Here is a 56,853-nt window from a genome sequence, read left to right on the forward strand (position 1 = left end):
GGGGCTTCGTCCGTATCAAACAGCATCGGGGCTTCGGCAAAGGCGTCCTGTGTCATGAGCGCACCCTGACCCAGAATCGGTTTCTGATTGGTTAACGCACCTCACCCGCCATGCGTGCCGTGGCCCGGCGGACAATCATGTGCAGAAGAATCGAGAATACGCCCAGGGTCAGCATCGCGGCAAACATGAGATCGGTCTTGGCACGTCCATTGGCCAGCAGCATCAGATAACCCAACCCCTGCGACGAGCCGACCCATTCGCCGATCACCGCTCCGATCGGGGCATAGACCGCCGCCAGCCGCATCCCCGACGCCAGCGACGGCAGAGCGGCCGGAATACGGATATGCCACAATACGGCGCGCTTGCTGGCCTGCATCGTTCGGGCCAGATCCAGATACCCCGAAGGGGTGCGCATAAGCCCGTCAAAAAAGGATGAGGTGATCGGGAAATAGATGATCAACACCGCCATGGCGACCTTGGACCACAGCCCATAGCCCAACCACAGCGTCAGCAACGGCGCCAATGCGAATACCGGCAGAGCTTGCGTAAACACGAGCATCGGCTGCACCAGCACCCGCGCCGCCCGCGAATTCGCCAGTTGCAACGCAGTAACGACACCCAGCAGCGTTCCGCATGCCAGACCGATCACCACTTCGATCGCGGTGATCCAGGTATGCTCTGCGATCACCCAGCGGTTCTGCCACCAGGTTTCGGCCACGACGGCGGGTCCGGGCAGGATGAACTTCGGCAACCCGGTCAGGGTCACGATGCCCTGCCAGATCAGCAAGGCAAACAAAGTTGCGGCCAATGCAGAAAAATACTTCATGCCGCGCCCTCGCGGAGAAGACGCAGCAAGGCACCCTGGGTTTCCAATGTCTCCAGATCATCCACGCGGCGCGGGGCCGGGGCCCGGGGCGGTTCGCACCGCGTCAATCCGTGTTCCGTCATCACCACGATGGATTGCCCCAGACGCGCGGCCTCTGCGGGATCATGGGTCACAAGAAGGACGGTTCGACCGTGCAATGCTTCGGCGGCCAAATCCTGCATGTCAGCGCGTGTGCGGGCATCAAGGGCCGAAAAGGGCTCGTCCAGCAAAACAACGGGGCGATCTTCCATCAGTGTCCGGGCCAGGGCGACACGCTGACGTTGCCCGCCGGACAACTCGTTGGGCTTCTTGTTCATGTGATCCTGCAACCGCATACGTTTGATCAGGCGGTCACGTCGATCAAGATCAACGTTTTCCCCGCGCAGACGCGCACCCAGCGAGACATTCTGCGCGACAGTTGCCCAAGGCAAAAGAAGATCATCCTGCGCCATGTATGCGACACGCTCAGCCACAGGCAAGCCATCACTGGCCGTGATCCGCCCAGCGAAGACAGCCCCGGTCTCGAGCCCCGCAATCAACCTCAGAACCGTGGTTTTTCCCACGCCCGAACCGCCCAGCAGGCATGTCCACGCCCCGGCCCTTAGGGTCAGGGACAACGGCGCAAACAGGGTCGCGCCGTCGATCGTGGCAGTGCCGTTGATGGTCAGTTCGGGCGCAGGTGTCATGGCGTCAAACCCATCTGCCAGAAGTCGACTTCAAGCTCTGTCGCCTTGCGGAAGGTCTTGCACAGTCTATCCCAGCGTGGCGACCCTTGAAAATCAGCCCCAATACGTCTTGTTAGAGCCTGATCCAGCAACTCGCCAACCGCCACACATGCGCCTTGGTAATCCTCGCCGGCATAAGTGTCGATCCAGCCGCGATATGCCTCGGACGTTGCCTCGGCGGATAGGCGCGTACCGATCTCACCATACCCCATGACGCAAGGAACAAGGGCCGCCAGCAGGTCCAGAAGATCTCCGCTGTAGCCTGCTTCCAGGACAAACCGGGTATAGGCCAGATTCTCGTGCCTCTCTGGCGTGGCAAACAACTCTGCCTGCGAGATACCTTCTGCCTCGCAGATACCGATATGCAGTTTCATCTCTTCGCTGATCAAACCGTTCACAGTTCGCGATGCGGCAAGCATTTCTTCATGCGTTTCTGATTTCACCACGGCCAGCGCCCAGGCGCGCGAGAAGTGGATCAGAAACACGTAATCCTGCCGCAGATAGTGCAGAAACGCCTCGCGTGGCAGCGTTCCGTCTTTCATGCCCTCTACGAAGGCGTGGCGGGTATAATCCCGCCACGGCTCCGCCGCAGCATCGCGCATCAGCGCAAAGGCTTTGCCATAATTGCTCATTGCGCGGTCACGTCGATGGTGATGTCACTGACCGGAAGGACGCTGTCGATCATCCCGCTTTCGTTCAGGAAGGTTTCGAACCGGGCATAACGACCGGCATCAAAACCTGCCGGGCGCAGCGCAAAGCGCGGCAGTGTATCGACCCAGGCGCGGGCATTCAGCTCGTCCTGAAGTTCCGGCGAGGTCGCCGCGAAGATTTCCCAGCTTTTTTCCGGGTTGTTGACGATATATTGGGTTGCTTTTTCAGTCGCGGCGAGGAACCGGGCGATCTTGTCCTTGTCCATCGTTTCCGGATTGGCGACATAGATCAGTTCATCATAAGACGGAACGCCCTCTTCTTCGATATAGAAGCAGGTGCCAGGTCGGCCTTCGATATCCATCTGGTTCAGTTCGAAGTTGCGATATGCGCCAATCACCGCATCCACCTGACCGGTCATCAGCGACGGCGAGAGGGAAAAGTTGACATTGATCAGCTCAACATCGCCCAGCGCAACATCATATTTGCCCAGAACGGTGCCAAGGATGGCTTCTTCGACCCCTGCGACCGAAAAGCCGATTTTTTTACCCTTGAGGTCCGCAGGCGACTTGATCGGCCCGTCTTCCAGCACCAGAAGACAGTTCAGTGGCGTCGCAACCAATGTGCCGACGCGCTTCAGCGGCAGGCCCTCGTGAATCTGCAAGTGCAATTGCGGCTGGTAAGACACCGCCAGGTCGGCTTGGCCGGCAGCCACCAAACGGGGCGGGGCGGACGGGTCGGCGGGCGGAACGATCTCGACCTCAAGCCCTTGTTCTGCAAAATAGCCGTTTTCCTGCGCCACGATGATGGGACCATGGTCAGGGTTGATGAACCAGTCCAGCAGGACGGTCATTTTGTCTTCGGCCCATGCCGGCGCGGCGGCCAGAAGGGCGATGGCTGTCATCAGCTTTTTCATGTCTCGCGTTTCCCTTTCCTTCACGAGGTTGAGGCCGCGACGAGGACAATCTCGCCCGGCCAATCTGGTTGAATCTGTTCGGCGGCACGCCATGCCCGCAAACCGGTGGCACAGCACAGAGCCAGCCTTTTTCCCTTGTTAGGGTCTATTTTGCGCAAATTATCCGGTGAAATGCGCGTCGCGTTCGAATGGATGGGAACAGGGGATTCCTGCGAACTGCGCAGCTCGATGATCTGATCCGTGTCCTTCAGCTGGCTTGCGGACAGAAAGCGAAAGCAGCTTTCGGGCTCGGGTGCGTCATCAAAGCGAAACCCGGTGCTGCGAAGGGTTCTTGCGTCATATTGAACCAACTGCCCAAGGGGCGAGGGGTCAAGTCCAAGGATCAAGCTGAGCGCCATCTGCGCCTGCATCGCCCCGATCACGCCAACCACGGGGCCCAGAACCCCCGCAGTGGCGCAGCTGGCACCACTGTCGGGCGCATCTGGAAACACAGCGCGCAGCGATGGGCCCCCGCCGCAGAACCCGCCCACATAACCCGAAAGCCCCAGAACCGAGGCGCTGATCAAAGGTTTGCCCTGCGCCAGACACGTGTCCGACAGGATGTAGCTGGCTGCGTAGCTGTCGGCACAATCCAGAATGATATCGGCTTGCGACACCGAGCCAGGCGCATTTTCACTGGTCAGAGCCTGATTCAGACCGATGACGTCGGTTTCATCATTCAGCGCGCGGCAACGGGCGGCGGCGGTTTCCGCCTTGGAGTGCCCGCAATCGGCCTCGGAGAAAAACGTTTGACGGTGCAGGTTCGACAGATCGACGGTATCCCCGTCCATGACCGTGATCCGCCCCACCCCGGCCCCTGTCAAAAGCGGCAGAACCGGTGCAGCCAGACCGCCCGCACCGACGACCAGAACATGGGCCGCTGACAGGCGTGCCTGCCCCTGTGCCCCGACTTCGGGCAAAAGCGTCTGGCGGGCATATCGGCTCATCGTGTGACCTCGATCCACGCGCGCACCCGTGCTTCGGGGTCGGGGTTCAGTGTGATATCCGTGACCGCCGAGACGATGTCCGCCCCGGCCTTCAGCACACCGGTCGCGCGCTCGACACTCATCCCGCCAATACCGACCAAGGGAATATCACCAACCCGCGCCTTCCATTCCGTTACGCGGGGCAGGCCCTGCTGATGCCATTTCATCTTTTTCAGAATGGTGGGGTAGACCGGGCCCAATGCCACGTAATCGGGATCCATGGCCAGCACACGCTCAAGCTCATCATCGTCATGGGTGGAAACGCCCAGTTTCAGACCCGCTTTTCGGATGGCTTTCAGGTCGGCGTCGTCCAGATCTTCCTGCCCCAGATGGATCCATTCGCAGCCCAGATCGATCGCGTGTTGCCAATAGTCATTGACCACCAGAACCGCCCCATGGTCGCGGCACAATTCGCGTGAGACGGCAATCTGGTCGCGCACCGCATCGTCTGGCTGATCCTTGATGCGCAGCTGCACCAGTTTGACACCCAGCGGCAACATCCGCCGCAGCCAGTCCGAGTGATCAAAGATCGGATAGAAACGGTCCAGCGTCATGACAGGAAGGCCTTTCCAACAACAGGGGTAGAGGGTTCCGCCATATCGCGCGGCTCGATCGGGTCGGCCTGATGGGCCAATTGCCCGGCAAGGGTTGCCTGCGCCATTGCCTTGGCCATCAGAACCGGATCTCCGGCACGGGCCACAGCGGTGTTGAGCAGAACCGCGTCAAAGCCCAGCTCCATCGCGCGGGCCGCGTGGCTGGGCAAGCCGATACCGGCATCCACCACCAGGGGAATGTCAGGAAATTCGGCCCGCATCGCACGCAGAGCGTATTCGTTGTTCAGCCCGCGTCCTGACCCGATCGGTGCGCCCCAGGGCATCAACACCTCGCATCCCGCTTCCAACAGGCGTTCGCCCACGATCAGGTCATCGGTGGTGTAGGGAAACACCTCGAACCCGTCCTCGGTCAGAATGCGGGCGGCTTCGACCAGTTGGAAGACATCCGGTTGCAGACTGTCCGTATGTCCGATGAGTTCCAGCTTGATCCATCGGGTCTCGAACACTTCGCGTGCCATATGGGCGGTCGTCACGGCCTCTTTCACCGTATGGCAACCGGCCGTATTGGGCAGGATCAGAACTCCCAGGTCGCGGATCATGTTCCAAAAGGTCTGGCCCGCACCCGCTTCGCGCCGCAAGGATACAGTGGCAACGCCTGCACCGCTTTCGCGAAACGCCTGTTCCAGAATGGCCGGGCTTGGATATTGCGCCGTGCCCAGCATCAGCGGGTTGGGCAGTTCAGTGCCGTAAAACGTCTTCATCTTCAGCCCCCCTGCATCGGTGCGACGACCTCAACCCGGTCGCCTTCGGCCAGCTTATGAGCGACGCGCAGGCTTGAGGGCACGAAATCTTCGTTCACGGCGGTGGCCACACGGCCCGAGAAACCGCATTCATCCAACAATTCCGACAGGGTTTCGGCGCGCACCTCGCGCGTCTCGCCGTTAAGCACGATCTTCATCGACCATCTCCGAATGTGTGTTGTTCAGCGCCAAATCTGCAACACCCCGCGCCAGCGCCGGTGCCAGCAGATATCCGTGGCGATAAAGCCCGTTGGCATAGATCGTCCGGCCCAAACGCCGGATGCGCGGTAAGTTGTCGGGAAAGGCGGGGCGCAGATCGACGCCTATCTCCAACACTTCGGCTTCGCCAAAAGCCGGGTTCACGGCATAGGCCGCGCTGAGCAATTCCAGCATCGAACGGGCGGTAATGCGGCTGCTGTCCTCGGATTCGATCATGGTCGCACCCAACATGTAGACGCCGCCTCCGCGCGGAACGATATAAAGCGGCATCCGCGGGTGCAGCAAACGAACCGGGCGCGTCAGTTCCACGTCAGGGCATCGTATGACAAGCATCTCACCCTTCACGCCGCGCAGATCATGTAGGTATTCGCGGGCGAGAAGGCCACGGCAGTCAATTGCATTCTCCAACTGGGCGGGCGCCAGCTTCCGGTGGAACGCGACGCCCTGGCTTTGCAATTGACGATACAGATCTTGCAGCGCCTGGCGTGGATCGACATGGGCTTCGCGTTCGAAGAACAGGCCTTGACCAAACCCCGCCAGATCAGGCTCTAAGTCGGATATTTCTGCCCGTTCGACCTTGGTGAACTCTTTTGTTCGGCGCGCAAATCGGCGCAGGTCCGGCACATCACGGGCACTTGCGACAACAAGCGTTCCCCGACGGGTCACGTTGGTGCGTTGGGCCCACCATTCAATCGCTGACTGCCCAAGGCGCAGCACCGGTTCTTCCGCGTTTTCATATTCGCACCAAGGTGCCAGCATTCCCCCGGCCCACCATGAACACCCATGCGGACCCGGTGGCCCGCCGGGGTCGAATATCTGCACTTTTGCACCGCGCGACACCAGTTCGCTGGCAACGGCAAGACCGGCAACCCCTGCCCCTATGACAGACCAAAGCGTCACGAGGGCCAAATCCGGTGGAAATGATGCACCGGGCCGTGCCCAGCGCCGACATTCAACTCATCCGCGCGCGCGATGGCCCCTTGCAGATAGTCATGCGCCTGCGCAACCGCGTCCCTCAGGGTCAGCCCCGTGGCCAAACCGGCGGTGATGGATGACGACAGGGTGCATCCTGTTCCATGGGTGTTTTTCGTATCCTGACGCGGGGCCTGAAACTCGGCCATGACACCCGACCGATCGATCAGCAAATCGTGGCAGATTTCACCTGACCCGTGTCCGCCTTTCATCACGACTGCACCCGCACCCAAGGCGCACAATGCCCGGCCCTGTTCAGCCATCTGCTCACGCGTTTCTGCCGCTGGCATGTTCAGCAGGCACGCCGCCTCAGGCAGATTCGGCGTAAGAACCGTCGCCGTGGGCAACAACACATCGCGCAGCGTCCGGACCGCCTCTTGCGCCAACAAAGCGTCGCCGGATTTGGCGATCATGACCGGATCAAGAACCACGGGACCCTCGAAAGCCGCCAGCCCCCTGGCGACCGTATGAATGATCTCAGGTGTGCCAAGCATGCCGATTTTGACGGCCCTGACGTCAAGATCGTTCAGAACCGCGTCGATTTGAGCGGAAATCACATCCAGCGGAATCCCATGCACCGCGGTGACGGCTTGCGTGTTCTGCGCGGTAACGGCGGTGATGACACTTGCGCCAAAAACACCCAGCGCCGACATTGCCTTCAGGTCAGCCTGAATGCCCGCGCCGCCGCCACTGTCGGATCCTGCTATGGTCAGGGCAATTGCCGCCATGTCGTTGCTCCATCTTCTATGGGCAACGGAGTAGAGAAAACGTCTGTGTTCAAGAGACCGTTCCCTACGCCGGAATTGCCCGGATCAGGTTCGATGGGTTAACGCGGTTGCGTCTCTCAGCCCTGTCAAAGGGCACCCCAACGGTTGAAGCGGACAATCTCAGGGTCGAGGGACGGAATCAAGACTCAATTTTCCAGATATATTGCCACTTTCAGCTTTCTGCTAAGGCCAAAACAGCATGAAAATGACAGAGGCATGCGAGGCTCTGCCTCGCGCTCCGGGATAATTTGGGCCAGATGAAGAACGGGTCCCATGCTTCATCTGGCTGCAAATATCCCGGGGGAGTCGCCCGAAGGGCGGCGGGGGCAGAGCCCCCGTTCCTGGTCATTCAGCCTTTCATACCGTCCCAGAAAGACTTGACGGACGAGAAAAAGCTTTTTGATTCCGGGTGGTTGTCTTCACCCAGATCATCAAACTCGCGCAGCAGTTCTTTCTGGCGGCTGGTCAGGTTGACCGGGGTTTCCACGGCCAGTTCAATGAACATGTCACCCACACCACCGCCGCGCAACGCAGGCATGCCTTTTCCGCGCAGGCGCATTTGCCGACCCGACTGACTTCCGGCCGGAATCTGAACGCGGCCGCGACCGCCATCGATGGTCGGAACCTCGATCGATCCGCCCAGCGCCGCCTTGGCCATGCTGACCGGCACGCGGCAGTAGAGGTTCACGCTGTCGCGTTCGAACAGTTTGTGCTCGGCCACTTCGACGAAAATATACAGATCGCCCGGAGGGCCGCCGCGCATTCCCGCCTCACCTTCGCCTGCCAGACGAATTCGCGTACCGGTTTCGACACCGGCAGGAATGTTCACCGACAAAGCGCGGTCCTTTTCGACCCTGCCGGCCCCCTGACAGGATTTACAGGGGTTCTTGATGATCTGACCCAATCCCGAACAGGTGGGGCAAGTCCGTTCCACCGTAAAGAAGCCCTGTTGTGCCCGCACTTTCCCCATGCCCGAACAGGTGGGGCAGGATGTGGGTTCAACGCCACCTTCAGCCCCGGTACCTTCGCAGGACGAACACGCCACGGCCGTTGGCACATTGATGGTTTTTTGTAGACCCGAGTAGGCTTCTTCCAGCGTCACACGCAGGTTGTAGCGCAGGTCCGAGCCGCGCGCGGCGCGACGCCCGCCGCCGCCCCTTTGACCACCCATGAAATCACCGAACAGGTCGTCGAATACATCCGAAAATGCGCTGGAAAAGTCGCCTTGACCGCCAAAACCGCCGCCGGGGCGGCCACCGCCCCCCATACCGTTTTCAAATGCGGCATGGCCAAAGCGATCATAAGCTGCCTTCTTTTCGGCATCACGCAGAACGTCGTAAGCCTCGTTGGCTTCCTTGAACTGCGCCTCGGCATCCGGGTTGTCCTTGTTGCGGTCAGGGTGCAGCTCTTTGGCTTTCCTGCGAAAACCCTTCTTGATCTCATCCGCCGAAGCGCCCTTGGACACGCCGAGCACTTCGTAATAGTCGCGCTTTGACATTTGTTATTCCTTCGTGCCGCCGGACGCGGTGCTTTCATTGAGCCTGTACACGCCGTTGGTGTTGTTTGCAAAACTGGCCACGTAACCTGCCTTATTCAAGACCTCGTCAAGCCCGTCATCCGAATGCTTGATTTCTATCAGCAGCACTTCGGGCCAAATCTCCCGCGGTGCGTCTTCGAAAAAAGCGCGCAATACGCGGGTTTCCTGACCTTCGATATCCATTTTCATTGCATCAACCTTGGTCAGCCCGGCATCGCGTATAGCGTCCAACAACGGAATCGCCTGAACGCACAGATCGCCCGACTCGGCAACTTTGGCATGACCCCGATCGCCAAGGTTCGCGGATTCGAACCACACCTCACCCGGTTTGTCAGACAAGGCCTTGTCGCAATGGATGACTTCACTGGCTTGATTGGCAGCCAGATTGGTACCAAGGCGAGCCTTGTTGACCGGATCCGGTTCAACAGCCAGGGCTTTCAGGTTGCGCCCCAACTTCTGCGCAACTGATCTGACCCACAGGGTGTACAGCCCGACATTTGCACCGGCGTCGACAAAGACATAATCGCCAGAGCCCTGCGAAATATGGTTGGCCAGCGATTGACGCTCATCCAGATCAAAGAACTGCGAGCCGGTTATGACGCGACGTTCGGCCCAGTTGTCAGATGGGTGCAATCGGCATTTCTGTCCGCCAAACACCTCAACATCGTAAGGCTCTCGCTGAGAGGCCATTACTATCCTGCGAATTCCGGACGACATCCATTGACGCGGCATGCCCTCAGACCACCGGCGCAATATTTCCATCCGATGTGAGAGAGCGTAGGTGCCAAAAGAAGGTTTCGGAGACGCGTGCTGCATGGTGAAGACCGTTCCGGCAGGCCCGAACCAGGCCTGCCGGAACCGAGTAACGCGTTAGGCGCGCTTGTCGTCGTCGAGGTCTTCGAACTCGGCGTCGACGATGTCATCGTCGCCTGGTGCAGCGTCTGCGGCAGCAGGTTCCTCTTCGCCTTCTTCGGCTTGCGCCTTATAGATGGCTTCGCCCAACTTCATCGCGGCTTCGGTGACGTTCTGGATGCCCGACTTGATTTTGTCGGCATTTTCGGTTTCCAGCTCGTCCTTCAGCGCGGCGATCGCCAGCTCGATGGCTTCGATCGTGGTCGGGTCGACTTTGTCGGAATGCTCTTCCATCGACTTTTCGGTCGAATGGATGAGGCTTTCCGCCTGGTTCTTCGCCTCGATCAGCTCGCGGCGTTCCTTGTCGGCTTCCGCGTTCTCTTCGGCGTCCTTGACCATCTTTTCGATATCCTCGTCCGATAGTCCGCCCGAGGCCTGGATGGTGATCTTCTGTTCTTTGCCAGTGCCTTTGTCTTTGGCCGAAACCGAGACGATGCCGTTGGCGTCGATGTCAAAAGTCACCTCGATCTGAGGCATACCGCGCGGTGCCGGCGGGATGTCTTCAAGGTTGAACTGACCCAGGATCTTGTTGTCCGCAGCCATTTCACGTTCACCCTGGAACACGCGGATGGTCACGGCGTTCTGGTTGTCCTCGGCGGTCGAGAAGACCTGAGACTTCTTGGTCGGGATCGTGGTGTTGCGGTCGATCAGGCGGGTGAACACGCCACCCAGCGTTTCGATGCCCAGCGACAGCGGAGTCACGTCCAGCAGAACCACGTCTTTGACGTCGCCCTGAAGAACACCGGCCTGAATGGCGGCGCCCATGGCAACCACTTCGTCCGGGTTCACGCCCTTGTGCGGCTCTTTGCCGAAGAATTTGGTGACCTCTTCGATCACTTTCGGCATCCGGGTCATACCACCGACCAGAACAACTTCGTCCACGTCAGCAGCCGACAGACCCGCGTCTTTCAGAGCGGCCTGGCAGGGCTTCAGCGACTTCTTGATCAGGTCCGACACCAGCGATTCCAGCTTGGCACGGGTCAGCTTCATGACCATGTGCAGCGGCTGACCGTTGGCGCCCATCGAGATGAACGGTTGGTTGATCTCGGTTTGCGAGGTCGAGGACAGTTCGATCTTGGCTTTTTCCGCGGCTTCTTTCAGACGCTGCAAGGCCATCTTGTCTTGCGACAGGTCGACACCGTGTTCCTTTTTGAACTCATCCGCCAGGTAGTTGACGATGCGCATGTCAAAGTCTTCACCACCCAGGAAGGTGTCACCATTGGTCGATTTGACCTCGAACAGGCCATCGTCGATTTCCAGGATTGTCACGTCGAAAGTACCACCACCAAGGTCATAGACCGCGATGGTTTGGGTTTCTTCCTTGTCCAGACCATAGGCCAGCGCAGCAGCTGTCGGTTCGTTGATGATCCGCAGAACTTCCAGACCGGCGATTTTACCGGCATCTTTGGTGGCCTGACGCTGGGCGTCGTTGAAATATGCCGGAACGGTGATGACCGCCTGGGTGACATCTTCGCCCAGATAGCTCTCGGCGGTTTCCTTCATCTTGCCCAGAATGAAAGCGGAAATCTGGCTGGGGGAGTATTTTTCACCGCGAGCTTCAACCCACGCGTCACCATTGCCGCCATTCACTATGGAATACGGCACCATTTTCTTGTCTTTTTCTACTTCGGCATCATCCACGCGACGACCGATCAGACGTTTGACGCCAAAAATCGTGTTGTCGGGGTTGGTGACCGCCTGACGTTTTGCAGGCTGACCGACCAGTCGCTCATCTTCGGTGAAGGCGACGATCGAAGGCGTGGTCCGCGCCCCTTCAGCGTTTTCGATGACCTTCGGCTGCGAGCCTTCCATGATGGCTACGCAGGAGTTCGTGGTTCCGAGGTCAATCCCGATTACTTTTCCCATTTTTGCAATCCCTTTCTCTTCAAGGCGATGTCCCGAGGGTCGGACCCTTTATGGCATCCCACTCCCGATCTGATGTGCGCGACAGCACTACCATCGCGCGTCCCGGCGTATATAAGGGCGAGGCAAGAGGCCTGCAAGCACCGTAGAGTGCAGGTTTTCGGGAATTTGAGGTCTTTTTTGGCAAGAAATTGGAAAGGTTTGGGGTTTCCGGAATGACGCGGGTGGTCTTGCGAGGGTTCGAAATCAGAAAAGGCTATATTGACCCTGCTGCCCAGGCACGGCTGATCGCGGCCCTTCGACCGATTCTGAAAGCGGCACCCTTGTTTCGACCCGTCACGCCTTCGGGCAAAGAGATGTCGGTAAGAATGACCTCGGCCGGGGATCTGGGATGGGTGACCGACAAGGCAGGCTATCGCTATCAGGATAAGCACCCGAAAGGCGGGGTCTGGCCTGAAATCCCCCCGGTCATTCTTGATATCTGGCACGATCTGGTCAGCACCGAGCGCGCGCCGGATTGCTGTTTGATCAACTACTACGGGGAAGGCGCCAAGATGGGCCTGCATCAGGACAAGGACGAGGCAGATTTTTCCTGGCCCGTTCTGTCGGTTTCCCTGGGCGATGACGCCTTGTTCCGAATTGGCAACACGACCCGTGGCGGCAAGACCGAGTCGATCTGGCTTAGCTCGGGCGACGTGGTGATCATGGGCGGTCCGGCACGATTGGCCTATCACGGAATCGACCGGATCAGATACGGATCATCCCGGCTGTTGCCAAAAGGTGGACGGATCAACTTGACGCTGCGGGTCGCATGTTAGCGGCGCGCGTTCCAGCTTTGCGAAACATGCTGGCGCGTGAAAAACTCAGCCATCAAACCGATCATCAACAAAGCTATCCCGACCCATAGCGCGTATTCCCAACTTGTGTTTCGCGGAAAGTAGTTTCGGAAGATGAAGCCCCGGCACTGGTCGATAATATGAAACAGCGGGTTCCAGGCGAACATCATCAGCAATCCGCCGCCCAGTGTGTTTGCAACGAACATCTTTCCCGAAAACACCATGTTCAGGCGACGGTAGATATTGGTGAGCATTCCCACAGTCGTCGGAAACCATGGTTTCATCGCCATGAACACTAAACCCACCGCGCATCCGGTAAACCAGGCCATTATCAGCATCGCGAAAGCACCCCCGGGATCCTGCACCTCGATCGGGGCGACCGCGACGCTGTAGATGAACAGGATCACGAACATGGCCAGCAGTTGCTTGTAAAGAATACCGAGCGCCGCAGACAGGATCGTCACCATCACATTCATCGGCGAATGGAGCATCATCGGATTGTTCGCGGACCCAACCCCTGAAATCGCGCCTATCGACTGAATGTGCAGCATGAAGGGGAACACGCCGGACAGAACATACAGCAGAAACTCGCCCCTGATCTTCGGTATTCCACCCCGGCCCATCAGTGACATGAGCAGGTAGAAAGTGGTTCCCATCACCACAAGCTGCAAAACATTTATCAGGATGGCGACTATTGCATTGGGATGTTGCGAGCGCACCTTTCGCACGGTGGCATGGAATACCAGCTCAGCCGTCGTGAAAGCGCCGCCCAGCAGCGTTTGGTTGCGCTTGAAATAGAACATTCAAAGGGTCTTTTCTGCTTCGTCGCCTCTAAACTGGCATGAATATCTTGCCGTTCCGTAACCGCCGCATCATAAGTCGATCGCGATTTTGGATCAACAAACCACAGGAACGGAGCTTTTTTGTGACCTACGACGCGCTTATTCCCGTCATCCGGCGACTGGCTCTGGAGGCAGGCGACAAGATCATGGAAATCTACGAGGCGGATGATTTCGATGTCAAAGTCAAATCCGACGCCAGCCCTGTGACCGAGGCAGACGAAGCCGCTGACGCATTGATTTCGGCAGGCTTGCGTGCGGCATTTCCGGATACTCTTCTGGTCACCGAAGAACAGGCCGCTTCGCATTCTGAAAAAGGCGACACTTTCCTTATTGTTGATCCGCTGGACGGCACCAAGGAATTCATCAACCGTCGCGGCGACTTTACCGTCAACATCGCGCTTGTCGAAAACGGAGTGCCAACCCGGGGAGTGGTCTATGCCCCGGCGCGGGGTCGTATGTTCTTCACGCTGGCTGATGGCCGCGCGGTCGAGGAAACAGGCGCTTTCGACAAAAACGAGACCGGTCCTTTGGCACCCATATCAGTCTCTGAACCGGATAATTCCGGGCTTTTGGTCGTGGCGTCGAAGTCCCACAGGGATCAGGCCACCGAGGACTACATCAACAAATATCATGTGAAGGACAGCAAAAGCGCGGGTTCGTCGCTCAAGTTCTGTCTGGTTGCCACGGGCGAGGCGGATATCTATCCGCGCGTCGGGCGCACGATGGAATGGGATACGGCGGCAGGCCATGCGGTACTGGCCGGGGCCGGTGGCCGGGTTGTACGTTTTGACGACCATACTCCGTTGCTTTATGGCAAGGATGGCTATGCAAATCCGTTCTTTATTGCTTACGCTCCGGGTGTTGAGTTGAAGGAAGCCTGATGTCTGTTCTGATTGCCATTCCCGCCCGTTACGCTTCGACCCGCTATCCCGGCAAGCCGCTGGTTCCCCTGACCGGCGCAAAAGGCGCGTCCATGACACTGATCGAACGGTCCTGGCGTGCAGCCAGGTCAGTCTCGGGTGTCGATCGCGTTGTTGTTGCGACGGATGATGAGCGCATTCGCGACGTGTCCGAGGGCTTTGGGGCCGAGGTCGTGATGACCTCGGAAACCTGTCAGAACGGCACCGAACGATGCGCCGAAGCGCATGAGGTTCTGGGTGGCGGGTATGACATCATCGTCAACCTGCAAGGCGACGCTCCGCTGACCCCGCATTGGTTTGTCGAAGATCTGGTTTCCGGCCTGCGCGCCGCCCCGGATGCCGGTGTTGCGACCCCTGTCCTGCGCTGTGACGGCAGTGCGCTGAACAGTCTGCTGAACGACCGCAAGCATGGCCGTGTCGGTGGCACGACGGCAGTGTTCGGACGCGATCACAGTGCGATGTACTTCTCGAAAGAGGTCGTCCCCTTCACGTCGCAGACATACGCCGGCGATGAAGCGACACCCGTGTTTCACCATGTCGGCGTTTACGCCTATCGGCCCGACGCCCTTGCGGCGTATCCGGGCTGGCCGGCCGGGCCTCTGGAACAGCTGGAAGGCCTGGAACAGCTCAGGTTCATGGAAAACGGGCGCAAGGTTCTGTGCGTCGAGGTCGAGGCAAGGGGCCGTCAGTTCTGGGAGCTGAACAACCCGCAGGACGTGCCCAAGATTGAAGAGATGATGGCAGCCATGGGGCTGGAGTGACGTCTTTTCCCCATGACTCTGACGGCGCCTTTGGCGAAACTGTTCCTCAACCAGCCCCGATGGATATGCCATGAAGACAATTCTTGTCACCGGTGGTGCCGGGTATATCGGCTCACATGCCTGCAAGGCGCTTGCGCAGGCAGGTTACCTTCCTGTGACCTACGACAACCTGATCACGGGTTGGCAGGATGCGGTGCAATTTGGCCCTTTTGAACAGGGCGACCTTTTGGATCGGGACCGCCTGGATGAGGTGTTCGCGAAACACAAACCAGATGCAGTGATGCATTTCGCGGCGCTCAGCCAGGTTGGCGATGCTATGCGTCAGCCCGGCGTGTATTGGTCGAACAATGTCACGGGTTCACTGAATCTGATTGAAGCAGCCGTTGCGGCCGGCTGTCTGGATTTCGTCTTTTCGTCCACATGTGCCACATATGGCGAGCACGACAATGTGGTTCTTGATGAATCCACGGCGCAGTATCCCCTGAACGCCTACGGGGCATCAAAACGCGCGATCGAAGATATCCTCAAGGATTTCGAGGCGGCTCATGGGCTGCGCCATGTCATTTTCCGGTATTTCAACGTTGCAGGTGCAGACCCCGAAGGCGAAGTGGGCGAGTTTCACCGCCCCGAAACCCATCTGATCCCGCTGATGTTGGACGCGATTGACGGCAAGCGGGACGGTCTGACCGTCTTTGGCACGGATTATGATACGCCCGACGGCACCTGTATCCGCGATTATGTACATGTTTGCGATCTGGTAGATGCGCATATTCTGGGGCTGGGCTGGCTGGAACAGGGCAAAGGCAGCCGTGTCTTCAATCTAGGCACCGGGTCCGGGTTTTCCGTTCTTGAGGTGATCGAGCAATCCAGGTCCGTCACCAACCGTCCCGTTCCGTATACAGTGGGCCCTCGTCGGGCAGGAGATTGCACCAAGCTGGTATCTGGTTCTGTGCGGGCTGAAAATGAACTGGGCTGGAAGCCCAAAAGATCCACGTTAGAGACGATGATCGCAGATGCCTGGCGCTGGCACCAGAACGGCCACTACGAAAAATGAGGACCCGGTGACATCCAGCACTGCTTTGACACTTCCCCGGATCGGATGGGCACGGAAGTACAGGTTGCGCTGGAAACGTCGGCGGCTGCTCTGGAGGTCGCTGCGAAGTCGACATCAGTTGACCTGCCAGAAGGATCGGACACCCCAAATCCAGCGGGGTGACATATTGGCCTTTGTCACCTTGCGCAATGAAATCATCCGCCTGCCCTGGTTCTTTCGTCACTATCGCGCCTTGGGCGTCGATCATTTTCTGATCGTCGACAACGGCAGCGACGATGGATCATCCGAGTATCTGCAAGATCAACCGGATGTCTCGGTGTGGAGAACCCATTCCAGCTATCGTGGATCGCGGTTTGGACTGGACTGGTTGACCTGGTTGCAGATGCGCTATGGCCACCGCCACTGGTGTCTGATGGTGGATGCGGATGAACTGCTGGTCTATGCCCACTGCGACACCCGGTCCCTGCATGACCTGACAACCTGGCTGGACCGGCACGGGAAGATCGGGTTCGGGACGCTGATGCTGGACCTCTATCCCAAGGGCCCCTTGGGTGATGCGGCTTATGACCCGGACACCGACCCCACAAATCTGCTGTGCTGGTTCGATGCAGGACCGTATCGCGCGCAGCGGCAAAGCCCGATGGGCAATCTGTGGGTGCAGGGTGGCGCGCGGGAACGGATGTTCTTTACGCAAACGCGGCAAAGATCGCCCACACTGAACAAGATCCCGCTGATGCGCTGGTCGCGGCGCTATGCCTACGTGAACTCATGCCATTCCGCACTGCCGCGCCGTCTGAACGAAACCTATGATGGACCGGGCGGCGATACCCCGTCGGGCGTGTTGCTGCACACGAAGTTCCTGCCGGACGTTATCGAGAAATCCAACACCGAAAAGCAGCGACGCCAACATTTTCATGATCCGGACCAATTCGGGCCATACTACGATGGGATAATCAACCAGCCGGACATGTGGACCCCACAGTCGGTGCGCTACACCGGGTGGAGCCAGCTTGAACAGTTGGGTCTGATGAACGGCGGAGGCTGGGATTGAAAACGAAAACAAGGGCATCAACCGCACGTTTACAGTTTGCGGGTTTTAAAGACGTTGCTTCAGAAGATGCAAAGATGGCATAAACCGGTAATGCCATGTCGTGCCAACGGTCACGGCTGGTTCGGGGAAAGCTCGCGTTTTAAAAAGGTTGGGCAGTCACGTGAGCCTGTTTGAATCCTACAAAATGAGATTGCGGCGCAAGCGCCGTATTCTGCGCTGCCTCAGACGACGCCGCGAGCTCAAGCCAGTCAGCAACAACACACAGGCTATACGGCGTGATGATATCCTGCTGATGAGCGTTGTGCGGAACGAGAAAATTCGCCTGCCCTTCTTTCTTGAATATTATCGCAAACTGGGCATCAACCATTTTCTGTTTGTCGACAACAACAGCGATGATGGCAGTTTTGAATTTTTGAAAGAACAGGCTGACGTTTCGGTCTGGCGGACGACGACCAGCTACAAACGGGCAAGCTATGGCCTGGACTGGTCGAACTATCTGTTGCGCAAATACGCGCACGATCACTGGGTGCTGAGCGTCGATCCGGACGAATTCTTCATCTATCCGTTCTGCGACACCCGTCCAATCCGAGCCTTGACGGATTGGCTGGATGGCAGTGCCGTGCGCAGTTTTGGCACGATGCTGATCGACATGTACCCCGAAGGTCCGGTGGACGCCGACCCCTATGCCGAAGGTCAGAACCCGTTCGAAATCGCGCGCTGGTTCGATCCCGGGAATTACATGATCACCAAGAACCCCGAGTACAAGAACCTTTGGATTCAAGGGGGCCCACGGGCGCGCGTGTTCTTTCAGGACAACCCCTCCAAAGCACCGGCGCTGAACAAGATTCCGCTGGTAAAATGGAACCGGCGCTATGTTTATGTCAGCTCGACCCATTCGCTTTTGCCACGCGGGCTCAACCAGGTTTACGACGAATGGGGCGGCGAAAAAGCCAGCGGGTCACTGCTTCATGCCAAGTTGATCAATACTCTTGGGGAAAAAGCCCGCGAGGAATTGCTGCGTGGCCAGCATTACCGGGGCTCGGGCGAATACAAGGCCTATGCCACTCAGCTTGAGGACAAGCCTGTTTTCTGGTGCGAGTGGTCCGAGGCCTATATCAACTGGCGACAGCTTGAGATCCTGGGCCTCATGTCGAAAGGAAACTGGGCATGAGCGGTCTAGGTATTGTCATGTTGGTTCATACCTCACTGGACCGCGCCGAGCAGGTCGCGCGACACTGGACAGCAGCGGGATGCCCGGTGGTCATCCATGTGGATCGCAAGGTGCCAGACACTGTTTATTCCCGGTTTGTTGCGTCCTGTTCGAACAATCCATTGATCGTGTTTTCTGACCGACATCGGTGCGATTGGGGTGGCTGGGGTATCGTTGCCGCCTCGCAAAGCGCGTCCGAGTTGATGCTGGAGCGTTTCCCCGAAGTTCGGCATGTATTTCTTGCCTCGGGGGCCTGCCTGCCATTGCGACCGGTTCAGGAACTGATCGATTACCTGTCTGACCGGCCGCGTGTCGATTTCATCGAAAGCGCGACGACATCCGATGTCAGCTGGACCATCGGCGGGCTGGATCATGAACGGTTCACCTTGCGGTTTCCGTTTTCGTGGCGCAAGCATCGCAAACTATTCGACACATATGTAAAACTTCAGCGTCTGATAGGGTTTCGCAGGAAAATCCCCGACGGCCTGGTTCCGCATATGGGAAGCCAGTGGTGGTGCCTGACCCGCCAAACGCTGTCGGCAATCCTTCAAGACCCCAGGCGCAAGCTGTATGACAAGTATTTCCGTCATGTCTGGATTCCGGATGAAAGCTATTTCCAGACGCTTGCGCGGTTGTATTCCACGCATATTGAAAGCAGGTCCCTGACCCTATCCAAATTCGATTACCAGGGCCGCCCGCACATCTTTTATGACGATCATCTGCAATTGCTGCGTCGATCGGATTGTTTTGTCGCCCGAAAAATCTGGCCCCGCGCAGAGCGATTGTACCAGGCATTCCTGACAGATCAGGCCGGGGCGATGAAACCGGCGGAACCCAATCCGGGCAAGATCGATCGCGTATTTTCCAAAGCGGTGGAACGGCGAACTCGTGGGCGCGACGGGCTGTATATGCAAAGCCGGTTTCCCCGCCATGGCAGTGAAAACGGTCTGACATCGTCACAATATTCCGTATTCCAAGGCTTTTCGGAATTGTTCGAGGATTTCGAACCTTGGTTGGCCGCAACCACCGGAGCCAGAGTCCACGGGCATCTATTCGGGCCGGAACGCGCCGAGTTTTCGCAAGGAGAAGCCATAACAAATGGCGCCCTCAGCGACAGTGCGGCGCTGCGGGACTATAACCCGACCGCCTTTTTGTCGAACCTGATCTGGAATACGCGGGGCGAGCGCCAGTGTTTCCAGTTCAGCCCGCGGGACACTCAGGAAATCAACTGGTTTTTGGCGCGGGACAAGAACGCTCAGATTTCGGTCATCACCGGCGCTTGGGCGATCCCATTGTTCCGATCCAATATGAACTTCTCGGAAATCCGGAGTGAAGCGGCGCGCCTGCAACAGATTGAAACCAAGCAGCTGGAGGTGCTGACATCGGTCTGGACCAAGGCGCGGATGCGCAGTTGGACGCTGGCCGACTTCATTGAATCTCCGATGGATGCCTTGCAGGGTATTCTAGAAGAAATCGGCATGCAGCAGACCAGCCATCTGACCGAAGTGCCAACCATGGTCGATCTGTCCGGATTCGGGAAGTTCCTGCAAAACCTCAAGAATCAGGGAATGCACCCATATCTGATGGGTGATTTCCCGGCGGACGATGTGTTCGGTCGCCAGGAAAAGCCATATCGAAAACCGTATCTGGTGCAGTGATTGCCCATGTCAGCCCAATTTGACTACTTCGTGATTCTGGCCGCCATGCGCACAGGTTCGAACCTGCTTGAGGCCAACCTGAACGCGCTGGACGGGGTCACCTGTCACGGAGAGGCGTTCAATCCGCATTTTGCGGGCAGCCTGAAATCCGATCATCTGCTTGGCCTTTCGCTGGAAGACCGGGATGCGGACCCCATGCGAATGCTCAAGGCCATCAAATCAGCACCGGGTGACATCAATGGCTTCCGATATTTCGAAGACCATGACCCACGTATCCTGAAACCTATGCTGAACGACCCGCGCTGTGCCAAGATCATTCTGACCCGCAACCCATTGGACAGTTACCTGTCGCTGAAAATAGCACAGAAAACGCAGCAGTGGCTGCTGAAGAATGTGAAACGCCGTGTCGACGCGCAGGTTGACTTCGACGCCGACGAGTTTTCGGATTACCTGAACCAGCTGCAAGACCATCGGCTTATGGTGCAACGGCACCTGCAAAAGACAGGCCAAACCGGGTTCTTCATTCACTATGACGACCTGACCGAGCTGGAGGTCATAAACGGGCTGGCTGTATGGCTGGGGGTTGAGGGTCGGCTGACCCGACTGGATGATACCCTGAAACCGCAAAACCCGGCGCCGGCATTGTCGAAGGTCACCAATCCTGATGAAATGAAACAAGCCCTGTGCGATCAGGATCGGTTCGGATTGCATCGGTCAACAAGCTTTGAGCCGCAGCGCGGCGCGGCTGTACCGCTTTATGTTGCCGCTGCAAGGTCTCCTTTGATGTATTTGCCCATTCGGGGCGGAATAGAGCCTGTTATCGTGCAATGGCTCGCTGATCTGGACGGATGTCAGACCGACAAGCTGATCACGGATCGAAACCGCAAACAGGTCCGCTCATGGAAACAGGGCCATCCCGGACATCGGCAATTCACTGTTCTGCGTCACCCTCTGGCCCGGGCACATACGGCATTTTGCAGTCATATTCTGAATACGGGGCCGGGCAGCTATAAGATGGTGCGGAATTACCTTCGCAACCGGCTTAAGCTGCCGATCCCGGGGCAAGTGCGGGACAACAATTATTCTGTCGAACAACACCGCGAAGCTTTTTCGGGCTTTCTGGACTTTCTACGCCTCAACCTCAACGGGCAGACACCGGTCCGTGTGGACGGCACGTGGTGCAGCCAGTCCAGGACGTTGGAGGGAATCGCATCCTTCACTATGCCCGATCTGATTCTGAGAGAAGAGGATCTGGTGACGGCCTTGCCGGATCTGGCGCGTAGTATGGGGCATTCAAACCCGCCTCAGCCTGGCTCCTGTGCACCGGATGAACCATACGCTTTGCACCTGATCTACGACAAAAACCTCGAAGCGCTGGCGGTTGAAGCCTATCAGCGCGACTATGAAGCATTCGGATTCAGTGACTGGGCGCCAGGATCGGCCTAAGGGCGCAGGGTTATCAGCGTACCTTTGTTGACCATCGCATAAATCTCTTCGATTTCGTCATTCTTGACTGCGATGCATCCAGCTGTCCAATCCCGCTTCTTTTTTGCGCGTCTCCGCTCTGAGCGCAGATTGGGTTCACCGTGGATGAAGATATCCCCACCCGGATCAACGCCCGCAGCCTTGGCTTTGGCGACATCCTGCGAGTTGGGATAAGAAATGCCCAGGGATAGGTGATACCGGCTTCTGGGGTTGCGACGGTCAATCAGATAGGTGCCCTCGGGCGTTCTGCCGTCACCGCGCTGGTTCTTTGTTCCATTCGGCGCAAACCCCAAATCGACGTCATATTCCCTGAGGATCTTTTCGTTGTGCAACAAGTAAAGTTTGCGCGTGCCCTTGTTGACCACCAAAGAGGTCACCTCGGGTCCGTCATAAGTCAGAAATCTTGGGCCGCTAGAGGCACAAGCCGAAAGGCTCAGCGTTGCCAGCGCGCCTAAACCGAATACTCGACGATCCATGTTTCACTGCCTGCTCTGCTTTTTTTCGATCATTATGCCAAAAAAGGGAAAAACTGAAATCACTTTTTGATGTTCGACTGCTCGGCCAGTCGACGTTCGATGCTTTCCAGCCGTTCCAGAACCTCATCGCGATAGGCATCGGTTTTAACCTCATCCTCGGCATGATGGGCATCCTGCATCGAATTGACGATCAGACCCACCAACAGGTTCACCACCGCAAAGGTCGTGACCATGATGAAGGGAACAAAGAAGACCCAGGCATAGGGATAGACCTCCATCACCGGGCGCACGATGCCCATCGACCAGCTTTCCAACGTCATGATCTGGAACAGCGTATAAGCAGACAGGCCCAGATCGCCGAACCAATCCGGGAACGATGCCGAAAACAGCTTGGTCGAGATTACCGCACCGATATAGAACAGAATTGCCATCAGCAGAAACACGCTGGCCATGCCGGGAAGGGCCGAGATGAACCCTTCGACCACGCGACGCAGACGAGGCGCCACGGAAATCACGCGCAACACCCGCAGAATTCGCAGGGCGCGCAGCACCGACAGACCTCCGGCGCTGGGAACCAGGGCAATTCCAACGATCAGGAAATCGAATATGTTCCAGCCATTCGTGAAGAACCTGCGCCCGGTGGCAATCAGTTTCATGGAAATTTCAGCCACAAAGATCGCCAGGCAAAGCCTGTCCAGCGCCACGATCAAGGGGCCGGCCAGTTCCATCAGGGTCGGCGATGTCTCCATCCCCAAAAGAATGGCATTGAAAATGATCACGGCCGTTATGAACCGCCCGAAAACGGGCGCTTCGATAATATTCAGCAAACGCTGTTTGGACCCCATGTGTCAGTTTCCCCGGTAAGATCAAGATGCTGCGTTCAGAACAAACCGCGCAGCAAGTTCCGTATGTGTTGACCATCGAAATTGGTCAACGACCTGTACCCATTCAAGGGTGTAACCCGCGTTAACCAGCGTTTTCGCATCACGCGCAAAGGTGACGGGATTGCACGAGACATAGGCGATCACCGGGCGTTGCGCCTGTGCAATCTCATCTACCTGAGCTTCGGCACCGGCACGAGGCGGATCCAGAACAATGGCGTCGAAAGATTTCAACTCGTCCGGCATCAGCGGGCGGCGGAACAGGTCACGGGCCTCGGTCGTTACGCGTTTCAGCCCTTGTGCCCTGCGCCAGCCCTGTTCCAGCGCCTCGATCATGGCGGCCTCGCCTTCAACCGCGTGAACTTCGGCGCTTTCCGCCAACGGCAAAGAGAACGTTCCGCTGCCCGCAAACAGGTCAACGATACGTTTCGCACCCCGTGTAGCCTCGGAAACTGCCTTTAACAGAGCCTTTTCTCCGTCCTTTGTTGCTTGCAAGAAAGCTCCGGGGGGTGGCGTGACTCCGGCTGCTCCAAAGCGCTGAACCGGCGCATGCCGCATGGCAATAACCTCATCATCCCAACTGAGCCGGGCCAGCCCATGTTTCTCGGTCGCCTGCGCCAACGCCAGTTCCAAGGGGCCGTCCAGCGGTTTGCCACCTGTTACGGCCACATCCAGACCAGCTTCGGACAGTGTAAGCGTGACAGCCAAAACACCCTTGCGACTTGCGCCCAGGGTGGCCAACGCCTCGGCCACGGGAATGGCCGCGATCAAGGCCGGGTCAAGCAAGCGGCAAGCGGGTATCTCGGTGATCGTGCCGGATGCACGACCGTGAAACCCCGCCAACGTGCCCTTTTTCGTGCGCCTTACGGCAATCGTAGCCCGCCGACGTGACTGTTCGGGCGATGTGTGTATCGGGCGCAGTGGAGCTTTGAGATCCTGCGCCATCAGCGCCTTGCGGACGACTTGCAATTTCCAGTCGGTCACAAATGCATCGGATGCGTGCTGCAACTGGCAGCCACCGCACGCTTTGTAGTGGCGGCAAGGGGCTTTGACACGGTGTTCGGACGGTGTCTCGACCCGGATATCGGTCACTTGCTGACCGACAAGGGTGCCGCTGACGATCTCACCGGGAAGGGTACGAGGGGCGTAAACAGGGCCATCGGCAATACCGTCGCCCTGATGTCCAAGCCTTGTGATTGTGAATTGCTGCGTCATGAGAGGCCTGATAGCCGGGCTTTCGCAGCAAAAAAACCCTTATTCCGCAGCTTCCGCCTGAATGAACCCGCCCGACTGTCGGTGCCAGAACCGCGCATATAGGCCGCCCAGGTCCAGCAGCGCCTCATGCGTTCCGGTTTCGACGATCCGGCCCTCGTCCAAAACTACAATCCGGTCCATTTCGCTGAGTGTCGACAGTCGGTGCGCAATGGCCAGAACCGTTTTGCCCTGCATCACCCGATGTAGCGCGGTCTGAATCGAAGCTTCAACCTCGGAATCCAGCGCCGATGTCGCTTCGTCGAGAACCAGAATCGGCGCATCTTTCAAAATGGCGCGCGCCAGAGCGATCCGTTGTCGCTGCCCGCCGCTGAGTTTCACGCCCCGTTCACCCAGATGAGCATCATAGCCTTTTCGACCATGAGCATCTTCAAGACTCAGGATGAAATCATGCGCTTCGGCCTTTTTTGCGGCCTCGATCATCTCGGCCTCTGAGGCGTCCGGCCGGCCATACAGAATGTTCTCACGAGCAGACCGGTTGAACATCGCCGTTTCCTGCGTGACCATTCCTATCTGTCGGCGCAGGCTGTCCTGCGTTACCTGTGACACGTCCTGGCCATCGATACAAATGGCGCCACTTTCCCTGTCATAGAGCCTAAGCAACAGTGAGACCAGCGTGGATTTCCCCGCCCCGGATGCTCCGACAATGCCCAGTTTTTCGCTCGGGTTGACGGTTAGGCTCAAATCCGTGACGCCACCGATATCGCGACCGTAAGCAAAGCTGACGCCTTCGAAAGAAATCGACCCTTCGGTCACGTCAAGGTCCTTCGCCCCGCGCATATCTTCGACCCGGTCGCGCTTGGCCAGCGTTTTCATCCCGTTTTCGATTTCACCGACATTGGCATACAGCCCCATCAAGGTGAAACTGACCCAACCGGTCATCTGAGCAATACGGATCGAAACCGCCCCGGCAGCCACGATATCCCCGGCGGTCGCCATGCCGCCCTGCCACAGCCACAAGGTCGCGCCCAGCAGCAAGACAGGCAGGACACCGGCCAGTGTCATGAGGATAAACCGGAAACTTGCCGACAACTTGCCAAAATCAAGCGATTTTTCACGCAGATCCACCATCGATTCACGCGCCGCCTGATCTTCGAATTCCGAGTGGGCGAACAGCTTCACGGTTTTGATGTTGGTGATCGTATCGACCACCTGCCCAGACACCATCGCCCGCGCCCCGGCCCGCGCGGCGGAACGTTTGCGGATGCGCGGCAGATACCAGCGCACCAGCATGAAATACACAGCCAGCCATGCTGCGAAGGGCAGCATCACCAAAGGATGAATAGACCCCAACAAAAGCAAAGACCCCACTAGAGACGCCAGGGCAAACACAATCGCGCTGATCGTTTCCGACACGACCGAAGCCATGGCGTTCGATGTCTGCATCTGCTTTTGCGCGATCCGACCGGCAAAATCATCGTCGAAATAGGTCACCGACTGACCCAGGGTCCAACGGTTCAGCTTGGCCAGAACCAAAGGTGTGATGTTTGGCATGACAATGTAGTTGTTCGACAAGGATGACAGGCCAAACAGGATCGGGCGAAGCAACATGAAGAAAGCGACCGCACCGAGGATCATCCACATATTGGCAGCGGTCAGAAAATTCTCGGGCCCGCTGGCGGTCGCCACATCAATCACGCGGCCCAGTATCCAAGCCGTGACCGCCTCCATCGCGCCTGCAATGGCCGAGAAGAACGCCGCAACAAACAGCATTGGCCACGCCCCGGACAGGCTCCAGCGGATGAACGCCCCCAACGTCTGCGGTGGGGGCGTTTCGATGTTCCTGAACGGATAGATGAGGTCGGCAATCCTCATTCAGCAGCCTCCGGGTTCATGAAACCACCAGATTGCCGCGCCCAGAATTGGGCGTAAAGGCCACCTTGCGCCAGAAGATCGGAATGCGTGCCTTCCTCGACGATACGGCCTGCATCCATCACCAGAATGCGATCCATCTGCGCGATGGTACTGAGCCTGTGGGCAATGGCGATCACGGTTTTTCCTTGCATCATGCCGTATAGGGTTTCCTGAATTGACGCTTCGACCTCGGAATCTAGGGCGGATGTCGCCTCATCCAACAACAAGATCGGCGCATCCTTCAGGATCACCCGCGCCAGCGTCACACGCTGCCGCTGGCCACCTGACAGCTTCACCCCCCGTTCACCGACATGCGCGTCGTACCCGGTCCGACCCTGCGGATCTTGCAAATCGAGGATGAACTCATGTGCTTCGGCCTGTTTGGCGGCGGCGATCATCTGCGCCTCGGACGCATCTGGCCGGCCATAAAGGATGTTGTCGCGGACCGAGCGATGCAGCAAGGCGCTGTCTTGTTGAACCATACCGATATGGCTGCGCAGACTGTCCTGGGTGACATGTGCAATGTTCTGACCGTCAATGTAAATCGCACCGCGTTCGACGTCGTAGAACCGTAAAAGCAGCTTTACTAGGGTCGATTTGCCAGCACCGGAACGACCGATCAAACCGATCTTTTCGCCGGGCTGGACGGTCAGGTCGATATGGTCCAAACCGCCGGCCTCGCGACCATAGTGATGCGAGAGGTCGCGGATCTGGATCTCACCTTTGGTAAGCCGCAAGGGTTTCGCGTCAGGCGCATCAAGCAAGTCGATGGGCTGGGCAATGGTCTCCATCCCCTCGGACACGATACCAAGTTGGCGGAAAAAGCTGGTCAGGGCCCACATGATCCATCCGGTCATGGCATTCAGGCGCAGGGTCAAGGCGGTAGCCGCCGCAACGACACCGACCGAAGCGCTGCCTTGCATCCACAAGGCAATCGCCCAGCCCACAACACCCACGATCAGCATACCGTTCAAAGTGACCAGAACGGCATCCATAATAGTGAAAATCCGCATTTCGATCTGAAATGTCCGACGGGTTTCCTCAATCGCCTCGCGGGCATAGTCCAGCTCTTGCGGGCCATGGGCAAACATTTTGACCGAATGGATGTTGGTATAGCTGTCCACCACTCGCCCCGTGACCGTCGAACGCGCATCCGAGGCCGCTTTTGACGCCGGACCAACACGCTGAACGGTCCAGCGCACCAGTATGGCGTAGAATCCGAACCAGATCAGCAACGGGATCAACAAACGCGGATCCGCCGCATACAGCAGGATCGCCGCACCGATCAAATAGGCCAACGAAAAGGAAATCGCGTCAAAAACCTGAAAGACCACTTCACCCGCCGCTGGAGGTGTCTGCATGATCCGGTTTGCAATCCGCCCGGCAAAGTCGTTTTCGAACCAGCCAACCGACTGACGCAACACGTGTTTGTGCGCACGCCAACGGATCAGCGTACCAAAGTTCGGCAAAATCGTATTGTTCAGCAGAAGTACGTCGACCAAATGCAGAAGCGGACGCAACAGCAACACAAAGGCTGCCATCAGCAGCAATTCCGTTCCGTGATTTTGCCAGACCTCTGCCGGCGTGCCGCCCAACAGATCCACTACGCGACCCATGTAGTAGATCAGCCCGATTTCAACACCCGCGACGATTATGGAAACCAGCGCCGCCCAGAAAAATACCCGAAAAAAGGGCCGCGAATAATCCAGCATGAAGGGCCACAACCGCGTCGGCGGTGCGTCAGCCTCACGGTAGGCAACAAAAGGGTCAACAAGGTTTTCGAAATAGCGAAACATGGAAAGTGCTCCGATTGAGCAGGAAAATAGACGTGCGAAGAAAGATGGCGCCTGAACACCACCCTTTACGGGGCAAGTGTCCCGGCTTTAGCCGAACCAGATCCCGTAATACATTCGCATTCCTCCATCCATGTGACAGGCGCACCTAAGCACAAAGGATCCGAGATGTCATCCCCTTTTGAGACTTCGCGCTAATGTGCCAACAACTCTTCGCGTGACAGCGAAAAACCGGATGCGATCCAGCGTTTTTCCAGCTCGGCCAGCTTCTTGCCCAGCGCCGGGCCGGTGAAGTTGGGGATCAGATCTCTGGCCTGGACAGGGAAACGCGCTGCTGCGCCTGCATGCAGATCGCGCCGCAAATCTTCGGACCAGGGTTGTTCCAGAAAGGCGCAGCGCAAAAGCGTCTCGTGCAATCCCCCTTCATCGCCATAGCGGTATCCCAGTTCAGCAATACTGGTTGTGGACTGTGCTTCTTCACGCATCCTGATCAGGCGTTGCAACTGCGAACGGCTCAACCGCAATGTCGCGGCATCATCGGGCGAGGCAATGGCTGCCAGACGACGCACCGGATCGGGATCGGCGCCAGCCGCCTGTTCCAGCGCGATCAAAGGGGCCAATGACCGATCGTCCGCCCGCGGCAGCACCCGGGCCAAGACACCGGTACTGCGCATGGTCGCAACGGCGGGGGCCGGATCAGGTGACGCCAGCAATTTCAGCAGCTCTGCCCCGATCCGCTCGCGCGACAACGACTCCAGCCCGTCAAGATTGGCGCCGATGGCGGCCAGGGCATCGGGGTCGAAACCGCCATCCGGATCCCCGTACCAGGCGTGAAAACGGAAGTAGCGAAGCGAGCGGAGATAGTCTTCGCGAATGCGGTTCTCGGCGGTTCCGATGAACCGCACCAACCGGGCCTCGAGGTCGGGAAGACCACCGAGAGGGTCCAGAACGGTGCCATCGGGTTGGGCATAGAGCGCGTTCATGGTGAAATCCCTTCGCGCCGCGTCTTCTTCGACATGATCGGAAAATGCCACCACCGCGCGACGGCCATCGGTTTCCACGTCACGGCGGAAGGTGGTGACCTCGTGCGGGATGCCCGCGCTGACCACCGTGATCGTACCATGCTCGATGCCGGTCGGAATGGCCCTGAGCCCGGCAGCCTGCGCCAGCTCGACGATCTGCCCGGGCCTTGCATCGGTGGCAATGTCGATATCTGAAACCGGTGCGCCAAGCAGCGCGTTGCGCACGCATCCACCCACGAAAAGCGCCTGAGCCCCGGATGAGGTCAGGGCCGAACAGACCTTTTGCGTCGCTGGTTCACTGATCCAGGCTTCGTCAATCCGCATCATTCATTCACCCGTGCAGCAAGCCCGCGCAATATGCGCGCGGTCGCGCCCCAAATGTAATAGGGGCCGTACGGAACTGCGTAGTATCTGCGTCTCTGGCCGCGCCATCGGCGTGACTCGACCAGATAATTCTCAGGATTCAAAAGATGGGCAAGGGGGGTCGAGAAAACTTCGTCCACTTCGCCGGGTTCAGGCACGGGTTGGAACCTGTCCCGCAAAACTGCGACAACCGGTGTTACTGTGAACGAGGTCACGGTCTCATGCGTCGGCAGAAATCCCAGGATCTCGGGCATTTCAGGGGGCAGGCCGATCTCTTCCTCAGCTTCCCGCAGAGCCGCAGCCGTAACATCAGCATCGGTTTCGTCCTGTTTGCCACCGGGAAAGGCGATCTGGCCCGGGTGATGCTTCAGCGCGGATGAGCGTTTGGTCAGGATGACCTGCGGTGTGTCATCAGCCAGGGAAATGGCCACCAGAACACCGGCGGGTCGCAACCGTCGTCCGGGCGGCAGAACGGTATCCGGGTTCAGGTCAAAGTCGCTGGACCCGTGACCGGGGCGGCGCAGGGCCGCCCGGATCTTTTCAACCGGGTCATGCACCTTTGGGGTCTTCGGCATCGAATCCGACAGTCGCCGGGTCCAACACATAATGAGCCCCGCAGAACTGACAATCCGCGGTGACTTCGCCCTCGGGCGTGGTCATTTTTTCGATATCCTTGGCCGAATAGATCGACAGGCTCTGTCGCACACGATCCTCGGAACAGGTGCAGCCAAATTGCACGGACTGCGCATCATAGACACGCGGCTGTTCCTCGTGAAACAGGCGAACCAGAAGGTCGGTCGGCGCAACAGAGGGGCCGATCATCTCCAAATCCTCGACGGTATCCAGCAGGATATTGACGCGACCCCAGTTTTCACCTTCTTCGCCATCGACCAGATCGGCAGCGGTCAGGATGTCACCGGTTCCTTCACCCGACGCGGCAAAGGGCGACGCTTTGGGCATGTGTTGCAGCATGATGCCGCCTGCACGCCAATGCTCGCCCACGCCCGGCTCGGTCGATTTGCCGAAGCTCAGCGAAAACCGCGTCGGCAGCTGTTCGGATTGCGCAAAATACGACTCGGCGCAGGCGCTCAGCGATCCACCGGCCAGCGGAGTGATGCCCTGATACGGCTGCGTGCCCTCTCCCTGATCGATCATGATGGCAAAATACCCTTCGCCCACCTGATCGAAAGGCGCGGAATTGGAAAGCCTGTCCCGGTCAAAGCTGGCATAAGCCCGTATCTGGGCGGGCTGGCCCTCTTCCTGCGGCGCATAATAGTCGGTTGCGATCATGCGCACCGCCCCTTTGGACTGTACCTGCAACGACAGTTTCCAGCGCAACGCAACCGTTTGGCCGATCAACGCGGTCAGCAAGGCCATCTCGGCCACAAGCGCCTCGACCTGCTCGGGATAGTCATGCTGTTTCAGGATACCATCCAGCACGCCATCCAGACGGGCCACGCGGCCGCGCATGTCGGATGCATCAAGTTGAAAGGGCAGGACGGTATCGTCCCACGCGATTTTTGTTCCAAGAGACATGGGGTTTCCTTACACGCCACGGGTTGGCATACCGGCACCATATAGGTCGTACAGATCGGGTTGAAAGGGGCCATACATGATCAGGCGGTTCGGTGAAACCCCCGAGACGGGGCGGAAATACACCCGAAGGGTGGGCGTATATGCCCTTTTGCCACGCGGCGGCCAATTGCTGTTGACCTGTCAGACCGAACCGGGCCCGGATCTGCAATTGCCGGGTGGAGGCATCGATCCGGGCGAATCACCGATTTCGGCCTTGCATCGCGAAGTCTATGAAGAAACCGGGTGGCATGTTGCCAACCCGCGTCGCATCGGCGCTTTTCGCCGGTTCACCTATATGCCCGAATACGATCTGTGGGCCGAAAAGGTCTGCCTGATCTACCGCGCCCGTCCCGTACGCCGCAAAGGCCCGCCGAGCGAGGCATTCCACGAAGCACTGTGGATGGAAGCCGCCGATGCCGTTGAATTGCTGGGCAATGACGGTGACCGGCACTTTGCGGAAATGCATCTCAGTTCGCTTTAAGGCCCGTTATATTCAAAGAAAACGGCGGATACGTCATCCCCAATGCCATCTTTGGGCGAAATCTCCTGGGTCAATCGCCAGAACATGTCGTCCAGAAACTCCGACCCGCCCTTTTCAGAAATGCACTGCTGGGCCATCTGTCGCAAACCGTCTTCCTCCAGCAAACCGCCTTCGGCAAGCTGACATTCGGTAAATCCGTCCGAATACACCAACAGTTTGTCGCCGGGTTTCATGTGAATCTCGATTTGCTGAAAACTCGCATCTTCGATCAGCCCGATCGGCAACCCGCCATCGCCCAGAAATTCAGTGCTGCCATCCTGCCGCAGCAGAAGCGGATACGGATGCCCGGCCTGCACCATCTTGAGATGCCCGTTTCGAAGATCCACAATGGCGTAGACCATCGTGAAATATTCCTCGATCCCTTCATCCGCCATCAATCGGGAATTGAGCATGCTTGCGACGTCTTCCGGAGGCAGCAGTGCATAGAATTTGTTGAACCTCTTCTCCATTGCGACGTTTTGATCGAAATGCTTGCTGGAAAGATAACCGCCCAGACGCGCCGTCATCATGGCCGAGGTGATGCCATGCCCGGATACATCTATGCTGTAGAACCCCAGCCGATTGACCCCGGGTGAGAACATGCCAACAAGGTCCCCACCGATATGGCCGCAGGGTTTCAACAACAGGCTGACCCGGGATTTTCCAAAGCTCCGCGTAAATTCCGGGACCAGCGATTCCTGGATTTTTCGGGCCTGAATGAGGTCCTTGTCGATCGCGTCATGCGCCAGCCTGAGTTCTTCCAGCGCGGATTCGATCAGGCGGTTTTTCTGTGAAAGCTCGCGCTGCATGTCCAGAATGCGCGCGCCTGCGGATATGCGCGCCCGCAATTCATCCGCCTCAAGGGGTTTGATCAGAAAATCGTCTGCCCCGGCATCAAGTCCGCGCGCAACCTCCTGCTTTTCACTTTTGGAAGTCAGAAGGATGAAATAACAATATTGATCGGTATCCAGGGCGCGAAACGCATTGCAGAACTCAAGCCCGCTCATCCCCGGCATGACCCAATCGCTGAGAACAAGATCGGGCGGATCGTCCAGACAATGCGCCAGGGCGGCATCGCCCGTATCGGCCTCGACCACCTCAAAGCCCCATTTTCTGAGCGATGCGACCAGGATGCGCCGCTGCAGACGGCTGTCATCAACCACCAGCACCTTACGGATCGCGCCGAAATCCAGATCTGATCTGGTTTCCTTAAGACTCGCCCTTGGTACCATTTACCCTCTGACCTGATGCGTTCATTCACACAGGGCGATCCTAGTAGCGACGGTTTTAACATCCGGTGAAGACCGAAGGCCGCAATCCCGCTGGGCTGTTAACCCGGTTTTTACTGGTGTTGCCTATTCCTGAAAACGCATGTTCAACGGCAGGTGACGCAGTATGATCCACTGGGGCAGAGTCCGACAATTGCGGGACGAGGTTGGCCCGGATGAGTTTGATGAGGTGGTCGACATCTTTCTGGAAGAAGTGCAGGAGGTCATCGCCCGCCTGCATCAGGATACAAGCCGGTCCGAGCTGGAACAGAATCTGCATTTCCTGAAGGGCAGCGCGCTCAGTCTTGGATTCGACCAGTTCTCGAAACTCTGTCAGGACGGCGAACGGCAGGCGGCCGCGGGTCAGGGCGAGGATGTCGATCTGCCCGCTATTCTGGCCATATTTGACAGTTCGAAACAGAAGTTCGAGGCTGAGATGCGCCAGAATCTGGATTAAATCACGAACTGCGCCAGAGTTTCGTCTTCTGTTATATCGGTGTAGGTGAACCCTGCCTCATCCAGATGCGCAAACAGACGCATGAAGTTTTCAGGCTTGCGAGTTTCAATCCCGATCAGGACCGAACCGAAATTGCGCGCCGATTTCTTCATGTATTCAAAGCGGGCGATATCGTCCTCGGGGCCGAGAATACCCAGAAACTCTTTCAGCGCGCCAGGGCGCTGCGGCAGGCGCAGGATGAAATACTTCTTCACCCCGGAATAGCGTTGGGCGCGTTCTTTGACCTCGGGCAGGCGTTCGAAATCGAAATTGCCACCGGATGTTACGCAGACCACGGTCTTGCCCCGCACAAAGCTTTGAATATCGCCCACCGCTTCGATCGCCAGCGCGCCGGCGGGCTCCAGAACGATGCCTTCGACATTCAGCATCTCGATCATGGTGGTGCAGATTCGGTCCTCGGACAGAACCAGCACATCCGACAGGTGGCGTGATTTCAACAACTCGAACGGTTTCTCGCCGATGCGGCCGACCGCAGCGCCATCGACGAAGGTATCCACATGATCCAGCGACACTGGATGCCCCGCAGCCAGTGCAGCGCGCAAACAGGCACCACCAGCCGGTTCGACAAACAGACAATGGCTGCGATCCCCAAACCATGTTGCCACGCCCGAGGACATGCCGCCGCCGCCAACCGGCAAAACGACGTGATCCGGCACACCGCCCATTTGCTCTTCGATCTCGACCGCCAATGAGGCCTGGCCTTCAATGACATCAGCGTCATCGAAGGGTGACAGGAAATACCCGCCCTGCTGCGCGCACCATGCTTGCGCGGCGGCCAGAGTATCATCGAAATAGTCGCCAGTCAGGTGGATCTCGATATTGTCACCACCGAAAATGCGGGTCTTTTGGATTTTCTGCTGCGGCGTCGTCACCGGCATGAAGATCACGCCGCGCACGTCCAAATGCTTGCACATGAACGCCACGCCCTGCGCGTGGTTGCCAGCACTGGCACAGACAAATAGGTCCTGCCCCTGCTGCTTTCGCATGGCATTGAACGCACCACGGATCTTGTAAGACCGCACTGGGCTGAGGTCTTCGCGCTTAAGCCAGATATCGGCCCCATAACGGTCAGACAAATGGGCATTCCGTTGCAACGGTGTTGCCGGAAACACGGTGCGCATCGCCTGTTCGGCAGCGCGGGCGCAGGTCATGAAATCAGTCATGTCGATTTCCCTGCCTCATCATCGCGATAAGGGCAAGGAATACATATGTGTACGCCGCTCAGGACAGTTCGCGTTTTTCGATGAAGATTCCGTACATCGTGGTCAGGATACTGACATTGATCATCGGCAGAATGAGCGTACCGAAGAACACGGTCAGCAATACGCCCAGCACCGGTATTATTGCCAGAAGGGTGAAAGCCAGCTGCACCAGAATCTGGAACAGGAGGGCGACGAGTAGCAGCAACAAGATTGCACCGCTGACCCCGGATGTGTTGTTCCATGCCTCACCGATCGATATGGGATTTCCTATCGCCGCCGCGGGCAGAATAATTGACAGGCGATAGAAGCACACGACCAGAAAAACGGTGTAAACAATCACCAGAATGGTCGAAAGCACCGCAAGGCTTTCGCCTAGTGCTGCAGCGACCAGACCCATGGGGATATACGCGATCACCATCAAAATCCCCAACATCAGAAAACGACCGAAATAGGCAAGAATCCTGTCGAAGCGGAATGTCGGGAGTATTCCCGTGGGATACTCTTCCATCAGGATGAAGCGGTGCCATGACACCGCAATCCAGAACATCGTGACGGACATTACCGCCAGCAAAACGACCACAAAAACAAAGGCTGAACCTGCAGTTGCACCTGACGGCAACGCGCCTGCATTGTCTTCAAGCGCCTCAAGCGGAATACCAAGCGCCAAGAACACGCCCACGATGATGATCGTCGCAATAAGAGCAGGGCCAACCGTAATCTGCAGCACCTGCTTGATGTTTCCAAATACCATCCGCACAGAATGCAAGAAAATCTGCCATCCCAACATTTGAAACCGCCCCTTCAACCAATGCTTGTTATTCTCTGCACCCGTTTCACCCCAATTCAGGTACTGCGTCAATCCTCACAACTTGCCCCCGCGCGTAAAACCCGCTAGGGGCCAATCGTTCTACGCATAAAGGGAAGTCAGATGTCCGCGCCCAAGAAAGTTGTTCTGGCCTATTCCGGTGGCCTTGATACCTCGATCATCCTAAAATGGCTGCAGACCGAATATGGTTGTGAAGTTGTAACCTTCACCGCCGATTTGGGTCAGGGTGAAGAGCTGGAGCCCGCCCGCAAAAAGGCCGAGCTGCTGGGGATCAAGCCCGAGAACATCTATATCGAGGATATCCGCGAGGAATTCGTGCGCGATTTCGTCTTCCCGATGTTCCGCGCCAACGCGCAGTACGAAGGTCTGTACCTGCTGGGCACGTCCATCGCTCGCCCCCTGATTTCGAAACGTCTGGTCGAAATCGCCGAGGCAACCGGCGCTGACGCCGTGGCGCATGGTGCGACCGGCAAGGGCAACGATCAGGTGCGGTTCGAGCTGGCGGCCTATGCGCTGAACCCCGACATCAAAGTGATTGCACCCTGGCGCGAGTGGGATCTGACAAGCCGCACCAAGCTGCTGGAATTCGCCGAACAGAACCAGATTCCGATCGCCAAGGACAAACGCGGCGAAGCCCCCTTCTCGGTCGATGCCAACCTGCTGCACACCTCGTCCGAGGGCAAGGTTCTGGAAGACCCCGCCGATATGGCGCCCGACTATGTCTATCAGCGCACCGTCCACCCCGAGGACGCGCCCGATCAGCCCGAATTCATCGAGATCGGCTTTGAAAAAGGCGACGCGGTCAGCATCAATGGCGAGGCGATGAGCCCCGCGACCATCCTGACCAAGCTGAACGAATATGGCGGCAAGCACGGCATCGGCCGTCTGGACCTTGTTGAAGGTCGCTTTGTCGGTATGAAGTCGCGCGGTATCTACGAAACTCCCGGCGGCACCATCCTGCTTGAGGCGCATCGCGGCATCGAATCCATCACCATGGACCGCGGCGCGATGCATCTGAAGGACCAGTTGATGCCGCAATATGCGGAACTGATCTACAACGGCTTCTGGTACTCGCCTGAACGTGAAATGCTGCAAGCTGCCATCGACAAGAGCCAGGAACACGTCACCGGCACCGTCCGCGTGAAGCTGTACAAGGGTCTGGCCTCGACCGTGGGCCGCTGGTCGGATCACTCGCTGTATTCCGAGGCGCATGTGACCTTCGAAGAAGACGCGGGTGCCTATGATCAGAAAGACGCCGCGGGCTTCATCCAACTGAACGCGTTGCGGCTGAAACTGCTGGCCGCGCGCGACAAGCGGTTGTCCAAGTGACCGAAGATGACGGTCTGAACGACGAACTGGAAATGTTCATCGAAGCGCAGGACACGGTCTGGGCCGATGTCCTGCGCGAACTGGAACAGGGGCAGAAGACCAGCCACTGGATGTGGTTCGTGTTTCCGCAACTGGCCGAGCTGGGCCAGTCCCATATGGCGCAGCTTTACGGCATCGAAGATCTGGATGAAGCCACGCGCTATCTGAACCACCCGGTACTGCGCCACCGTCTGACGCAAGCGGCCTCGTTGATGTTGCTGCATCAGGGGCGCGACGTCAGCGACATTCTGGGTGGGGTTGACGCGAAAAAGCTTCGCTCTTCAATGACATTGTTTTCCTCGGTGGCAGATGCTCCGGCCGAGTTTCAGGCAATTCTTGACGCTTTCTACGATGGCGAGCCTTGCGCGCGAACCGTTCAGAGCCTTGGCGCATCGTGATCGGAAGTTCCAGTCGGGTCAGCCTTGCCTGTTCGATACCTGACGTTTTACGCATTCGGAAACTGCGAAAGGAACCCGGATGCTTCAGCATATCGCCGACGAAATTCAAAAAGGCCTGAACGGCAAAACCTTTGACGGCTCGTTGAAATTCGATTGTGGCGAGGACGGCGTTATTGTTCTGGCCGACAGTCAGGCATCGACACAGGACCAGGAAACGGATTGCACGATCCGCATCTCGCAGGACAACCTGACCAAGCTTCTGACCGGAAAACTGAACCCCATGACAGGTGTCGCTTTGGGCAAGCTCAAAATCTCGGGCAATATGGGCGTTGCGATGAAACTGGGGCAGCTTCTGGGTTAAGCCGAAGGCAGGTTCACCGCGGAATTCCGCCTCGCCGGGGCGCCCTATCCAACCGCCAAGACGGCCTGCGCAAGCTGTTTCTCCGAAATCCGCCGCCGATAAACTTGCCTCACCAGCCCGTGACATCAGATGTCAGGCAATTGAATGTCATTCGGGTTCGGGTCACCTTGGTGCCGAAAGGAGACCCGACATGTCACGAACCGCTTATCTGGAAGCCTTTAAAACGGCCATCCTTTTCACCCTGATCACGTTGGCTGCGATGTTACGCGCTCTGCCCGCCCCCGCGGCAGGGACCGAAACACTGACAGTTGCGGGTGGCTGTTTTTGGTGTGTCGAGTCCGATTTTGAATCGGTGCCGGGCGTTATTGGGGCCGTGTCGGGCTATACCGGCGGCAAATCGGCCAACCCCACCTATGATCAGGTCTCCAAAGGTGGAACCGGCCATTATGAAGCGGTTCAGATCACTTTCGATCCGGCCTGGGTGTCACGTGAAACGCTTCTGAACATGTTCTTCCGCTCGGTTGACCCCACGGATGCCGGTGGTCAGTTCTGCGACCGGGGCGACAGCTATCGAACCGCAATTTTCGTCTCTAACGCGGGCGAAAAGGCGTTGGCGGAACAGGCAAAGAAAGACGCAGAACGGGCATTGGGCCAAAAGGTGGTCACCCCGATCCTGAACGCGGGCACGTTTTACCCTGCCGAGGCCTATCATCAGGATTACTACAAAGGGAACAAGCTGATCTTTACCCGCTTTGGGCCCAAACGTCAGCAAAACGCCTATAAAGCATATCGCAAAGCCTGTGGCCGTGACGCGCGTGTCAAACAGCTTTGGGGTTCAGATGCGCCTTTTGCCGGTTCTTAATCGAAGGTCGCGTCGCGCACTTCTCTCAGATCGGGAATGACATCCGCAGTCCCGTGCCGCGTGACCATCAAGGCAGCGGCGCGGTTCGCTTGCAGAATGGCCTGTTCCATCGGCATTCCCCGATCCATTCCAGCCAGCACGTAACCGGTAAAAGTATCACCTGCCCCGGTGGTATCCACGGCCTGCACCTTGTGAGCCGAAAATTCTACCGGGTCATTGCCCTGCTGCAAATACCGTGCCCCTTTTGAGCCCAGCGTGACAATGACATGCCGCACGGGCAGATCAGCCGCACCCATCCCGGTTTCCTGCCGCAATTGTTCGGCCTCGATCTCGTTCAGAATCAGGAAATCCAGATAGGGCAGAACCGCCTGAACCGCCTGTGCCTGAAACGGCGCGGCGGCATAACACACGGTCAATCCAAGTTTGCGCCCGAATTGCGCGGCTTCGACCTGTGCGTTGGTTTCATTCTGCAAGATCAGCAGATCACCGGTGCTTGCCGATGACAGAGCCCGCCCCAGATGGCTGACATCCAAGGCATGGTTGGCCCCCGGATAGAGGATGATCAGGTTCTCACCCTCGGCGTCCACCGCAATGATCGCGTGCCCCGTCGGAAGATCCACCTCAGAGATATAGCGTGTGTCCACGCCATATTCCGTCAGTCGATCCTTCGCCCAGCGCCCATCATGCCCAACGGCGCCAATATGGCTGACGCGTGATCCGGCCCGCGCAGCCGCCACCGACATATTGGCACCTTTCCCGCCAAGGAACCGGTCCAGCCCGTGGGCGGCCAGAGTTTCCCCTGGCGCAGGCAGATGCGGCAGGTCATAAACCATATCCGCGTTGATCGAGCCAAGGTTCCAGATTGTCATGGTTTATCCGATGTCGCACGAGGCCAGAATGGCCATGTTCAGAATATCGCTCGCGGTTGAGACGGTCGAGCAAATCTGAATCGGCTTGTCGACGCCCGACAGGATCGGCCCGATCACGGTGGCACCGCCCATTTCCTGCATCAGCTTGGTCGAAATCGACGCTGAGTGTCGTGCGGGGACGATCAGGATGTTCGCAGGCCCAGTCAGGCGTGAAAACGGATAAGCCGCTTGCTGATCCACGTTCAGGGCAACATCCACTGTCATTTCGCCCTCATACTCAAAATCGACACCGCGCTGGTCCAGAACCGCCGGCGCTCGGTGCATCTTCTCGGCACGTTCCGAAACCGGGTATCCAAATGTCGAGAAGCTGACAAAAGCAACCCGGGGCTCCAGACCCATATGTCGGGCCACTGCAGCGGAACGTTCGGCAATGTTGGCCAAATCGTTTTCATCCGGCCATTCATGCACCAGTGTATCGCCGATCAGAACGATCCGGCCTTTATGCAGAAGTGCCGTCACACCGGCAGCACCATGGGCGGCATCGGCGTCGAATACATGATTGATACGATCAATTACGTGTGCCGATTTTCGTGTTGCACCTGTGACCAACCCGTCTCCGTGGCCATGGGCCAGCATCAGGGATGAGAACACATGGCGGTCCCGAGCGGCCAGTCGGTGAATATCCTTGCGGTCAAAGCCTTTACGCTGCAAACGCTCATAGAGGAAATTCGAATAGGTCTCGAGATGCGCGGTGTTGGCAGCGTTCACAACCTCGATTTCCCGCACAGCATCACCAAGACCGGTGGCTTCCAGTTTGTCTTTAACATCATCTGCCCGACCGACCACGAGCGCCTTACCAAAGCCTGAACGTTGGTACATGACGGCGGCACGCAGCACGCGGGGATCATCGCCCTCGGCAAAAATCATGCGGCTTTGCGCCTGTCGCGCCCGGGCATTCAGCCCGCGCAGGATGCTTGCGGTCGGGTCCATCCGGGACTTCAGGCTCAGCTCATATGCGTCCATGTCGATAATCGGACGGCGGGCCGCGCCGGTATCCATTCCTGCCTTGGCAACAGCGGGCGGGATACGGTGGATCAGGCGCGGATCAAACGGCGTGGGAATGATGTAGTCGCGCCCGAAGGTCAGCGATTTGCCATAAGCCATCGCGACCTCATCTGGTACATCTTCGCGCGCCAGATTGGCGAGTGCATGGGCACAGGCGATCTTCATCTCGTCATTGATGGCGCGGGCGTGAATGTCCAGCGCGCCGCGGAACAAATAGGGAAAGCCCAGAACGTTGTTGACCTGGTTCGGATAATCGCTGCGTCCGGTCGCCACGATGGCGTCCACACGGACCTCGTGCGCCTCTTCCGGGGTGATTTCCGGATCGGGGTTGGCCATGGCGAAGATCACCGGATTGTCGGCCATGCTTGCGACCATCTCCTGCGTGACCGCGCCCTTGACCGACACGCCCAGAAACACGTCCGCGCCCTTCATGGCCTCTTCCAGAGTCCGCAGATCCGTGGTGATCGCATGTGCCGATTTCCACTGGTTCATGCCCTCGGTACGGCCCTGATAGATCACACCCTTTGTGTCGCAGACGATGCAGTTTTCGTGCCGCGCGCCCATCGCCTTGAGCAATTCGATACAGGCGATCCCCGCCGCCCCGGCCCCGTTCAGAACGATCTTCACATCCTCGATCTTCTTGCCCGAGATATGCAGCGCATTGATCAAACCGGCCGCACAGATCACGGCCGTGCCGTGCTGGTCGTCGTGAAAGACGGGGATGTCCATCTCTTCTTTCAGGCGCTGTTCGATGATGAAACATTCAGGCGCCTTGATGTCTTCCAGGTTGATGCCGCCGAAGGTCGGCCCCATCAGTCGCACCGCCCGGCAGAATTCATCCGGGTCTTCGGTGTCCAGCTCGATATCGATCGAGTTCACGTCGGCGAACCGCTTGAACAGAACGGATTTCCCCTCCATCACCGGTTTCGAGCCCAGCGCGCCAAGGTTGCCAAGACCCAGAACCGCCGTCCCGTTCGAGATCACAGCGACCAGATTGCCCTTGTTGGTATAGTCATACGCGGTTTCCGGCGCCTCGGCGATGGCTTCACATGGGACGGCCACACCCGGGCTGTAGGCCAATGACAGATCCCGCTGCGTGGTCATCGGGACGGTGGCCTGCACCTCCCACTTGCCGGGGGTCGGGTCGAGGTGAAAGGCCAGCGCCTCTTCTTTGGTGATCTTCGCTTTGGGCATCGGATATGTCGTTTCTTTACATCTGTTGGGCTTTTGCCTCATAGCGCAGGCAAAGGCGCGTCTCAACGACAATACGTTTTCACCTTTCGTCGCAGGGGCCGGGTTTGTAAGGTCGCGCCGGAATACGCCAGAGGGGAGCAACCTTGTCCAACGTCACGCCAATGATGGCGCAATATCTGGAAATCAAAGAAGCCCACGCGGATGCTCTGCTGTTCTACCGCATGGGCGATTTCTACGAGATGTTCTTTGAAGACGCCGTGAACGCCGCCGAGGCGCTGGACATCGCCCTGACCAAACGCGGCAAACACAATGGCGAAGATATTCCGATGTGCGGCGTGCCGGTGCATTCGGCCGAAGGCTATCTGCTGACGTTGATCCGCAAGGGCTTTCGCGTCGCCGTCTGCGAACAGATGGAAAGCCCGGCCGAGGCCAAGAAAAGAGGCTCTAAATCGGTGGTAAAGCGCGATGTGGTGCGCCTTGTCACCCCCGGCACCCTGACCGAGGACGCCCTGCTGGAGGCGCGCCGCCACAACTTTCTGGCCGCCTATGCCGAGGTGCGCGACGAGGCCGCGCTGGCCTGGGCGGACATCTCGACCGGGGCGTTTCACGTGATGCCGCTGACCTCGGTCCGCCTGAGCCCCGAGCTGGCCCGGCTGGCCCCGTCGGAACTGATCGTGGCAGACAGCGTGCAGGAAAAACTGAATGAGCCGGTCAGCGATTTGGGTATTTCTCTCACCCCTGTCGGACGGGCCAGTTTTGACAGCACGGCGGCTGAAAAACGCATCTGCGGGTTGTTTCACGTGGGCACGCTGGACGCGTTCGGAAGCTTTGGACGCGCCGAAGTGTCCGCGATGGGCGCGCTGATCGATTACCTGGAGATCACACAGAAGGGCAAATTGCCCCTTTTGCAAACGCCGCTGAAAGAATCCGAAGATCGCGTCGTGCAGATCGATGCGGCCACCCGCCGGAACCTGGAACTGACACGATCCCTGTCGGGTGGACGGGCCGGATCGCTGCTGGCGGTGGTGGACCGCACCGTGACCCCGGGCGGCGCGCGCCTGCTGGAACAACGCCTGTCCAGCCCCTCGCGCAATCTGGATGTCATCCACGCGCGGCTGGACGCGGTCGATTTTGCCGCCCAGGACAGCCTGATCACCGCCGATCTGCGCGAAGCCTTGCGCAAGACGCCCGATCTGGACCGCGCCCTGTCGCGCCTGTCGCTGGACAGAGGCGGCCCGCGCGACTTGGCCGCCATCCGCAACGGGCTGTCGCAGGCGCAGGCAATTGCCGAAATCTGCGCGGATCAAGACCTGCCGGTGCTGCTGGCGACTGCGGTGCAGAACCTTGTGGGATTCGACGATCTGCTCGACCTGCTGGATCAGGCGCTGGTCGCCGACCCGCCGCTGCTGGCGCGCGATGGCGGCTTCATCGCGCCGGGCTTTGACGCCGAACTGGACGAGGCCCGCACCCTGCGGGACGAAGGCCGCTCGGTCATTGCCGGGTTTCAGCAGAAATACGCCGAACACACCGGCATCGCCTCGCTGAAAATTAAGCACAACAACGTGCTGGGCTATTTCATCGAAACCACGGCCACCCATGCTGAAAAGATGCTGAACCCGCCCTTCAGCGAGACCTATATCCACCGCCAGACCACCGCCAACCAGGTGCGGTTCACCACGGTTGAGCTCAGCGAGATCGAAACCCGCATCCTGAACGCCGGCAACCTGGCTCTTGAGATCGAAAAAAGGCTCTATCAAAGGCTTTCTGATGAGATTTTGAGCTTCGCTGCGCGACTTAATCAAGCCGCCCGAGGGCTGGCCGAACTGGATCAGACCACCGCGCTGGCAGATCTGGCCCGCGGAGAAAACTGGTGCAGACCACAGGTAGACACCTCCCGGGCGTTCAGTGTTCAGGGCGGTCGGCATCCGGTGGTAGAGCACGCGCTGCGCCAGCAAAACGGTAATGCCTTCATCGCCAATGACTGCGACCTAAGCGCAGAGGACGGCGCTGCCATCTGGTTGCTGACCGGCCCCAACATGGCCGGTAAGTCGACCTTCCTGCGCCAGAATGCGCTGATCGCCCTGTTGGCCCAGATGGGCAGCTACGTCCCGGCCGAGCAAGCTCATATCGGCGTGGTCAGCCAGCTTTTCAGCCGCGTGGGCGCCTCTGACGATCTGGCAAGGGGCCGGTCGACATTCATGGTCGAGATGGTGGAAACCGCGGCCATCCTCAACCAGGCCGATGACCGGGCGCTGGTGATCCTCGACGAAATCGGGCGTGGCACCGCCACCTATGACGGCCTGTCCATCGCCTGGGCCACGCTGGAGCATCTTCACGCCGCCAACCGCTGCCGCGCCCTGTTCGCCACCCATTACCACGAGCTGACCGCGCTGGCCGGCAAGCTGGAGGGCGTCGAAAACGCCACCGTCGCGGTCAAGGAATGGGACGGCGAGGTGATATTCCTGCACGAGGTCCACAAGGGCGCCGCCGACCGCTCCTATGGCGTGCAGGTCGCGCAATTGGCCGGGCTGCCCGCATCCGTGGTCGAACGCGCCCGCGTGGTTCTGGACCAGTTGGAGAAAACGGAACGCGAGGGCGGCAAGCAGAAGGCGCTGATCGACGATCTGCCGCTGTTTTCCGCCGCACCACCCCCGCCGCCGGTCCCGAAGACGTCGCCCGTCACCGATATGCTGGACCAGATCCTACCGGACGAGCTGACCCCGCGCGAAGCCTTGGATCTGATCTACAAACTGAAAGAGGCGGCCAGATCCTGACCGCCCCTTCATCTTTTCCCAAATACTCTCGCCGAAGGCACGCGCCCAAGGGGCGCGTATCAGCTTGCCGGGGTTGACGACACGCCCACCTGTGCCGGACGCAGCAGGCGATCGTGCAACATAAAACCTTCGGCGGACACCTGAATGATGTCTCCTGCCGTGGTTCCGGGAACAGGCGCCTCGAACATGGCCTCGTGCACGTTCGGATCAAACCGGTCGCCCACTTCGGGCGTGATCACTTCGATACCATGCTTGTGGAACACGTCCTTCAATGCACGCATGGTCAGTTCGACGCCTTCCAGCAGACCAGCAGCCACTTCTTTCTGCTCATCCGTCGCAGCATCAAGGGCCCTTTTCATGTTGTCATAGACGGGCAGCATATCGCGGGCCAGCTTGGACCCGCCATACTGTTCCGCATCGCGGCGCGCCTTGTCGCTGCGCTTGCGCATGTTTTCAGCATCCGCCAGCGCGCGCATGAACTTGTCTTTATAGTCATCCCGTTCGGCCCGCAGCGCGTCCAGTTCCAGTTCTTCTTCGCTGATATCCATCAGCTCGTCGGCCAGTTCCTCGGCCTCGGCGGTTGCGATATCGTCCAGAAAATCTTCGTTCTTCGGCTCTGCCATCTTTTACCCTCTAGCTCCGGTCGGATATCAGCTTGCCGACCAGTTGCGCCGTATAGTCCACGATCGGTACGATCCGCCCATAGTTCAGACGGGTGGGTCCGATAACCCCAACCGCACCGATTATCTTTCGATCAGCGTTCATATAAGGAGACACCACCAAAGAGGAACCCGAAAGTGAGAAAAGTTTGTTCTCAGAGCCGATAAAAATGCGCACACCCTCGCCTTCTTCGGTCAATTCAAGGAATTCGGCGATGTCTCGCTTGCGTTCAAGGTCATCGAACAGGGTGCGGATGCGGTCAAGTTCCTCGGCCTGACCGGGTTCGTTCAAAAGATTCGCGCGCCCGCGCACGATCAATCGGGCCGAGTCGCTTCCGTCTCCGTCCCAAACGGCCATTCCGCTTTCGACCATCTCACGCGCCAGGGTGTCGATTTCCTGCTTACGCGCATCGATCTGAGTCTGCATCTGCCGCCGCACTTCGCTGAGTGTCCGCCCCTCGATAAGTGCGTTCAGGAAATTCGCGGCCTCGCGCATTGAACTGGGAGTTTGCCCGGGCGGCGGCGTGAACAGCCGGTTTTCCACATGTCCGTCCGAGAAAACCAAAACCACCAAAGCCCGGTCATGGCCCAGAGAAACAAATTCGATATGTTTGATTTCCGATTCATGCTTGGGCGTCAAAACCAGCGAGGCCCCTTGTGTCACGTTTGACAAGGCAGACCCGACACGGTCCAGCATTCCACCAACATCACCCGTGTTAGAGCCTAATGTCTGTTCCAGTTTCTGCCGGTCATCTGCACCCAGGTCGCCGACCTCAAGCAATCCGTCCACAAACATTCTCAGACCTTGCTGCGTCGGGATTCGACCGGCGCTGACATGGGGGCTGTCCAGAAGGCCCAGAAACTCCAGATCCTGCATCACATTGCGGACAGTTGCGGCGCTGACTTTTTCGGACAACGTACGTGTCAAAGTACGGCTGCCGACGGGCTCTCCGCTTTCCAGATAGCTCTCGACAATCAGCCGGAACACTTCTCGTGACCGGTCGTTCATCTCGTCCAGTATCTTGCTCGCTTCGCTCATCCGTGTTCCCCTGCTCGCTTGTCATTAAATAGCAGGCAAATGAAAGGTCAATCGGGGTTGCATCGTAACGCTGCGGGGCGTTATCCCCAACCCAGCAAACAAAGGAATTCCGATGCGACCCTCTGGAAGAGATTTAAGTGAAATGCGCGCCGTTTCAATCGAGACGGGAGTCACGAAACATGCCGAAGGTTCCTGCCTGATCAAAATGGGCGACACGCATGTTTTGTGCACCGCCACGATCGAAGATCGCGTGCCGCCGTTTATCAAGGGCTCGGGCCTGGGATGGGTCACAGCCGAATACGGCATGTTGCCCCGCGCCACCAATACGCGGATGCGGCGCGAGGCGGCCGCGGGCAAACAGGGGGGCCGTACGGTCGAAATCCAGCGCCTGATCGGCCGCGCCCTGCGCGCCGGCGTTGATCGGGTTGCTCTGGGTGAGCGTCAGATCACCGTGGACTGTGATGTGATCCAGGCCGATGGCGGCACCCGCTGCGCCTCGATCACCGGCGGCTGGGTCGCGCTGCGGCTGGCGGTGAACAAGTTGATGAAGGCCGGCGATGTGATCTCGGACCCGCTGGTTGATCCGGTCGCGGCCGTGTCCTGTGGTATTTATGCAGGTCAGCCGGTGCTGGACCTTGATTACCCCGAAGACAGCGAAGCAGGCGTAGATGGCAACTTCATCATGACCGGATCCGGCAAACTGATCGAAGTACAGATGAGCGCCGAAGGCTCGGTCTTCAGCCGCGCCCAAATGGATCAACTGATGGATCTGGCGGAAAAAGGCGTGTCCGAACTGGCGACCGCGCAAAAGGCCGCCACCGCATGACCCGCAAGTTCGACGGCGACAGATTGCTGGTCGCCACCCACAACAAAGGCAAGCTTGAGGAGATGGCGCATCTGCTCGAGCCCTTTGGCGTGACGGTCGTGGGCGCGGCCGAGATGGACCTGCCCGAGCCGGAAGAGACCGAGGACACATTTGTCGGCAACGCCCGGATAAAGGCTCACGCCGCCGCACAGGCCACCGGACTGCCCGCCCTGTCCGACGATTCCGGGATCACCATCGACGCGCTGAACGGAGCGCCGGGCGTGTACACGGCTGATTGGGCCGAAACCGGAAATGGCCGCGATTTTCTGATGGCCATGACCCGCGCCCATGATGAGCTCGAAGCAAAAAACGCACCGCACCCCCGCACGGCCCAATTCCGCTGCACGTTGGTTCTGGCCTGGCCCGACGGGCACGACGAGGTGTTCGAAGGCGTCGCGCCCGGTCATCTGGTCTGGCCGATCCGCGGCAAGGATGGGTTCGGCTATGACCCGATGTTTGTCCCCGACGGCTACGACATTACCTTTGCCGAGATGGATCGCTGGGAAAAAAACAAGATCAGCCATCGTGGTCGCGCGGTGGAAATGTTCGTGAAAGGCTGCTTTGGCGGATGATTGGCGCAACGGGGGCTTTGGCCTGTACGTGCATTGGCCCTTTTGCGAGGCCAAATGCCCCTATTGCGACTTCAACAGCCATGTTTCCAAAAATATTGATCAAAAACAATGGCTTGACTCCTATCTGTCCGAGCTTCATCGATCCGCTGCCGAAACGCCCGATCGGGTTCTGAACACGATCTTCTTTGGCGGCGGCACCCCGTCGCTGATGGCGCCCGAAACCGTGGCCGCCGTGATCGACACCGCCCGCGCCCTGTGGCGGCCCGCCAATGACATGGAAATCACCCTCGAGGCCAATCCCGGTTCGGTCGAGGCCGGGCGGTTCGCCGCCTATCGCGATGCGGGCGTGAACCGGGTTTCGATGGGCATTCAGGCAATGAATGACGAAGACCTGAGGCGGCTGGGCCGCATCCACACCGCGGCAGAGGCCCGCGCCGCCTTTGACATCGCCCGCAACTGTTTCAACCGGGTCAGCTTTGACCTGATCTATGCGCGCCAACACCAGACACTGGACGCCTGGCAAGAGGAACTGACCCAAGCGCTATCGATGGCCATCGACCACCTGTCGCTCTATCAATTGACGATCGAAGACGGGACGGCCTTTGGGGATCGATACGCCGTCGGTAAGTTACGCGGCTTGCCCGAAGATGACAGTGCGGCCGACATGTATCTGGCCACGCAGGAAATCTGCGAAGCGCATGGCTTGCCGGCCTATGAAGTTTCGAACCATGCCCGACCTGGCGCAGAATCGCAGCACAACCTGATTTACTGGCGATACGGCGATTATGTCGGTATCGGCCCCGGCGCCCATGGGAGGATTACCCTGAATGGTCAGAAATACGCGACCGAAACCTATCTGAACCCCCAGCGTTGGCTTGATGCCGCCAATCAAGGCAGTGGTGAAAAGAATCGCAGCGCGTTGCCCCTTGAAGATCAGGCAAATGAATACCTTATGATGGGTATGAGAATTACTGAGGGACTAGATATGGACAGGTGGCAAAGTTTGTCTGGCCGCTCTCTTCCCTCTGAAACCATAGATCATCTGACCGACATCAACATGGTTCGGCGCAGCAACGGGCGCCTCATCGCCACATCAGATGGGCGCGCCGTATTGAACGCAGTCATCCGGGAGCTGTTGGACTGAGCATGCAGTATCTTTGGGCCGGACTGGGATTGCTTTGTGTTGCCATGGCGGCTGTTGGGGTTGTCCTGCCCCTTCTTCCTACGGTGCCTTTTCTTCTGCTTGCCGCGTTTTTCTTCGCCCGCTCATCCTCGCGGCTGCACAATTGGCTTGTGACCCATAACCTTTTTGGGCCACTGATTCTTGATTGGCAAAGCTCCGGCGCCATTCGACCAGCCGCAAAAAAGGCGGCAACCGTCTCGATCGCCGCCGTTTTCGGACTCTCTGTTTTGTTGTCAGCACCGCTTTTCGTGTTGATCATTCAGGCGGTTGTGCTGGGCGGTGTCATGATCTTTATCTGGTCACGTCCTAACGGCTGAGCTTGGCGCACAAGTCGTCCAACTGATCCAGATTTTCGTAGGTCAGAACAACTTGTCCCGTTTCCGTTCCGGCCTTGTGATTGATTGACACTTTCATCGCCAGGATCGCGGACAGGTCTTTTTCCAAGGCACGTGTGTCTGCATCCTTTCCGGCATCCAGATTTCTGGAGCGGGGTGCAGAACGCTCGGCACTGCCTTGCTGCTGTTTTTTGACCAAAGCCTCGGTTGCGCGCACCGACAAGCCATCCTTGACGATATGTTTCGCAAGTTCCGACGGATTTTCCGCCGTAATCAGTGCCCTGGCGTGCCCCGCAGACAATTTACCTTCAATAACAAGGGTTTGCACATCTAACGGCAAGGACAGAAGCCGTAAAAGATTTGCGATGTGGCTGCGGCTTTTGCCTAGGGCCTCGGCAAGCTTTTCCTGTGTATGACCAAATCGGTCCATCAACTGCTTGTAGCCGGCGGCCTCTTCCACCGCGTTCAGATCCGCGCGTTGGATGTTTTCGATAATCGCAACTTCCAACACTTCCGTATCATCGAATTCACGCACAATCACCGGGATATCATGCAGCTGCGCCATCTGCGCCGCACGCCAACGGCGTTCCCCCGCGACGATTTCGTATTCATCGGACCCCGTCGCGCGAACAATCAAGGGCTGAATGATACCTTTTTCCTTGACCGACGCTGCCAGCTCGTCCAACTGCTCGGGCATAAATGTCCGGCGCGGCTGGTTGGGGTTGGCTTTCAACTTTTCAATCGGGACTTTCAGATCCGGTCTGCGTGCATCCGTTGAAATCCGGCCTTCTGATTCAGGATTCACATCCGCCATAAGGGCAGACAACCCCCGCCCCAAACCTCTGGACTTTGCTTTCTTGGCGCTCATGTCGCCCTCCTCGTTCCCGCTCAGGCAGCGGTCTTATTGTTCTTGTGCAAGATCTCACGAGCAAGATGCCGGTAGGCCATGGCCCCAAGCGATCCCGAGTCATATTGCAAAACAGGCAGCGCATATGACGGCGCTTCGCTGACCCGCACATTTCTGGGTATTTTCGTTTTAAAGACCATCTCACCCAGATTGTCACGCGCGTCCTTTTCAACCTGACGGGACAAGTTGTTGCGGTTGTCATACATGGTCAACACAATACCTTCGATTCTCAGATCCGGGTTAGCCGTTTGGCGGACCTCTCGAATCGTGAGCATCAGTTGTGAAAGCCCTTCAAGGGCAAAGAACTCGCTCTGCAGCGGAACAAGCACCGAATGCGAAGCAACCATTGCATTCACGGTCAGCAAGTTTAAGGACGGCGGGCAGTCGATAAGCACAAAATCCAGTTCAAACGCATCTATGGCTGGCTGCCTCAAAGCATCATGCAAAAGATAGCTACGTTTTTCGTTGGAGATCAGTTCAATATCGGCGGAACTCAGATCAACGGTCGCCGGAACAACGAAAAGACCTTCGATTTCAGTCTCCTGAACGACGGCCTCCAATGGCGCGTCGTCAAGGATCAGATCATAAGTTGTCCAGTCTCGATCTTCGACACCCAAACCTGTCGAAGCATTCCCCTGCGGGTCAAGGTCAACCACCAGAACCCGACACCCGGATTCGGCCAATCCTGCTGCAAGGTTGATTGCTGTGGTTGTTTTTCCGACCCCACCCTTCTGATTGGCAACAGCAATTATCCGAGGCCCTGAAGGTCGAGACAAATCAACCACGTGATACTCCATTTATCTTAAGGATAACGGCTTGAGGTTCAGTTAAACTTGTAATCGCCTCAGCTTCGAAATTCCATTCCTCACGTGCGTCTTCCAGCTCTTTTTTCCAATTTGCACCTTTGGGCAACAACGCTGTCCCGTTGGTGTGTAAATGCCTGTCACAAAAGGACAACAGGGTGCGCAAGTCAGCCAGCGCTCGGGCGGAAACTATGTTTGCAGCCAAAGGATCAACCGATTCTATCCTTTTTGAAGTAACCGTGCATTTTATACCGCATTCCCGCGCAACGCTGCGCAAGAAAGCCGATTTCCGCTGGTCGCTCTCGATCATATTGAATGCGGCGCCTGGGTTTTCTTCCGCGGCGATGATGGCGCAGACCATACCCGGGAATCCGCCTCCGCTTCCCAGGTCCGCCCAGGTGTCAAACCTGTCAGCGCACCGATAGACTTGCACCGAATCCAGAATATGCCGGTCCCAGATATGCTCCAAACTGTTCTTCGACACGAGGTTGATCTTAGGATTCCAACGCTTCACCAGATCAACATAGGTCACGAGGCGATCGAATGTTTCACGTGAAACATTTAGGTCTCCAAACTTCGAATAATCAACCATCATGCCTGACGAGCTCTTTGATCCCGGCGTAGTTTTGCCAGAACAAGCGTCAGCGCTGCCGGAGTAACGCCCTCGACACGACTTGCCTGAGCGATATTGGCGGGTTTCGCTTGCGACAGCTTCTGTTTCATCTCCGACGACAGGCCGTCCAAGGCAAAATAGTCGAACTCATGCGGGATGACATAGGATTCATCCCGCTTCATTGCTTCGACATCTCGCTTCTGTCTGGCAATGTAGTTGGCATACAAGGCGTCCCGCTCGATCTGGAGCCTGATTTTTGGGTCGACGTCCTGCAAATCAGGAACGAGAGGCAACAAATCTTCGAACGAGGTGTCGGGGAATGCCAGAATTGCCATCCCATCTCTACGGTTTCCGTCCTGATTAACGTTTATACCGGCAGCGAGAACTTCCTTGGGTGTGTAAGTGCGTTCCGTCAGCTTTAACTTCACACTCTCAAGTTGGTTCATTTTATCTTCGAACTGAATCTTGCGCCCTTCTCCGACGCACCCCAGCTCCAAACCAAGCGGTGTCAACCGTTGATCAGCATTGTCGGCACGCAGAGATAGCCGGAACTCCGCGCGCGACGTGAACATGCGGTAAGGTTCGGCAACCCCTCGAGTTGTCAAATCGTCGATCATTACACCAATATAACTGTCGGATCGTGTAAAATGGATGGGCTCCCGCCCTTGGGTCTCCAACGCTGCGTTGAGGCCGGCCACCATGCCCTGAGCCGCGGCTTCCTCATATCCTGTGGTCCCATTTATCTGGCCCGCTAGATATAGTCCGGGAACAGTCGGCAAGGATAAAGAAGCGCTCAGGACACGCGGATCAACATAATCGTATTCGATTGCATATCCCGGTTGCAGAATCTCTGCATTTTCCAAGCCTTTGATTGAACGCACATAGTCCAGCTGAACATCCTGGGGCAGAGATGTCGATATGCCGTTCGGATAGATTGTGTGGTCGTTGACCCCTTCGGGTTCAAGGAAGATTTGATGCGATTCCTTGTCGGCGAAGCGTACGATCTTGTCTTCGATCGAAGGACAATAACGCGGGCCTACCCCATCAATGTGACCGCCATACATGGCAGATTTCGAAAGATTTGCCGCAATTATTTCATGTGTTTGCGCATTTGTATGCGTAATTCCGCAAGAAATCTGGGGCGCGACAACGGATTTCGACATGAAAGAAAACAGGGTTGGTTCATCGTCGCCGTCCTGCCTTTCAAGATCGGACCAATCAATGCTCCGCCCGTCCAGACGCGGCGGTGTGCCGGTTTTCAATCGCCCCATAGGAAGACCGTATCCATCCAACCGCTCTGCCAGTTTGATGGAGGGCCGATCCCCCATTCTCCCGCCTGGGCGAGACACGTCACCAATATGGATGATGCCCCTTAAAAAGGTACCGGACGTCAGAATAACGGCGCGGGCGGAAAGTTCTGATCCATCGGAAAGAACAACACCTGCAACCTTTTCGCCGTTCATCAGGAAATCGACAACCTCGCCGACAACGACGGACAGGTTATCCTGCTTCTCCGTTACCTGTTGCATAGCAAGACGATAAAGGGCGCGATCCGCCTGCGCTCTCGGCCCCTGAACGGCGGGCCCCTTTCGACGGTTCAATAATCGAAACTGAATGCCGGCCTGATCCGCCACGCGACCCATGACGCCATCCAAGGCGTCGATCTCACGCACAAGATGGCCTTTCCCCAAACCGCCAATCGCTGGATTGCAGGACATGACGCCAATGTCCGTTGCAGACAGCGTCACCAACGCCGTTGTAGCGCCCATTCTGGCTGATGCATGAGCGGCCTCGGTTCCGGCATGACCTGCGCCGATGACGATGACATCAAACTTCGAATGTTTCACGTGAAACACTCCTTATTTTCCCAAACAGAAGCTGGAGAAGATTTCATCCAACAGAGTTTCCACGTCTATTCTGCCCACCAGGGATTCAAGGGCGCGAATGGCGGTTCTCAGCTCCTCTGCTGCGATATCATACAGGTCTGGGCCTGATTCCAGAACCGAGATTGCAGATGTAAGTGAATCCAATGCTCTGGTGATTGCAATGCGGTGTCGTTCCCGAGTTGCAATACCATGGGTAGTGGTTCGCTGGCGCAAAATACACGATATCTGGTCTACTAACGCATCTATTCCCTGGCCTGTTTTCCCTGACACACCCTTTCCCCCGATCCCCCGAAGGTCTGCTTTGGGGAAAACATGTATATCATCTTCCCGCATCTCCACCCCCAGGTCCTTCGGTGTTTCAGACAGGAAAACGCGAAGATCGGCGGCCTCCGCTCTGCTGCGCGCAAGCTCGATACCCAGGTTTTCGACATGATCTTCGGTCTCTCGCAGCCCTGCCGTATCCAGCAAGGTCACCGGTAAACCAGCCAGATCCATTCGAACTTCGATCACATCGCGCGTGGTCCCGGCATATTCCGAAGTAATGGCCGCCTCACGGCCTGCCAAGGCATTCAAAAGGGTGGATTTTCCCGCATTTGGAAGGCCGACGATCGCAACCTCGAACCCTGTACGAATTCGCTCGGCAATCTTGACGCCATCTGCTTCACGATGAAGGTCTGACATGACGCCTTGGACCAACTCGCGCACTTCCGGCGTCACATCGGTTGGAACTTCTTCATCAGCAAAATCGATGACAGCCTCCAACAGGGACGCAGCGCGTATCAAATCCCGACGCCACCGTTCGGCCAATGTGCCCAGCTCGCCCGCCAGAATGGTCTGCGCCTGCTTGCGTTGTGCTTCCGTTTCTGCATCGATTAGATCGGCTAGGCCTTCAACCTGAGTCAGGTCCATCTTGCCGTTTTCCAGCGCCCGGCGTGTGAACTCACCCGGTTCAGCGATACGCAACCCTTCCGTATCCGACAGGCAGCGCAGAACGGCGTTGACAGAGGCGGTGCTTCCATGAATCTGAAGCTCGGCCACGTCCTCACCGGTAAAACTGGCCGGAGCCTGGAAGGTCAAGACTAATCCGTCGTCCAAACGTGATCCACCATGATCGGTCAGAGTGCGCAGGACCATGCCACGCTTTGGCAGCGCACCACCCGTCAGACGCGCCGCTGCTGAATGGGAGTCCGGACCCGAGAGGCGGATGACCGCTACCCCGGCTTTGCCCTGCGCGCTGGCCAAGGCGAATATCGTATCCATTCGAAGGCCTCGCTAGAGTTAAAGACCAGTGTCAGGTGTTCATGGAATCGAAGAATTCGCTGTTTGTCTTTGTCTGCTTCAACTTGGACAACAAGAACTCGATTGCATCGGTCGTGCCCATCGGGTTGAGGATACGCCGCAGAACGAAGGTCTTGGCCAGATCGCCCTTGTCGACCAAAAGATCCTCTTTCCGCGTGCCGGATTTGAGGATGTCGATGGCCGGGAACACTCGCTTGTCCGCGATCTTGCGATCCAGAACGATTTCCGAGTTGCCTGTACCTTTGAATTCTTCAAAGATGACCTCGTCCATCCGGCTGCCGGTATCAATCAGTGCGGTCGCGATGATGGTCAGCGAACCACCCTCTTCAATGTTCCGCGCCGCGCCAAAGAAACGCTTGGGCCGTTGCAGGGCGTTTGCGTCCACACCACCGGTCAGAACTTTACCCGAGGATGGGACCACTGTGTTAAAGGCCCTACCAAGTCTTGTGATCGAATCGAGAAGAATAACAACATCTCGTTTATGTTCGACCAAACGCTTGGCTTTTTCGATGACCATTTCCGACACGGCCACGTGGCGCGTCGCGGGTTCATCAAAGGTCGAGGATACCACCTCCCCCTTTACCGAACGCTGCATGTCGGTGACTTCTTCCGGGCGTTCGTCGATCAGCAGGACGATCAGGTAGCATTCCGGGTGGTTCCGTTCGATCGAATGCGCGATGTTTTGCAGGATCACCGTCTTACCGGTGCGCGGCGGCGCCACGATCAACGACCGCTGGCCCTTGCCGATCGGCGCGACCAGGTCGATCACACGTGCGGACTTGTCCTTGATGGTCGGATCCTCGATCTCCATCTTCAGCCGCTCATCCGGATAAAGCGGCGTCAGGTTGTCGAACAGGATCTTATGCTTGGCCTTTTCCGGGTCTTCGAAGTTGATCTTGGTCACCTTCGTCAGCGCGAAATAGCGCTCATTCTCATCCGGAGCTTTGATCTCGCCTTCCACGGTATCCCCTGTCCGCAATGAGTGCTGGCGGATCATCTCGGGTGAGACATAGATGTCATCCGGGCCGGGCAGATAGTTCGCCTCGGGCGAGCGCAGGAAGCCGAAACCGTCCTGAAGCACTTCAAGTACGCCATCGCCACCAACGGTCCAGCCTTCATCGGCGCGTTCACGCAGGATCTGGAACATCATCTCGCCCTTGCGCATGGTCGAGGCGTTTTCGATCTCCAGCTCTTCGGCCATCGCCAGAAGGTCTTTAGGGCTTTTGGCTTTCAGATCAGCAAGATTCAGGGATTCGGTTGTCATGATATATACCTTCACCGCTGACAGTGCGGCACGAAGTGGAATTTCAGTATGGAAGATACGCCGCCCGGACGGGCGTGTTGATCCCTACATAAGCGCAGTGACGGGCGGAGTCAAACAGGCCCTCAGAACTTCAGAACAACCGCCAGAACGATGGCAACCATCAAAACGGTCGGGACCTCGTTCATCATGCGAAACTGCCGCCCACTGAGCATGTTTCGCCCTTCCAGAAAATCCTTGCGTCGCGCCATCAGCCAGTGATGGAACCAGGTCATGCCGATTACGGCAGCGCCCTTGACCCAAGGCCAGCTCCAATCCCACCCCACGATGCCCGGCGTGAACACCATGATCAAACCACAAACCCACGCAACGATCATCGCCGGTCTCATGATCACACGCAGCAGCTTTTCTTCCATTTCAAAGAAAATGTCCTGTGCGCCTTCTACGGCCTGTGCCTTTTCGACGTGATAGACAAACAACCTGGGCAGATAGAACAGGCCCGCCATCCACGAAATCACCGCCATGATATGGAGCGATTTCACCCATGGGTACAAAGTGAACAGAAGATCGGTCATTTCGGCTCCGGGCGTTGTTCGGGACCCTCCCTAATAAAAAAATAAGAAAAGAAAAAGGATGATGGTTTTGTAGGGTGAGTAAAATCCGTGGATTACTTTTTTACACAAGTGTTTTCCCCAGGTGGACAGAACACGGAATTTTTCACGTGATTCTGTTGGTGGATATTTTTAACATTTAAAATCAATTATTTATTATCAGTATTCCTTGTTCCACTTGGGGATAACTGGTAGGAGAATTTGGGATATCGGGCTTTTCCAGAGAAACTGACTTATCCTTGTCCGGACGGGATGGGATTTGAGCGACTCGGGGATCTCTGGCGCGAAATCCCCGGGGTTGCGTGTCAACCGGAAAACCATACAAAGCACCCCTGAACTCTCAATGATTTGCGCACGGGGTTTTCCACATGTCTGTCCCCATTCTTCTTGCTTCCGGGTCTGCCATTCGCGCGCAGCTGCTTGAAAATGCAGGCGTACCGTTTGTGGTTCAAACCGCGCGCGTGGATGAAGAGACGGCCAAACGCGCCCTGCTGGCTGAAAACGCATCTCCACGGGACATTGCCGATACACTCGCAGAAATGAAGGCGCGGAAGGTAAGCGACAAAAATCCCGGTGCCATGGTTCTGGGATGTGATCAGGTTCTGGATTTTGACGGTCAGCTGATGTCAAAGCCGGAAACCCCCGAACAGGCGTTGGCCCAGCTGAAAGCCATGCGTGGCAAGCGTCACATGCTTTTGTCCGCAGCGGTGATCTATCAGAATGCTCAGCCGGTCTGGCGG

The 56,853-nt window shown here is 57.7% G+C and carries 57 protein-coding genes and 1 riboswitch (2 of these 58 running past the window's edge); of the genes, 20 read left to right on the forward strand and 37 right to left on the reverse strand.

Annotated elements, in window-relative coordinates:
- From radC to dnaK, 14 genes are all read right to left on the reverse strand, one after another.
- Window positions 1–56, reverse strand: the start of a protein-coding gene (gene radC, locus FIU92_RS16000; protein ID WP_152459563.1) for a DNA repair protein RadC. It extends 700 nt beyond the left edge of the window; the window shows 56 of its 756 coding nt (coding positions 1–56); its start codon is at window positions 54–56; its stop codon lies beyond the left edge, outside the window.
- A 35-nt stretch (window positions 57–91) separates the two neighbouring features.
- Window positions 92–826: an ABC transporter permease gene (locus tag FIU92_RS16005; protein WP_152459564.1), complete on the reverse strand. Its 735-nt coding sequence runs from the start codon at window positions 824–826 to the stop codon at window positions 92–94.
- On the reverse strand, window positions 823–1,551 hold the full coding sequence (locus FIU92_RS16010) for an ABC transporter ATP-binding protein (protein ID WP_152459565.1): 729 nt from the start codon (window positions 1,549–1,551) through the stop codon (window positions 823–825). The genes FIU92_RS16005 and FIU92_RS16010 overlap by 4 nt, the downstream gene beginning before the upstream one ends.
- On the reverse strand, window positions 1,548–2,222 hold the full coding sequence (tenA, locus tag FIU92_RS16015; RefSeq protein WP_152459566.1) for a thiaminase II: 675 nt from the start codon (window positions 2,220–2,222) through the stop codon (window positions 1,548–1,550). Before tenA ends, FIU92_RS16010 begins: the two co-directional genes overlap by 4 nt.
- Window positions 2,219–3,154, reverse strand: coding sequence for an ABC transporter substrate-binding protein (locus FIU92_RS16020; RefSeq protein ID WP_152459567.1), 936 nt, complete (start codon window positions 3,152–3,154; stop codon window positions 2,219–2,221). Before FIU92_RS16020 ends, tenA begins: the two co-directional genes overlap by 4 nt.
- 20 nt (window positions 3,155–3,174) lie before the next feature.
- Complete coding sequence (locus FIU92_RS16025) at window positions 3,175–4,140, reverse strand: HesA/MoeB/ThiF family protein (RefSeq protein ID WP_152459568.1); 966 nt, start codon at window positions 4,138–4,140, stop codon at window positions 3,175–3,177.
- Window positions 4,137–4,733 (reverse strand): thiamine phosphate synthase, encoded by a 597-nt coding sequence (locus FIU92_RS16030; protein WP_152459569.1) that lies wholly within the window; start codon window positions 4,731–4,733, stop codon window positions 4,137–4,139. The genes FIU92_RS16025 and FIU92_RS16030 overlap by 4 nt, the downstream gene beginning before the upstream one ends.
- Window positions 4,730–5,494, reverse strand: coding sequence for a thiazole synthase (locus FIU92_RS16035; RefSeq protein ID WP_152459570.1), 765 nt, complete (start codon window positions 5,492–5,494; stop codon window positions 4,730–4,732). The genes FIU92_RS16030 and FIU92_RS16035 overlap by 4 nt, the downstream gene beginning before the upstream one ends.
- A gap of 2 nt (window positions 5,495–5,496) precedes the next feature.
- Complete coding sequence (thiS, locus tag FIU92_RS16040) at window positions 5,497–5,691, reverse strand: sulfur carrier protein ThiS (protein WP_152459571.1); 195 nt, start codon at window positions 5,689–5,691, stop codon at window positions 5,497–5,499.
- The gene (locus tag FIU92_RS16045; protein ID WP_152459572.1) at window positions 5,675–6,652 is read right to left on the reverse strand and encodes an FAD-dependent oxidoreductase; all 978 of its coding nucleotides are present in this window, start codon (window positions 6,650–6,652) and stop codon (window positions 5,675–5,677) included. The genes thiS and FIU92_RS16045 overlap by 17 nt, the downstream gene beginning before the upstream one ends.
- Window positions 6,649–7,452, reverse strand: coding sequence for a bifunctional hydroxymethylpyrimidine kinase/phosphomethylpyrimidine kinase (gene thiD / locus FIU92_RS16050; RefSeq protein ID WP_152459573.1), 804 nt, complete (start codon window positions 7,450–7,452; stop codon window positions 6,649–6,651). Before thiD ends, FIU92_RS16045 begins: the two co-directional genes overlap by 4 nt.
- Window positions 7,453–7,496: 44 nt before the next feature.
- Window positions 7,497–7,602: riboswitch (TPP riboswitch) on the reverse strand.
- A gap of 238 nt (window positions 7,603–7,840) precedes the next feature.
- Window positions 7,841–8,989, reverse strand: coding sequence for a molecular chaperone DnaJ (gene dnaJ, locus FIU92_RS16055; protein ID WP_152459574.1), 1,149 nt, complete (start codon window positions 8,987–8,989; stop codon window positions 7,841–7,843).
- A gap of 3 nt (window positions 8,990–8,992) precedes the next feature.
- Window positions 8,993–9,718, reverse strand: coding sequence for an FkbM family methyltransferase (locus tag FIU92_RS16060; protein WP_172978512.1), 726 nt, complete (start codon window positions 9,716–9,718; stop codon window positions 8,993–8,995).
- Window positions 9,719–9,898: 180 nt separating this feature from the next.
- The gene (gene dnaK, locus FIU92_RS16065) at window positions 9,899–11,806 is read right to left on the reverse strand and encodes a molecular chaperone DnaK (protein WP_152459576.1); all 1,908 of its coding nucleotides are present in this window, start codon (window positions 11,804–11,806) and stop codon (window positions 9,899–9,901) included.
- A gap of 212 nt (window positions 11,807–12,018) precedes the next feature.
- Between dnaK and FIU92_RS16070 the strand changes: the two genes are divergently transcribed.
- Complete coding sequence (locus tag FIU92_RS16070; RefSeq protein ID WP_152459577.1) at window positions 12,019–12,621, forward strand: alpha-ketoglutarate-dependent dioxygenase AlkB; 603 nt, start codon at window positions 12,019–12,021, stop codon at window positions 12,619–12,621.
- Here FIU92_RS16070 and FIU92_RS16075 read toward each other — a convergent pair.
- Window positions 12,618–13,442, reverse strand: coding sequence for an ABC transporter permease (locus FIU92_RS16075; protein ID WP_152459578.1), 825 nt, complete (start codon window positions 13,440–13,442; stop codon window positions 12,618–12,620). The genes FIU92_RS16070 and FIU92_RS16075 overlap by 4 nt on opposite strands.
- A gap of 122 nt (window positions 13,443–13,564) precedes the next feature.
- On the opposite strand from FIU92_RS16075, the gene cysQ reads away from it, so the two are divergent.
- The 7 genes from cysQ to FIU92_RS16110 all read left to right on the forward strand — a co-directional run bounded on the left by cysQ (window position 13,565) and on the right by FIU92_RS16110 (window position 21,581).
- Window positions 13,565–14,362, forward strand: coding sequence for a 3'(2'),5'-bisphosphate nucleotidase CysQ (gene cysQ / locus FIU92_RS16080; RefSeq protein WP_152459579.1), 798 nt, complete (start codon window positions 13,565–13,567; stop codon window positions 14,360–14,362).
- Window positions 14,362–15,162 (forward strand): 3-deoxy-manno-octulosonate cytidylyltransferase, encoded by an 801-nt coding sequence (locus tag FIU92_RS16085; RefSeq protein ID WP_152459580.1) that lies wholly within the window; start codon window positions 14,362–14,364, stop codon window positions 15,160–15,162. Before cysQ ends, FIU92_RS16085 begins: the two co-directional genes overlap by 1 nt.
- Before the next feature lie 70 nt (window positions 15,163–15,232).
- A complete protein-coding gene (gene galE, locus FIU92_RS16090) occupies window positions 15,233–16,216 on the forward strand; it encodes a UDP-glucose 4-epimerase GalE (protein WP_152459581.1) in 984 nt (327 codons plus the stop codon).
- A 7-nt stretch (window positions 16,217–16,223) separates the two neighbouring features.
- Complete coding sequence (locus FIU92_RS16095) at window positions 16,224–17,267, forward strand: glycosyltransferase family 2 protein (RefSeq protein WP_371419719.1); 1,044 nt, start codon at window positions 16,224–16,226, stop codon at window positions 17,265–17,267.
- A 184-nt stretch (window positions 17,268–17,451) separates the two neighbouring features.
- A complete protein-coding gene (locus FIU92_RS16100; protein WP_152459939.1) occupies window positions 17,452–18,438 on the forward strand; it encodes a glycosyltransferase family 2 protein in 987 nt (328 codons plus the stop codon).
- The gene (locus FIU92_RS16105; protein WP_152459583.1) at window positions 18,435–20,135 is read left to right on the forward strand and encodes a beta-1,6-N-acetylglucosaminyltransferase; all 1,701 of its coding nucleotides are present in this window, start codon (window positions 18,435–18,437) and stop codon (window positions 20,133–20,135) included. The genes FIU92_RS16100 and FIU92_RS16105 overlap by 4 nt, the downstream gene beginning before the upstream one ends.
- A gap of 6 nt (window positions 20,136–20,141) precedes the next feature.
- Complete coding sequence (locus FIU92_RS16110; protein ID WP_152459584.1) at window positions 20,142–21,581, forward strand: nodulation protein NodH; 1,440 nt, start codon at window positions 20,142–20,144, stop codon at window positions 21,579–21,581.
- On the opposite strand, the gene FIU92_RS16115 is transcribed toward FIU92_RS16110, so the two are convergent.
- From FIU92_RS16115 to FIU92_RS16150, 8 genes are all read right to left on the reverse strand, one after another.
- The gene (locus tag FIU92_RS16115; RefSeq protein WP_152459585.1) at window positions 21,578–22,096 is read right to left on the reverse strand and encodes a murein L,D-transpeptidase family protein; all 519 of its coding nucleotides are present in this window, start codon (window positions 22,094–22,096) and stop codon (window positions 21,578–21,580) included. The genes FIU92_RS16110 and FIU92_RS16115 overlap by 4 nt on opposite strands.
- A 59-nt stretch (window positions 22,097–22,155) precedes the next feature.
- Window positions 22,156–22,941: an ion transporter gene (locus FIU92_RS16120; RefSeq protein ID WP_152459586.1), complete on the reverse strand. Its 786-nt coding sequence runs from the start codon at window positions 22,939–22,941 to the stop codon at window positions 22,156–22,158.
- A gap of 21 nt (window positions 22,942–22,962) precedes the next feature.
- Window positions 22,963–24,192, reverse strand: coding sequence for a class I SAM-dependent RNA methyltransferase (locus FIU92_RS16125; RefSeq protein ID WP_152459587.1), 1,230 nt, complete (start codon window positions 24,190–24,192; stop codon window positions 22,963–22,965).
- A gap of 39 nt (window positions 24,193–24,231) precedes the next feature.
- Window positions 24,232–26,064 carry an ABC transporter ATP-binding protein gene (locus tag FIU92_RS16130; protein WP_152459588.1) on the reverse strand — a complete coding sequence of 611 codons (1,833 nt, stop codon included), beginning with the start codon at window positions 26,062–26,064 and terminating at the stop codon, window positions 24,232–24,234.
- Entirely contained in the window at window positions 26,061–27,899 is a 1,839-nt protein-coding gene (locus tag FIU92_RS16135) for an ABC transporter ATP-binding protein (RefSeq protein WP_152459589.1), read from the reverse strand. Before FIU92_RS16135 ends, FIU92_RS16130 begins: the two co-directional genes overlap by 4 nt.
- Before the next feature lie 191 nt (window positions 27,900–28,090).
- Window positions 28,091–29,245: a CCA tRNA nucleotidyltransferase gene (locus FIU92_RS16140; protein ID WP_152459590.1), complete on the reverse strand. Its 1,155-nt coding sequence runs from the start codon at window positions 29,243–29,245 to the stop codon at window positions 28,091–28,093.
- On the reverse strand, window positions 29,242–29,856 hold the full coding sequence (locus FIU92_RS16145; protein ID WP_152459591.1) for a CoA pyrophosphatase: 615 nt from the start codon (window positions 29,854–29,856) through the stop codon (window positions 29,242–29,244). The genes FIU92_RS16140 and FIU92_RS16145 overlap by 4 nt, the downstream gene beginning before the upstream one ends.
- Window positions 29,831–30,817 carry an Hsp33 family molecular chaperone HslO gene (locus tag FIU92_RS16150; RefSeq protein WP_152459592.1) on the reverse strand — a complete coding sequence of 329 codons (987 nt, stop codon included), beginning with the start codon at window positions 30,815–30,817 and terminating at the stop codon, window positions 29,831–29,833. Before FIU92_RS16150 ends, FIU92_RS16145 begins: the two co-directional genes overlap by 26 nt.
- A gap of 76 nt (window positions 30,818–30,893) precedes the next feature.
- On the opposite strand from FIU92_RS16150, the gene FIU92_RS16155 reads away from it, so the two are divergent.
- Window positions 30,894–31,337, forward strand: coding sequence for an NUDIX hydrolase (locus tag FIU92_RS16155; RefSeq protein WP_152459593.1), 444 nt, complete (start codon window positions 30,894–30,896; stop codon window positions 31,335–31,337).
- Here the strand turns inward: FIU92_RS16155 and FIU92_RS16160 are convergent.
- Window positions 31,334–32,608, reverse strand: coding sequence for a PP2C family protein-serine/threonine phosphatase (locus FIU92_RS16160; protein WP_152459594.1), 1,275 nt, complete (start codon window positions 32,606–32,608; stop codon window positions 31,334–31,336). The genes FIU92_RS16155 and FIU92_RS16160 overlap by 4 nt on opposite strands.
- 163 nt (window positions 32,609–32,771) lie before the next feature.
- On the opposite strand from FIU92_RS16160, the gene FIU92_RS16165 reads away from it, so the two are divergent.
- Entirely contained in the window at window positions 32,772–33,101 is a 330-nt protein-coding gene (locus FIU92_RS16165) for an Hpt domain-containing protein (protein WP_152459595.1), read from the forward strand.
- On the opposite strand, the gene ilvA is transcribed toward FIU92_RS16165, so the two are convergent.
- Together ilvA and FIU92_RS16175 are read right to left on the reverse strand one after the other, a co-directional pair.
- Window positions 33,098–34,324, reverse strand: a complete 1,227-nt coding sequence (ilvA, locus tag FIU92_RS16170; protein ID WP_152459596.1) for a threonine ammonia-lyase IlvA — start codon at window positions 34,322–34,324, stop codon at window positions 33,098–33,100. The genes FIU92_RS16165 and ilvA overlap by 4 nt on opposite strands.
- A gap of 58 nt (window positions 34,325–34,382) precedes the next feature.
- Entirely contained in the window at window positions 34,383–35,090 is a 708-nt protein-coding gene (locus tag FIU92_RS16175; protein ID WP_254705322.1) for a hypothetical protein, read from the reverse strand.
- 201 nt (window positions 35,091–35,291) lie between these two features.
- On the opposite strand from FIU92_RS16175, the gene FIU92_RS16180 reads away from it, so the two are divergent.
- From FIU92_RS16180 to msrA, 4 genes are all read left to right on the forward strand, one after another.
- Window positions 35,292–36,518: an argininosuccinate synthase gene (locus tag FIU92_RS16180; protein ID WP_152459598.1), complete on the forward strand. Its 1,227-nt coding sequence runs from the start codon at window positions 35,292–35,294 to the stop codon at window positions 36,516–36,518.
- 32 nt (window positions 36,519–36,550) lie between these two features.
- A complete protein-coding gene (locus tag FIU92_RS16185; protein WP_152459940.1) occupies window positions 36,551–36,955 on the forward strand; it encodes a DUF1810 domain-containing protein in 405 nt (134 codons plus the stop codon).
- Window positions 36,956–37,034: 79 nt separating this feature from the next.
- Complete coding sequence (locus FIU92_RS16190; RefSeq protein ID WP_152459599.1) at window positions 37,035–37,316, forward strand: SCP2 sterol-binding domain-containing protein; 282 nt, start codon at window positions 37,035–37,037, stop codon at window positions 37,314–37,316.
- 190 nt (window positions 37,317–37,506) lie between these two features.
- Window positions 37,507–38,178, forward strand: a complete 672-nt coding sequence (msrA, locus tag FIU92_RS16195) for a peptide-methionine (S)-S-oxide reductase MsrA (protein WP_152459600.1) — start codon at window positions 37,507–37,509, stop codon at window positions 38,176–38,178.
- On the opposite strand, the gene FIU92_RS16200 is transcribed toward msrA, so the two are convergent.
- Together FIU92_RS16200 and FIU92_RS16205 are read right to left on the reverse strand one after the other, a co-directional pair.
- Window positions 38,175–39,047 carry a ribokinase gene (locus tag FIU92_RS16200; RefSeq protein ID WP_152459601.1) on the reverse strand — a complete coding sequence of 291 codons (873 nt, stop codon included), beginning with the start codon at window positions 39,045–39,047 and terminating at the stop codon, window positions 38,175–38,177. The two genes, msrA and FIU92_RS16200, sit on opposite strands and share 4 nt — an antisense overlap.
- A gap of 3 nt (window positions 39,048–39,050) precedes the next feature.
- Window positions 39,051–41,306 carry an NADP-dependent malic enzyme gene (locus FIU92_RS16205; protein WP_152459602.1) on the reverse strand — a complete coding sequence of 752 codons (2,256 nt, stop codon included), beginning with the start codon at window positions 41,304–41,306 and terminating at the stop codon, window positions 39,051–39,053.
- 161 nt (window positions 41,307–41,467) lie between these two features.
- Here FIU92_RS16205 and mutS point away from each other — a divergent pair, with 161 nt between their 5' ends.
- A complete protein-coding gene (gene mutS / locus FIU92_RS16210; RefSeq protein ID WP_152459941.1) occupies window positions 41,468–44,080 on the forward strand; it encodes a DNA mismatch repair protein MutS in 2,613 nt (870 codons plus the stop codon).
- 59 nt (window positions 44,081–44,139) lie between these two features.
- On the opposite strand, the gene FIU92_RS16215 is transcribed toward mutS, so the two are convergent.
- Window positions 44,140–44,703: a nucleotide exchange factor GrpE gene (locus tag FIU92_RS16215; protein ID WP_152459603.1), complete on the reverse strand. Its 564-nt coding sequence runs from the start codon at window positions 44,701–44,703 to the stop codon at window positions 44,140–44,142.
- A 10-nt stretch (window positions 44,704–44,713) separates the two neighbouring features.
- Window positions 44,714–45,778, reverse strand: a complete 1,065-nt coding sequence (gene hrcA / locus FIU92_RS16220; RefSeq protein WP_152459604.1) for a heat-inducible transcriptional repressor HrcA — start codon at window positions 45,776–45,778, stop codon at window positions 44,714–44,716.
- A gap of 112 nt (window positions 45,779–45,890) precedes the next feature.
- On the opposite strand from hrcA, the gene rph reads away from it, so the two are divergent.
- The 4 genes from rph to FIU92_RS16240 are packed head-to-tail and all read left to right on the forward strand — an operon-like array spanning window position 45,891 to window position 48,715.
- The gene (gene rph, locus FIU92_RS16225; protein ID WP_152459605.1) at window positions 45,891–46,604 is read left to right on the forward strand and encodes a ribonuclease PH; all 714 of its coding nucleotides are present in this window, start codon (window positions 45,891–45,893) and stop codon (window positions 46,602–46,604) included.
- On the forward strand, window positions 46,601–47,215 hold the full coding sequence (rdgB, locus tag FIU92_RS16230; RefSeq protein WP_152459606.1) for an RdgB/HAM1 family non-canonical purine NTP pyrophosphatase: 615 nt from the start codon (window positions 46,601–46,603) through the stop codon (window positions 47,213–47,215). The genes rph and rdgB overlap by 4 nt, the downstream gene beginning before the upstream one ends.
- Window positions 47,205–48,359, forward strand: coding sequence for a radical SAM family heme chaperone HemW (hemW, locus tag FIU92_RS16235; RefSeq protein WP_152459607.1), 1,155 nt, complete (start codon window positions 47,205–47,207; stop codon window positions 48,357–48,359). The genes rdgB and hemW overlap by 11 nt, the downstream gene beginning before the upstream one ends.
- A gap of 2 nt (window positions 48,360–48,361) precedes the next feature.
- Window positions 48,362–48,715, forward strand: coding sequence for a YbaN family protein (locus tag FIU92_RS16240; RefSeq protein ID WP_152459608.1), 354 nt, complete (start codon window positions 48,362–48,364; stop codon window positions 48,713–48,715).
- On the opposite strand, the gene FIU92_RS16245 is transcribed toward FIU92_RS16240, so the two are convergent.
- From FIU92_RS16245 to FIU92_RS16275, 7 genes are all read right to left on the reverse strand, one after another.
- Entirely contained in the window at window positions 48,705–49,601 is an 897-nt protein-coding gene (locus FIU92_RS16245) for a ParB/RepB/Spo0J family partition protein (protein ID WP_152459609.1), read from the reverse strand. The two genes, FIU92_RS16240 and FIU92_RS16245, sit on opposite strands and share 11 nt — an antisense overlap.
- Window positions 49,602–49,621: 20 nt before the next feature.
- A complete protein-coding gene (locus FIU92_RS16250; RefSeq protein ID WP_152459610.1) occupies window positions 49,622–50,425 on the reverse strand; it encodes a ParA family protein in 804 nt (267 codons plus the stop codon).
- Window positions 50,418–51,035, reverse strand: a complete 618-nt coding sequence (rsmG, locus tag FIU92_RS16255) for a 16S rRNA (guanine(527)-N(7))-methyltransferase RsmG (protein ID WP_371419752.1) — start codon at window positions 51,033–51,035, stop codon at window positions 50,418–50,420. The genes FIU92_RS16250 and rsmG overlap by 8 nt, the downstream gene beginning before the upstream one ends.
- Window positions 51,035–52,903, reverse strand: coding sequence for a tRNA uridine-5-carboxymethylaminomethyl(34) synthesis enzyme MnmG (gene mnmG, locus FIU92_RS16260; RefSeq protein ID WP_152459612.1), 1,869 nt, complete (start codon window positions 52,901–52,903; stop codon window positions 51,035–51,037). Before mnmG ends, rsmG begins: the two co-directional genes overlap by 1 nt.
- 12 nt (window positions 52,904–52,915) lie before the next feature.
- Entirely contained in the window at window positions 52,916–54,202 is a 1,287-nt protein-coding gene (mnmE, locus tag FIU92_RS16265; protein WP_152459613.1) for a tRNA uridine-5-carboxymethylaminomethyl(34) synthesis GTPase MnmE, read from the reverse strand.
- Window positions 54,203–54,233: 31 nt separating this feature from the next.
- A complete protein-coding gene (gene rho / locus FIU92_RS16270) occupies window positions 54,234–55,505 on the reverse strand; it encodes a transcription termination factor Rho (RefSeq protein WP_152459614.1) in 1,272 nt (423 codons plus the stop codon).
- Between the two features lie 122 nt (window positions 55,506–55,627).
- On the reverse strand, window positions 55,628–56,077 hold the full coding sequence (locus FIU92_RS16275) for a CopD family protein (RefSeq protein ID WP_152459615.1): 450 nt from the start codon (window positions 56,075–56,077) through the stop codon (window positions 55,628–55,630).
- Between the two features lie 404 nt (window positions 56,078–56,481).
- Between FIU92_RS16275 and FIU92_RS16280 the strand changes: the two genes are divergently transcribed.
- A protein-coding gene (locus tag FIU92_RS16280) for a nucleoside triphosphate pyrophosphatase (RefSeq protein ID WP_152459616.1) crosses the window boundary here: on the forward strand, window positions 56,482–56,853 show its 5' portion. Its footprint extends 228 nt past the window's final position; 372 of the gene's 600 nt are visible here — the first part of the coding sequence; the start codon lies at window positions 56,482–56,484; its stop codon lies beyond the right edge, outside the window.

The organism is Ruegeria sp. THAF33, assembly GCF_009363615.1.
Taxonomy (GTDB): Bacteria; Pseudomonadota; Alphaproteobacteria; order Rhodobacterales; family Rhodobacteraceae; genus Ruegeria.

Bases quoted from the DNA above. Each gene is read 5' to 3' on its own strand.
- FIU92_RS16005 (WP_152459564.1), bottom strand. From the start codon at position 826: ATGAAGTATTTTTCTGCATTGGCCGCAACTTTGTTTGCCTTGCTGATC.
- FIU92_RS16010 (WP_152459565.1), bottom strand. From the start codon at position 1,551: ATGACACCTGCGCCCGAACTGACCATCAACGGCACTGCCACGATCGAC.
- tenA (WP_152459566.1), bottom strand. From the start codon at position 2,222: ATGAGCAATTATGGCAAAGCCTTTGCGCTGATGCGCGATGCTGCGGCG.
- FIU92_RS16020 (WP_152459567.1), bottom strand. From the start codon at position 3,154: ATGAAAAAGCTGATGACAGCCATCGCCCTTCTGGCCGCCGCGCCGGCA.
- FIU92_RS16025 (WP_152459568.1), bottom strand. From the start codon at position 4,140: ATGAGCCGATATGCCCGCCAGACGCTTTTGCCCGAAGTCGGGGCACAG.
- FIU92_RS16030 (WP_152459569.1), bottom strand. From the start codon at position 4,733: ATGACGCTGGACCGTTTCTATCCGATCTTTGATCACTCGGACTGGCTG.
- FIU92_RS16035 (WP_152459570.1), bottom strand. From the start codon at position 5,494: ATGAAGACGTTTTACGGCACTGAACTGCCCAACCCGCTGATGCTGGGC.
- thiS (WP_152459571.1), bottom strand. From the start codon at position 5,691: ATGAAGATCGTGCTTAACGGCGAGACGCGCGAGGTGCGCGCCGAAACC.
- thiD (WP_152459573.1), bottom strand. From the start codon at position 7,452: ATGGCGGCAATTGCCCTGACCATAGCAGGATCCGACAGTGGCGGCGGC.
- dnaJ (WP_152459574.1), bottom strand. From the start codon at position 8,989: ATGTCAAAGCGCGACTATTACGAAGTGCTCGGCGTGTCCAAGGGCGCT.
- FIU92_RS16060 (WP_172978512.1), bottom strand. From the start codon at position 9,718: ATGGCCTCTCAGCGAGAGCCTTACGATGTTGAGGTGTTTGGCGGACAG.
- dnaK (WP_152459576.1), bottom strand. From the start codon at position 11,806: ATGGGAAAAGTAATCGGGATTGACCTCGGAACCACGAACTCCTGCGTA.
- FIU92_RS16070 (WP_152459577.1), top strand. From the start codon at position 12,019: ATGACGCGGGTGGTCTTGCGAGGGTTCGAAATCAGAAAAGGCTATATT.
- FIU92_RS16075 (WP_152459578.1), bottom strand. From the start codon at position 13,442: ATGTTCTATTTCAAGCGCAACCAAACGCTGCTGGGCGGCGCTTTCACG.
- FIU92_RS16085 (WP_152459580.1), top strand. From the start codon at position 14,362: ATGTCTGTTCTGATTGCCATTCCCGCCCGTTACGCTTCGACCCGCTAT.
- galE (WP_152459581.1), top strand. From the start codon at position 15,233: ATGAAGACAATTCTTGTCACCGGTGGTGCCGGGTATATCGGCTCACAT.
- FIU92_RS16100 (WP_152459939.1), top strand. From the start codon at position 17,452: ATGAGATTGCGGCGCAAGCGCCGTATTCTGCGCTGCCTCAGACGACGC.
- FIU92_RS16105 (WP_152459583.1), top strand. From the start codon at position 18,435: ATGAGCGGTCTAGGTATTGTCATGTTGGTTCATACCTCACTGGACCGC.
- FIU92_RS16110 (WP_152459584.1), top strand. From the start codon at position 20,142: ATGTCAGCCCAATTTGACTACTTCGTGATTCTGGCCGCCATGCGCACA.
- FIU92_RS16115 (WP_152459585.1), bottom strand. From the start codon at position 22,096: ATGGATCGTCGAGTATTCGGTTTAGGCGCGCTGGCAACGCTGAGCCTT.
- FIU92_RS16120 (WP_152459586.1), bottom strand. From the start codon at position 22,941: ATGGGGTCCAAACAGCGTTTGCTGAATATTATCGAAGCGCCCGTTTTC.
- FIU92_RS16125 (WP_152459587.1), bottom strand. From the start codon at position 24,192: ATGACGCAGCAATTCACAATCACAAGGCTTGGACATCAGGGCGACGGT.
- FIU92_RS16130 (WP_152459588.1), bottom strand. From the start codon at position 26,064: ATGAGGATTGCCGACCTCATCTATCCGTTCAGGAACATCGAAACGCCC.
- FIU92_RS16135 (WP_152459589.1), bottom strand. From the start codon at position 27,899: ATGTTTCGCTATTTCGAAAACCTTGTTGACCCTTTTGTTGCCTACCGT.
- FIU92_RS16140 (WP_152459590.1), bottom strand. From the start codon at position 29,245: ATGATGCGGATTGACGAAGCCTGGATCAGTGAACCAGCGACGCAAAAG.
- FIU92_RS16145 (WP_152459591.1), bottom strand. From the start codon at position 29,856: ATGCCGAAGACCCCAAAGGTGCATGACCCGGTTGAAAAGATCCGGGCG.
- FIU92_RS16150 (WP_152459592.1), bottom strand. From the start codon at position 30,817: ATGTCTCTTGGAACAAAAATCGCGTGGGACGATACCGTCCTGCCCTTT.
- FIU92_RS16155 (WP_152459593.1), top strand. From the start codon at position 30,894: ATGATCAGGCGGTTCGGTGAAACCCCCGAGACGGGGCGGAAATACACC.
- FIU92_RS16160 (WP_152459594.1), bottom strand. From the start codon at position 32,608: ATGGTACCAAGGGCGAGTCTTAAGGAAACCAGATCAGATCTGGATTTC.
- FIU92_RS16165 (WP_152459595.1), top strand. From the start codon at position 32,772: ATGATCCACTGGGGCAGAGTCCGACAATTGCGGGACGAGGTTGGCCCG.
- ilvA (WP_152459596.1), bottom strand. From the start codon at position 34,324: ATGACTGATTTCATGACCTGCGCCCGCGCTGCCGAACAGGCGATGCGC.
- FIU92_RS16180 (WP_152459598.1), top strand. From the start codon at position 35,292: ATGTCCGCGCCCAAGAAAGTTGTTCTGGCCTATTCCGGTGGCCTTGAT.
- FIU92_RS16185 (WP_152459940.1), top strand. From the start codon at position 36,551: ATGTTCATCGAAGCGCAGGACACGGTCTGGGCCGATGTCCTGCGCGAA.
- FIU92_RS16190 (WP_152459599.1), top strand. From the start codon at position 37,035: ATGCTTCAGCATATCGCCGACGAAATTCAAAAAGGCCTGAACGGCAAA.
- msrA (WP_152459600.1), top strand. From the start codon at position 37,507: ATGTCACGAACCGCTTATCTGGAAGCCTTTAAAACGGCCATCCTTTTC.
- FIU92_RS16200 (WP_152459601.1), bottom strand. From the start codon at position 39,047: ATGACAATCTGGAACCTTGGCTCGATCAACGCGGATATGGTTTATGAC.
- FIU92_RS16205 (WP_152459602.1), bottom strand. From the start codon at position 41,306: ATGCCCAAAGCGAAGATCACCAAAGAAGAGGCGCTGGCCTTTCACCTC.
- mutS (WP_152459941.1), top strand. From the start codon at position 41,468: ATGATGGCGCAATATCTGGAAATCAAAGAAGCCCACGCGGATGCTCTG.
- FIU92_RS16215 (WP_152459603.1), bottom strand. From the start codon at position 44,703: ATGGCAGAGCCGAAGAACGAAGATTTTCTGGACGATATCGCAACCGCC.
- hrcA (WP_152459604.1), bottom strand. From the start codon at position 45,778: ATGAGCGAAGCGAGCAAGATACTGGACGAGATGAACGACCGGTCACGA.
- rph (WP_152459605.1), top strand. From the start codon at position 45,891: ATGCGACCCTCTGGAAGAGATTTAAGTGAAATGCGCGCCGTTTCAATC.
- rdgB (WP_152459606.1), top strand. From the start codon at position 46,601: ATGACCCGCAAGTTCGACGGCGACAGATTGCTGGTCGCCACCCACAAC.
- FIU92_RS16240 (WP_152459608.1), top strand. From the start codon at position 48,362: ATGCAGTATCTTTGGGCCGGACTGGGATTGCTTTGTGTTGCCATGGCG.
- FIU92_RS16245 (WP_152459609.1), bottom strand. From the start codon at position 49,601: ATGAGCGCCAAGAAAGCAAAGTCCAGAGGTTTGGGGCGGGGGTTGTCT.
- rsmG (WP_371419752.1), bottom strand. From the start codon at position 51,035: ATGGTTGATTATTCGAAGTTTGGAGACCTAAATGTTTCACGTGAAACA.
- mnmE (WP_152459613.1), bottom strand. From the start codon at position 54,202: ATGGATACGATATTCGCCTTGGCCAGCGCGCAGGGCAAAGCCGGGGTA.
- rho (WP_152459614.1), bottom strand. From the start codon at position 55,505: ATGACAACCGAATCCCTGAATCTTGCTGATCTGAAAGCCAAAAGCCCT.
- FIU92_RS16275 (WP_152459615.1), bottom strand. From the start codon at position 56,077: ATGACCGATCTTCTGTTCACTTTGTACCCATGGGTGAAATCGCTCCAT.